At 71.4% G+C, this 54,825-nt stretch carries 56 protein-coding genes and 2 pseudogenes (1 of these 58 only partly in view); 20 read left to right on the top strand and 38 right to left on the bottom strand.

Annotated features, from left to right (window positions below; all coding sequences use genetic code 11):
• From ABZT17_RS26850 to ABZT17_RS26750, 21 genes are all read right to left on the bottom strand, one after another.
• Positions 1-81 carry the beginning of a hypothetical protein gene (locus ABZT17_RS26850; protein ID WP_356352157.1) on the bottom strand. The gene continues 165 nt to the left of window position 1, outside the view, so only the first 81 of its 246 coding nucleotides appear in the window; it begins with the start codon at positions 79-81; the stop codon falls past the left edge of the window.
• A gap of 44 nt (positions 82-125) precedes the next feature.
• Positions 126-620: a WhiB family transcriptional regulator gene (locus tag ABZT17_RS26845; RefSeq protein ID WP_356352156.1), complete on the bottom strand. Its 495-nt coding sequence runs from the start codon at positions 618-620 to the stop codon at positions 126-128.
• A 3-nt stretch (positions 621-623) separates the two neighbouring features.
• On the bottom strand, positions 624-1,007 hold the full coding sequence (locus ABZT17_RS26840; RefSeq protein WP_356352155.1) for an HU family DNA-binding protein: 384 nt from the start codon (positions 1,005-1,007) through the stop codon (positions 624-626).
• 74 nt (positions 1,008-1,081) lie between these two features.
• Entirely contained in the window at positions 1,082-1,531 is a 450-nt protein-coding gene (locus tag ABZT17_RS26835) for a hypothetical protein (protein WP_356352154.1), read from the bottom strand.
• Positions 1,528-1,767: a hypothetical protein gene (locus ABZT17_RS26830; protein WP_356352153.1), complete on the bottom strand. Its 240-nt coding sequence runs from the start codon at positions 1,765-1,767 to the stop codon at positions 1,528-1,530. The genes ABZT17_RS26835 and ABZT17_RS26830 overlap by 4 nt, the downstream gene beginning before the upstream one ends.
• Positions 1,764-2,240 carry a hypothetical protein gene (locus tag ABZT17_RS26825; protein WP_356352152.1) on the bottom strand — a complete coding sequence of 159 codons (477 nt, stop codon included), beginning with the start codon at positions 2,238-2,240 and terminating at the stop codon, positions 1,764-1,766. The genes ABZT17_RS26830 and ABZT17_RS26825 overlap by 4 nt, the downstream gene beginning before the upstream one ends.
• Positions 2,240-2,575, bottom strand: a complete 336-nt coding sequence (locus tag ABZT17_RS26820) for a hypothetical protein (protein WP_356352151.1) — start codon at positions 2,573-2,575, stop codon at positions 2,240-2,242. Before ABZT17_RS26820 ends, ABZT17_RS26825 begins: the two co-directional genes overlap by 1 nt.
• Complete coding sequence (locus ABZT17_RS26815; protein ID WP_356352150.1) at positions 2,572-2,985, bottom strand: hypothetical protein; 414 nt, start codon at positions 2,983-2,985, stop codon at positions 2,572-2,574. Before ABZT17_RS26815 ends, ABZT17_RS26820 begins: the two co-directional genes overlap by 4 nt.
• 18 nt (positions 2,986-3,003) lie before the next feature.
• Entirely contained in the window at positions 3,004-3,315 is a 312-nt protein-coding gene (locus tag ABZT17_RS26810) for a hypothetical protein (RefSeq protein WP_356352149.1), read from the bottom strand.
• Complete coding sequence (locus tag ABZT17_RS26805; protein WP_356352148.1) at positions 3,312-4,547, bottom strand: hypothetical protein; 1,236 nt, start codon at positions 4,545-4,547, stop codon at positions 3,312-3,314. The genes ABZT17_RS26810 and ABZT17_RS26805 overlap by 4 nt, the downstream gene beginning before the upstream one ends.
• A 43-nt stretch (positions 4,548-4,590) precedes the next feature.
• Positions 4,591-4,884 carry a hypothetical protein gene (locus ABZT17_RS26800; protein WP_356352147.1) on the bottom strand — a complete coding sequence of 98 codons (294 nt, stop codon included), beginning with the start codon at positions 4,882-4,884 and terminating at the stop codon, positions 4,591-4,593.
• 16 nt (positions 4,885-4,900) lie between these two features.
• Positions 4,901-5,416: a hypothetical protein gene (locus ABZT17_RS26795; RefSeq protein ID WP_356352146.1), complete on the bottom strand. Its 516-nt coding sequence runs from the start codon at positions 5,414-5,416 to the stop codon at positions 4,901-4,903.
• Entirely contained in the window at positions 5,413-5,871 is a 459-nt protein-coding gene (locus ABZT17_RS26790) for a RusA family crossover junction endodeoxyribonuclease (RefSeq protein WP_356352198.1), read from the bottom strand. Before ABZT17_RS26790 ends, ABZT17_RS26795 begins: the two co-directional genes overlap by 4 nt.
• 23 nt (positions 5,872-5,894) lie before the next feature.
• Complete coding sequence (locus ABZT17_RS26785) at positions 5,895-6,257, bottom strand: hypothetical protein (RefSeq protein ID WP_356352145.1); 363 nt, start codon at positions 6,255-6,257, stop codon at positions 5,895-5,897.
• The gene (locus tag ABZT17_RS26780; RefSeq protein ID WP_356352144.1) at positions 6,254-6,724 is read right to left on the bottom strand and encodes a hypothetical protein; all 471 of its coding nucleotides are present in this window, start codon (positions 6,722-6,724) and stop codon (positions 6,254-6,256) included. Before ABZT17_RS26780 ends, ABZT17_RS26785 begins: the two co-directional genes overlap by 4 nt.
• On the bottom strand, positions 6,721-7,092 hold the full coding sequence (locus ABZT17_RS26775) for a hypothetical protein (RefSeq protein WP_356352143.1): 372 nt from the start codon (positions 7,090-7,092) through the stop codon (positions 6,721-6,723). The genes ABZT17_RS26780 and ABZT17_RS26775 overlap by 4 nt, the downstream gene beginning before the upstream one ends.
• The gene (locus ABZT17_RS26770; RefSeq protein ID WP_356352142.1) at positions 7,089-7,751 is read right to left on the bottom strand and encodes a LuxR C-terminal-related transcriptional regulator; all 663 of its coding nucleotides are present in this window, start codon (positions 7,749-7,751) and stop codon (positions 7,089-7,091) included. The genes ABZT17_RS26775 and ABZT17_RS26770 overlap by 4 nt, the downstream gene beginning before the upstream one ends.
• Positions 7,744-8,046, bottom strand: coding sequence for a hypothetical protein (locus tag ABZT17_RS26765; protein WP_356352141.1), 303 nt, complete (start codon positions 8,044-8,046; stop codon positions 7,744-7,746). Before ABZT17_RS26765 ends, ABZT17_RS26770 begins: the two co-directional genes overlap by 8 nt.
• Positions 8,039-8,299, bottom strand: coding sequence for a hypothetical protein (locus tag ABZT17_RS26760; protein ID WP_356352140.1), 261 nt, complete (start codon positions 8,297-8,299; stop codon positions 8,039-8,041). The genes ABZT17_RS26765 and ABZT17_RS26760 overlap by 8 nt, the downstream gene beginning before the upstream one ends.
• A gap of 186 nt (positions 8,300-8,485) precedes the next feature.
• The gene (locus tag ABZT17_RS26755; protein WP_356352139.1) at positions 8,486-8,677 is read right to left on the bottom strand and encodes a hypothetical protein; all 192 of its coding nucleotides are present in this window, start codon (positions 8,675-8,677) and stop codon (positions 8,486-8,488) included.
• Complete coding sequence (locus tag ABZT17_RS26750) at positions 8,677-8,922, bottom strand: helix-turn-helix transcriptional regulator (RefSeq protein ID WP_356352138.1); 246 nt, start codon at positions 8,920-8,922, stop codon at positions 8,677-8,679. The genes ABZT17_RS26755 and ABZT17_RS26750 overlap by 1 nt, the downstream gene beginning before the upstream one ends.
• Before the next feature lie 207 nt (positions 8,923-9,129).
• On the opposite strand from ABZT17_RS26750, the gene ABZT17_RS26745 reads away from it, so the two are divergent.
• Positions 9,130-10,029 carry a hypothetical protein gene (locus ABZT17_RS26745; protein ID WP_356352137.1) on the top strand — a complete coding sequence of 300 codons (900 nt, stop codon included), beginning with the start codon at positions 9,130-9,132 and terminating at the stop codon, positions 10,027-10,029.
• A gap of 190 nt (positions 10,030-10,219) precedes the next feature.
• Positions 10,220-10,738, top strand: a complete 519-nt coding sequence (locus ABZT17_RS26740) for a hypothetical protein (RefSeq protein WP_356352136.1) — start codon at positions 10,220-10,222, stop codon at positions 10,736-10,738.
• 917 nt (positions 10,739-11,655) lie between these two features.
• Here ABZT17_RS26740 and ABZT17_RS26735 read toward each other — a convergent pair.
• Together ABZT17_RS26735 and ABZT17_RS26730 are read right to left on the bottom strand one after the other, a co-directional pair.
• Positions 11,656-13,254 carry a recombinase family protein gene (locus tag ABZT17_RS26735; protein ID WP_356352135.1) on the bottom strand — a complete coding sequence of 533 codons (1,599 nt, stop codon included), beginning with the start codon at positions 13,252-13,254 and terminating at the stop codon, positions 11,656-11,658.
• 58 nt (positions 13,255-13,312) lie between these two features.
• Positions 13,313-13,927: pseudogene (locus ABZT17_RS26730) on the bottom strand (M15 family metallopeptidase); the annotation flags it as partial.
• Positions 13,928-14,025: 98 nt separating this feature from the next.
• Between ABZT17_RS26730 and ABZT17_RS26725 the strand changes: the two are divergent.
• The 5 genes from ABZT17_RS26725 to glpK all read left to right on the top strand — a co-directional run bounded on the left by ABZT17_RS26725 (position 14,026) and on the right by glpK (position 20,067).
• Positions 14,026-14,451, top strand: a complete 426-nt coding sequence (locus tag ABZT17_RS26725) for a zinc ribbon domain-containing protein (protein ID WP_356352196.1) — start codon at positions 14,026-14,028, stop codon at positions 14,449-14,451.
• Positions 14,448-15,638, top strand: coding sequence for a lipid-transfer protein (locus ABZT17_RS26720; protein WP_356352134.1), 1,191 nt, complete (start codon positions 14,448-14,450; stop codon positions 15,636-15,638). The genes ABZT17_RS26725 and ABZT17_RS26720 overlap by 4 nt, the downstream gene beginning before the upstream one ends.
• 161 nt (positions 15,639-15,799) lie before the next feature.
• A complete protein-coding gene (locus ABZT17_RS26715; protein ID WP_356352133.1) occupies positions 15,800-17,425 on the top strand; it encodes a GGDEF domain-containing protein in 1,626 nt (541 codons plus the stop codon).
• 367 nt (positions 17,426-17,792) lie between these two features.
• Positions 17,793-18,518: an MIP/aquaporin family protein gene (locus tag ABZT17_RS26710; protein WP_356352132.1), complete on the top strand. Its 726-nt coding sequence runs from the start codon at positions 17,793-17,795 to the stop codon at positions 18,516-18,518.
• Between the two features lie 37 nt (positions 18,519-18,555).
• Positions 18,556-20,067, top strand: coding sequence for a glycerol kinase GlpK (glpK, locus tag ABZT17_RS26705; protein WP_356352131.1), 1,512 nt, complete (start codon positions 18,556-18,558; stop codon positions 20,065-20,067).
• A gap of 74 nt (positions 20,068-20,141) precedes the next feature.
• On the opposite strand, the gene ABZT17_RS26700 is transcribed toward glpK, so the two are convergent.
• From ABZT17_RS26700 to ABZT17_RS26680, 5 genes are read right to left on the bottom strand one after another with little or no spacing between them, the layout of a single operon-like run.
• Positions 20,142-20,747: an ATP/GTP-binding protein gene (locus ABZT17_RS26700; RefSeq protein WP_356352130.1), complete on the bottom strand. Its 606-nt coding sequence runs from the start codon at positions 20,745-20,747 to the stop codon at positions 20,142-20,144.
• The gene (locus tag ABZT17_RS26695; protein WP_356352129.1) at positions 20,728-24,345 is read right to left on the bottom strand and encodes a hydantoinase B/oxoprolinase family protein; all 3,618 of its coding nucleotides are present in this window, start codon (positions 24,343-24,345) and stop codon (positions 20,728-20,730) included. The genes ABZT17_RS26700 and ABZT17_RS26695 overlap by 20 nt, the downstream gene beginning before the upstream one ends.
• Before the next feature lie 24 nt (positions 24,346-24,369).
• Positions 24,370-24,765: a DUF742 domain-containing protein gene (locus ABZT17_RS26690; RefSeq protein ID WP_356352128.1), complete on the bottom strand. Its 396-nt coding sequence runs from the start codon at positions 24,763-24,765 to the stop codon at positions 24,370-24,372.
• 9 nt (positions 24,766-24,774) lie between these two features.
• On the bottom strand, positions 24,775-25,212 hold the full coding sequence (locus ABZT17_RS26685) for a roadblock/LC7 domain-containing protein (RefSeq protein WP_356352127.1): 438 nt from the start codon (positions 25,210-25,212) through the stop codon (positions 24,775-24,777).
• Entirely contained in the window at positions 25,209-28,316 is a 3,108-nt protein-coding gene (locus ABZT17_RS26680) for a nitrate- and nitrite sensing domain-containing protein (protein ID WP_356352126.1), read from the bottom strand. Before ABZT17_RS26680 ends, ABZT17_RS26685 begins: the two co-directional genes overlap by 4 nt.
• Positions 28,317-28,736: 420 nt before the next feature.
• On the opposite strand from ABZT17_RS26680, the gene ABZT17_RS26675 reads away from it, so the two are divergent.
• On the top strand, positions 28,737-29,291 hold the full coding sequence (locus ABZT17_RS26675; protein ID WP_356352194.1) for a hypothetical protein: 555 nt from the start codon (positions 28,737-28,739) through the stop codon (positions 29,289-29,291).
• A gap of 78 nt (positions 29,292-29,369) precedes the next feature.
• On the opposite strand, the gene ABZT17_RS26670 is transcribed toward ABZT17_RS26675, so the two are convergent.
• The 4 genes from ABZT17_RS26670 to ABZT17_RS26655 form a co-directional block, all read right to left on the bottom strand.
• Positions 29,370-34,004 carry a hypothetical protein gene (locus tag ABZT17_RS26670; protein ID WP_356352125.1) on the bottom strand — a complete coding sequence of 1,545 codons (4,635 nt, stop codon included), beginning with the start codon at positions 34,002-34,004 and terminating at the stop codon, positions 29,370-29,372.
• A gap of 37 nt (positions 34,005-34,041) precedes the next feature.
• Entirely contained in the window at positions 34,042-34,932 is an 891-nt protein-coding gene (locus ABZT17_RS26665; RefSeq protein ID WP_356352124.1) for a hypothetical protein, read from the bottom strand.
• A 37-nt stretch (positions 34,933-34,969) separates the two neighbouring features.
• Positions 34,970-36,499 carry a hypothetical protein gene (locus tag ABZT17_RS26660; RefSeq protein ID WP_356352123.1) on the bottom strand — a complete coding sequence of 510 codons (1,530 nt, stop codon included), beginning with the start codon at positions 36,497-36,499 and terminating at the stop codon, positions 34,970-34,972.
• 90 nt (positions 36,500-36,589) lie between these two features.
• Positions 36,590-37,285, bottom strand: coding sequence for a GntR family transcriptional regulator (locus ABZT17_RS26655; RefSeq protein WP_356352122.1), 696 nt, complete (start codon positions 37,283-37,285; stop codon positions 36,590-36,592).
• A gap of 172 nt (positions 37,286-37,457) precedes the next feature.
• Here ABZT17_RS26655 and ABZT17_RS26650 point away from each other — a divergent pair, with 172 nt between their 5' ends.
• From ABZT17_RS26650 to ABZT17_RS26630, 5 genes are read left to right on the top strand one after another with little or no spacing between them, the layout of a single operon-like run.
• Positions 37,458-38,753, top strand: a complete 1,296-nt coding sequence (locus tag ABZT17_RS26650) for an MFS transporter (protein WP_356352121.1) — start codon at positions 37,458-37,460, stop codon at positions 38,751-38,753.
• The gene (locus tag ABZT17_RS26645) at positions 38,750-39,583 is read left to right on the top strand and encodes a putative hydro-lyase (protein ID WP_356352120.1); all 834 of its coding nucleotides are present in this window, start codon (positions 38,750-38,752) and stop codon (positions 39,581-39,583) included. Before ABZT17_RS26650 ends, ABZT17_RS26645 begins: the two co-directional genes overlap by 4 nt.
• Before the next feature lie 20 nt (positions 39,584-39,603).
• The gene (locus tag ABZT17_RS26640) at positions 39,604-40,362 is read left to right on the top strand and encodes a 5-oxoprolinase subunit PxpA (RefSeq protein WP_356352119.1); all 759 of its coding nucleotides are present in this window, start codon (positions 39,604-39,606) and stop codon (positions 40,360-40,362) included.
• Positions 40,359-40,976 carry a 5-oxoprolinase subunit PxpB gene (pxpB, locus tag ABZT17_RS26635; RefSeq protein ID WP_356352118.1) on the top strand — a complete coding sequence of 206 codons (618 nt, stop codon included), beginning with the start codon at positions 40,359-40,361 and terminating at the stop codon, positions 40,974-40,976. The genes ABZT17_RS26640 and pxpB overlap by 4 nt, the downstream gene beginning before the upstream one ends.
• Positions 40,973-41,842, top strand: coding sequence for a biotin-dependent carboxyltransferase family protein (locus ABZT17_RS26630; RefSeq protein ID WP_356352117.1), 870 nt, complete (start codon positions 40,973-40,975; stop codon positions 41,840-41,842). Before pxpB ends, ABZT17_RS26630 begins: the two co-directional genes overlap by 4 nt.
• 64 nt (positions 41,843-41,906) lie before the next feature.
• Here ABZT17_RS26630 and ABZT17_RS26625 read toward each other — a convergent pair whose 3' ends face one another.
• The 5 genes from ABZT17_RS26625 to ABZT17_RS26605 all read right to left on the bottom strand — a co-directional run bounded on the left by ABZT17_RS26625 (position 41,907) and on the right by ABZT17_RS26605 (position 47,414).
• The gene (locus ABZT17_RS26625; protein ID WP_356352116.1) at positions 41,907-42,782 is read right to left on the bottom strand and encodes an SGNH/GDSL hydrolase family protein; all 876 of its coding nucleotides are present in this window, start codon (positions 42,780-42,782) and stop codon (positions 41,907-41,909) included.
• A complete protein-coding gene (locus ABZT17_RS26620) occupies positions 42,779-43,936 on the bottom strand; it encodes a glycosyltransferase (protein WP_356352115.1) in 1,158 nt (385 codons plus the stop codon). Before ABZT17_RS26620 ends, ABZT17_RS26625 begins: the two co-directional genes overlap by 4 nt.
• Positions 43,933-45,072: a glycosyltransferase family 1 protein gene (locus ABZT17_RS26615; protein ID WP_356352114.1), complete on the bottom strand. Its 1,140-nt coding sequence runs from the start codon at positions 45,070-45,072 to the stop codon at positions 43,933-43,935. The genes ABZT17_RS26620 and ABZT17_RS26615 overlap by 4 nt, the downstream gene beginning before the upstream one ends.
• A gap of 230 nt (positions 45,073-45,302) precedes the next feature.
• The gene (locus ABZT17_RS26610) at positions 45,303-46,721 is read right to left on the bottom strand and encodes a HEAT repeat domain-containing protein (RefSeq protein WP_356352113.1); all 1,419 of its coding nucleotides are present in this window, start codon (positions 46,719-46,721) and stop codon (positions 45,303-45,305) included.
• 300 nt (positions 46,722-47,021) lie between these two features.
• Positions 47,022-47,414, bottom strand: coding sequence for an ankyrin repeat domain-containing protein (locus tag ABZT17_RS26605; RefSeq protein WP_356352112.1), 393 nt, complete (start codon positions 47,412-47,414; stop codon positions 47,022-47,024).
• A 260-nt stretch (positions 47,415-47,674) separates the two neighbouring features.
• Here ABZT17_RS26605 and ABZT17_RS26600 point away from each other — a divergent pair, with 260 nt between their 5' ends.
• Together ABZT17_RS26600 and ABZT17_RS26595 are read left to right on the top strand one after the other, a co-directional pair.
• Complete coding sequence (locus ABZT17_RS26600; RefSeq protein ID WP_037742059.1) at positions 47,675-47,869, top strand: hypothetical protein; 195 nt, start codon at positions 47,675-47,677, stop codon at positions 47,867-47,869.
• A 40-nt stretch (positions 47,870-47,909) separates the two neighbouring features.
• The gene (locus tag ABZT17_RS26595) at positions 47,910-49,517 is read left to right on the top strand and encodes a hypothetical protein (protein WP_356352111.1); all 1,608 of its coding nucleotides are present in this window, start codon (positions 47,910-47,912) and stop codon (positions 49,515-49,517) included.
• A gap of 101 nt (positions 49,518-49,618) precedes the next feature.
• Here ABZT17_RS26595 and ABZT17_RS26590 read toward each other — a convergent pair whose 3' ends face one another.
• Positions 49,619-51,118 (bottom strand): PLP-dependent aminotransferase family protein, encoded by a 1,500-nt coding sequence (locus tag ABZT17_RS26590; RefSeq protein ID WP_356352110.1) that lies wholly within the window; start codon positions 51,116-51,118, stop codon positions 49,619-49,621.
• Positions 51,119-51,217: 99 nt separating this feature from the next.
• Here ABZT17_RS26590 and ABZT17_RS26585 point away from each other — a divergent pair, with 99 nt between their 5' ends.
• The 5 genes and pseudogenes from ABZT17_RS26585 to ABZT17_RS26565 form a co-directional block, all read left to right on the top strand.
• A complete protein-coding gene (locus ABZT17_RS26585; protein WP_356352109.1) occupies positions 51,218-51,880 on the top strand; it encodes a hypothetical protein in 663 nt (220 codons plus the stop codon).
• Positions 51,877-52,653 carry a glycerophosphodiester phosphodiesterase gene (locus ABZT17_RS26580; RefSeq protein ID WP_356352108.1) on the top strand — a complete coding sequence of 259 codons (777 nt, stop codon included), beginning with the start codon at positions 51,877-51,879 and terminating at the stop codon, positions 52,651-52,653. Before ABZT17_RS26585 ends, ABZT17_RS26580 begins: the two co-directional genes overlap by 4 nt.
• 58 nt (positions 52,654-52,711) lie before the next feature.
• Positions 52,712-54,046, top strand: coding sequence for an MFS transporter (locus ABZT17_RS26575; RefSeq protein ID WP_356352107.1), 1,335 nt, complete (start codon positions 52,712-52,714; stop codon positions 54,044-54,046).
• Between the two features lie 267 nt (positions 54,047-54,313).
• Positions 54,314-54,688, top strand: a complete 375-nt coding sequence (locus ABZT17_RS26570) for an RNA polymerase-binding protein RbpA (protein WP_010046329.1) — start codon at positions 54,314-54,316, stop codon at positions 54,686-54,688.
• A gap of 45 nt (positions 54,689-54,733) precedes the next feature.
• Positions 54,734-54,825, top strand: a pseudogene (locus ABZT17_RS26565) (hypothetical protein); the annotation flags it as partial.

The raw sequence follows: 54,825 nt of genomic DNA, 5'->3' as shown, positions 1-54,825 counted from the left end.
CCACGAGGGCCGCACGCCGAGCAGGAGAGCGGCCACGGCGAGGACGACGACGGTGAGCGCTGTCAGGCCGATGAAGTGCATCAAGGTCCTTGCGGGGGTTCGTAGTTGTCGATGGACGGGAGGCGTCACGAGGCGGTCTTCAGCGGGACTTCGGACGGTGCCGGCTCCGCGGCTGCCGGATTGCTTGTGCGCGCGGCCGTGGCCCGCTCAAGGCGGTCGCGGCGCACCTCTGCACTCCAGCACTCCGGGTCGATGCGCTCTGCCCGCCATAGGTGTCCCAGCAGGGCGTTGTGGGTGCCGCACGGTTCGGTTCCGTCGAGGATCAGCGGGACCGTGTCGTCCTTGCAGCGGATCGCCTCGACGTCGAGACGCCACCGTTCGTTGTGAGCCAGCCCCGCGACAATGCCGTCCCGGTAGTCCCGATGGGCGCCTCGCTCCGCCTCCTTGACGCTCGCGAGGCACTCAGTCCGCACCGGGCATCGGACCACGCAGATGAGGCGAGCCTCGTGCTGCCGGTCCTTGGCGAAGAACATGTCCGGGTCCTCCTCGCGGCACGCCATGCGGTCCATCCAGTCCAGGGGGCGCGCGGCCGTGTCGGGGACGGCTCCTGAGTAGGCCATGGGTCACTCCTCGGACGGTGTGGTCGGGAGGGTCTTGGTGCCCTTCGCGGCCTTGCGGATGGTCACCCGCCGGTCGCGGCGCCGGACGGCGTCGGCCAGGTGGCCGGACACTCGCAGCCGGACGACCCGGTGCGCCGGCACGGGGATCGCCTCGCCTGTCTGGGGGTTGCGGACGGTGCGCCGCTTCACCTGGTGCGAGACGAAGGTGACGAAGTTCGTGATCGCCACGTCGTGGCCGGATGCGTTCGCGCGGGCGATCGCGTCGAAGGTGGCCATCACAGTCGGGCGTACCTCGTCGGGGAGGGTGCCGAGGTCGGCGGCCACATGGTTGATCAGCGTGGTGGTGGTCAGGCGCTTGGTGATGGGGGTGGGCTTCTTCTTGGTCACGGTTCTCTCTTCTCTGGGGTGATGTCGCCCGCCGCTCGGCCTGGAGTCATCCGGGCGGCGGACGAGACTGTGGGTCAGGTGCTGGCTCGCCAGGCGGTCGCGGTGGCGTCGGCGAACTCCTGGAGTTCGTCAGGCAGCGCGCTCGCGTCGTCGGCCGGGGATGGTCCCGGCAGGAGCTGCCGCATAGCGGTCGCGTTGGCGAGGTCGGCGCGAAGGCGGCTGTTGTCGGCGCACGTCGCGTCGAAGCCCTTCAGCTGCACTTCGAGGTCTTCGACCTGCTGTTCGGCCTTCTCCTTGCCGACGAGCGCCTCGCGCAGTTCGTCGTAGGCCCCGTCCAGCTCGGACGTGAGGCCGAAGATCTTGCAGACCAGCTCCTCGTTCTGCCCTTCGAGGCCAGCGATGTGGGCCCGCAGCTGGGCGCGGGGGACGACATACCGGTGGACCCCGCGGCCAGCCGGTGCGGCGGCGTACGCCGCGACCGCGGTGCCAGCAGTGCCGAGTGAGAACAGCAGGTAGCCGATCACGCGTTCACCTGCCTCTGTGCGGGCGCGCAGAGCGAGCAGCTCGTCTTGAGGCACGGGTTGCCGTTCGCGATGGCGAGCTCGTGGTAGGCGCCCTCGTTAGCCGCCTGGAGGTCAGCCACGCGCCGTTCCAGCTGCTTGTTCCGGCCGCGTTCGTCGGCGAGCTGGACGCGGAGGCGGTTGGTCTGGGCGTCGCTCAGCTGGGAGCGCCAGCGGCGCAGGAGCGCGGGGGTCCTCATGAAGTCCTCCGGTTGAGGTCGGCCGCCTCCAGGCGGCGAGAGAAGGCGTCGAGGTCCTCGGTCAGGCCGGCCTCGATGGACTCGTGGAAGTCGCTCGTGGCCTGGGTGTTCTGGCTGGGCGTCGTGAGTATGCGGTGGCCCTCGTAGGGCCCGCGGGGCAGCAGTTCGCCCTGGCCGTCCGGCACCGGCAGCGGGCGCGGCTGCGTGTCGGGGTCGTTCTCGTCGCGGAACTCGGTGCAGGTGTAGTCCGCGTGGATTTCCTGCTCTTCGGTCTGTGTCAGCCACTCGGCGGGGCGCTTGCCCTCCAGCGCGATGAGGATCAGGGGGCAGCCGTTCGCCTCGTCGTTCTGCCGGGCCGGCTTGTCGTGGACGCAGCGGTCGCAGTTCTTCGCCGACCAGACGTCCCACTGGGAGCTGTTGGAGAACGTGCCCTCGCTGCGGGCGTCCTTGATGGCCTCGTCGTAGGTGCGCATCAGTGCTTCGCCTCCCGCAGGGCGGAGGGAAGACGTACGACGTGCTCGCGCAGGGTGCCGGTGGCGACTTCGTAGTCCTGCGCCCGGCCCCAGCTGGCTCGCGGGAAAACCTCTCGGAGGATCACGGCCGCCTGGTGGTGCAGGCCTCGGTCGAAGACCGGCACTTCCCTGCCGTTGGTGCCGAAGAAGGTGGTGACCCACCGATAGCCCTTGGGCCAGTTGACCCGGGTGACGCGGACTTCCTTCACGCTGCGGCCGACGAGGGTGTACAGCTGCTCGTCGAGCGCGCGGCGCTCCTTGGCCGTCGCCGTCCACTCGGACGTCCGGCTGCTCATGCTTCACCGCCGGGATGGAAGCAGCGGCGCACGTCGTCCTGGAGGCGCTGGTAGGCGGCGATTGTGCGTGCGGACCAGCGGTGCTGCGGTCCGTGAAGGTCGCGGAACCACGCGTCGCAGGTGGCCAGCAGCAGGACCTCCCGGTCCTTGTCGCGGGCCTCGATGCCTCCGTCGGCTGGGGTGACGCGATCGGCGTGCGCGATGGCCAGCTGAGCGAAGGCGCCCTCGAGGGCCGGGGCGTCAAGCGCGTGCCGGTCCGGGTCGTCGAGGGGCAGCCGGTCGTGCAGGCGCTGGAAGGCGGCAGTCTGGACGCGGCGGAAGTGACGCAGCTGGAAGGCGTCCCAGCGTTCCCGGAGCGTGAGGTGCGGCCGGGTGGTGGTGCGACGGGCGATGTGCACCGTTGCGGTCATCGCCATCATCTCCCTCGGTCAGTCGGTGTCGGTGTCGGTGTGGTGCAGGGCTGCGCGGACGGCAGCGGCCCCGCGTTGTGCTGTCTCGGGTCCGGGCGGCTGCCGCCGGTGGCGCCAGAGCTCGGGTCGTGCGGCCAGCAGGTCGGGAGGCTCGGCTTCGGGGTCGGCGATCAGTTGCGCGACGGCGACGACCAGACGGCCGAAGCTCATGTCTTGTCGGCAGCGGATCTGCGCGACGACGTCTTGCAGGAGGTCGGCCGACCAGTCCGGGCGGGCTGCTGCGGCGAGGGCGAGCAGCTGCACCGTTGCGGGCCGGGGAACGTCCGTCACGTCGCCCTCCTCTCCGGGAGGGGCGCGGCCGCCGGCCGTTCGTCAGCCAGCCGGTAGGGGGTGCGGATGCCCAACTGGCGTTCTCGCTCGTCCAGCTCGCGGTGCAGGCGCCGCAGGCGCTCGGCAGCAGACCAAGAGGCAACGCAGATCTCGCAGAGCCGTCCCGTGTGCCAGATCCGTCCGGACTCGCAGGCGACCAGGCCGCAGCCGCGTCGTACGACGGCCGAGCCGAGCAGCCACCGACCCGGGTCACCTATCTGCTCGGTCGACGCGAACCGGAATTCCAGCCGAGCGCGGATCTGCTGCGGCTCCTGGCCCTCGTCGAGCTGGCGGCCGATGACCCTGGCCAACTCTCGTACGACGTACGGCGAGAGGCCCGGCAGCAGCGTCTCCACCGGTTCGAGGACTCGCCAGATCCGCGGAGCGAGGCTCAGCTGCGGCCCCGCGTACGGTCGGCGCAACGCGGCGGGAAGCGGAGAGTTTTCCACAGGCTCTCGCGCTACTACCTGCTCTCGCCTCCGGCGGATGTCCAGGGCGGCAGTGGGCGGATCATCGGGTGAGTCAGTCGGGTGGTGTTCCTTAGACGCGAGGGACCCGGCCTCAAGATCCGCACCCGATCCCTCTTCAAGATCCGCAGTCAGTGAGTCCTGAAGTGGTTCGTCGTGCACGGTGTATGCGTGCCGGCCGCGGTATCCCGCGCGGCGCTCGACGCTGATCCAGCCGACGTCCTCGAGGGACCTGAGGATGCGGCGTACCGAGCGCGGGTCGAGCGGCTGCCCGGCCTGCTTGCCCGAGCGGTGCCTCAGGACCTGGCCGAGCTCGCCGAGGGTGAGGTGATGCCCGATCGCCGTTGCGTACGAAAGTGCAGCGTAGGTCCGCAGTTGCCGGGGGCTGAGCGCTTCAGCAGCTCGCGTGGGCACCCATGCTCCGTGCTCGGCGCGGCCGACGGCGCGCACGCGCCGGACAGCGGTCGTGCCACGGCCGCCGGGCAGCGTGCGCCGGTAGCTGGTGACCTCGGCGACGTCGTCGTCTGGCGCTGGCCTCATGAGCTGCGTCAGGGCGCGTTCGACGGTTGAGCGGGCGAGGCCGAGTAGCCCTGACAGGTAGGCGACCCCTGCCTCGCAGCCGGACTCGCGGCGCGAGAGAGCCGCGACCTTGGTGTAGACGCTGACCGAGGCGTCGCTGTAGTAGCCGACGACGACACGAAGCGGTACGCGGACGCGTTGAGGCATGGGGTCACCTCCCTTCAGGGCTCGGTGGGATGTAGAGAGGGGCTTATGGCGTGCGAAGTGCCTTGATGGCCGCTGCGCAGGCACCTTCGCCGTTGTCGCGGTCGTAGAGGCGTGGGTCGATTTCGTCGTCGTTCAGGCGCAGCTTCATCACGCGGCCCTGGAGGTAGTCGAAGTACGGGTCGTCGCCTGCCTCAGCCAGCACTTCAGCCGCCCGCTGGGCGGTCATCGGCTGGGCGGATGCGGGATTCAGGAAGCCGAGGCCGAGGGGCTGCGAGGCGTTGAAGAGGGCCGCAAGAACGGCGGCCTTGTCGAGACCGCTGACATTCACTGTGGACATGGCTGGCGCTCCGGGATCAGTCGTCGCTGGTGTCGTTGCCGTGGGCACCATCGAGAGCGGCGGTCAGTCCGTCGGCGATCGTCTTCAGCTCGTGCATGACCTCGGAGATGGTGAGGTTGGACGTGTGCAAGACCCGGCGGGCGTACAGCCCCCAGTGGTTCAACCCGGCCCGCAGGCGGGCGGTCTCGAGGTAGGCCAGGTGACCACCGGTGAGTCGGAGCGTGGACTCGTCGAGCTCCAGCTGGCCGTCATCGTCGAGGGTTCCGCGGGCCGTGCGCTGGAGGTGCAGGAACCGCAGGGCCTCCCGCACGTAGCCTTCCTGGGCCTCGTTCGGTAGCTCCAGAGAGACGATGCGGACCTTGACCGACGCCTCCTTCTCCGACCCCGGAGCGGGCTCGGTGCGCTCCAGAGCAGCGAACTCCCCGATGAACAGGCGCCGGGCGGCCGGGGCGGCGTAGACGGGCCGGATGTGCGGTTCCAGCGCTTCCTGCGCGGACGCCGACACCTTCGCGTCGAACTTCAACTGCGTCACGACTGGGGCTCCTTGAGGAAGTCGTTCAGGCGCCAGACCTTGATGACGGCGCCGGGGGTACGGAGGGCATCGCCCCAGAGCACGTAGACCTTCGAGGCGGACAGGGATGCGACGGTGCTGTCGTCGGCGAGCACACCGGCGTCCTTCAAGGCGTCCTGGGTGGACCGGACGAGCTTGTCCAGGTCGGGCTTGCTGGTCGGGTAGGCCGGCGCGGACGCCTTCAGCTGTCCCGCGTTCCGCCCGGTGCCGTAGTGGCCCTTCGGGCGGCGCAGGCTGAACTGCACGTCGACCCACACGGGAACGTCGAGCGCGGTCCAGTTCTGGTCATGGTGGAGGGCATCGAGTGCGGCGGTCTTCACGGCCTCGCGCCAGGGCTTGACCTTGGCGGACGACTCATACATGGCTCCTGCCGCGTTGCGGGTCTTGGATCCCTGCGGGCCCGGAGTGCCGTGCACAGTGATCGCGAGAATCGGCCGGGTCACGGCGTCTCACCGCCGTTCGCGTGCTGGTCGAGTTCCATTGCGGCGAACTGGAGGATCTCCGCGGTCGTCCTCCCCGTGACCGGGCGAAGCAGCGCGACCGTTCCGACGGAGGCGCCGGCAGCGAGCAGCACGGTGGCGATGTCCGCGACCGGAAGGTCGACGAGGCCGGAGATCTCGTTGGCGACGACCGCGGCGGTGCGGATGACCTCCTGGGTGTACGGGCTGCCTGCGTTGCGGGCTCGGTTCTCGCGCAGCACTTGGAGGACGACGTCTCTGTCCCAGTCCTCTGACTTGATGGGTCTCAGGCCGCGGGCTTTCATTGCGCTCATGACGGCGTCGCGCCGCTGTTCGGCGGTCATCCGAGCGTCACCGCCCGGATCGTGATGCCAGGGGCGGCCACGGTGCGGACGTGCTCAGCGATCTCCCGCATCTGTTCGGCCCAGCTCGGGGACAGGTCGCGCGGGGTCTGTCCAGCCAGGGCCTTGATGACGTCTCCGTGGACCACGTCCAGGGTCTCGACGGGCCTGGGAAGCGACTCGATCTCGGACAGCCCGACACCGGTGTTGGCCGGGTTCCAGCCGGTGAAGACGATCGGTCCGGCGTACGGCTGAATGCGTGCACCGAACGCGGCGAGCACGCACGAGCCGGTGACATTGCGCGGATACCGATCCGGGGAGCGCAACCCGACGTCGTTGGCCCATCCTGCGGCGGCGAGGCCGGGGAGGTAGATGCGCGACCTTCCCTCGGGACCGATCACTCTGTCCCAGTCGAGGTCGCCGTCGTGGTGAGTGAGGTCGCCGTCGGTGGCGATGATCGCGTACCTCATCGACGGCCGCCGATCCGGGCCTTGTTGCCGGGACGGTTGATCGCGGGCGCCTTGCCCAGGCGGACCTTAGAGACTGGAACCCAGACTCTCCAGGTGAACTCGTGCTCGTTCTCCCAGGTGGCGAACACCATCGGCCTCTCGAAGTACTCGCCCGCCAGGCACACGGCAGATGGCTTGCCGCTGAACAGGCCCGGCACGTGTGGCGGCTCGTCCAGGGCGACGGTTCCCTGCCGGCCGCAGGCGTGGACGATGCGGGCGCCCACCGGGTACTGGTCGGCGAGGTCAGTCAGGCGGACCCGGAAGGGATCGGCTTGGCGCCTCTCCTGGTCGACGACCGTGCCCCGGTAGTCATGCGTGCTCTTGGTCATGACGCTGCTCTCTCTGCGTTGGTGCTGGGGGTGCCGACGTAGCGGGCGCGGATGGACCAGAGGCCGCCTTCGGTGAACGGGACGGCTTCGAACGCTCCGGCGGGCCGGAAGTCGTCGATCAGGCCCTTGCGGATACGGTCGGCCGCTCTGCGGACGCCGTCGTACGAGAAGTAAGGGCCGATGGTCACGAACTCGCCGGGCCGTTCCCGCAGTTTCTGGGAGCGATCGCAGTAGTGGAGCTTCCAGGCCTGAGGGCTCATCCGATGCACGACGATCGGCTTCGGGATGTTGAGCTTCTCGACGGGAAGCCACCCGTAGTGCAGCGCGGTGGTGACCGCGTGAGTGAGGTTCTGCACGCCGAGTCGCAGGTACAGGCGGGCCAGCAGGGCGCGCACGGAGTCCTCGCTGAGGCTGGCCTTGCGGGCCGCTCCGAGGCGCGTGTGCCCGTTGGCCAGCGACGCCAGGACCTCGATCTCAAGGTCGCTCAGAGGACAAGTCATCGGCTCGTCCGGCCGGTGGTCGGCGATCACTTTCTCGATGGCGTCGAGGGTGTCGAGATCGCTGTCGCCGGAGGCTGCTCCCCACAGGTCCTCGATGAACGCGGCGAGTTGCTCGGTGTCGTACGTGCGGGCCCACGGGAAGGCTCGGTCGTCAGTCACGGTCGCCGCCGTCCTGGCCGCTCTCCAGGTCGCGGATGCGCTGCTCCAGGGTCTGGATGAGGGCCTGCTGGCGGGAGACTTCGCCGACGTAGCGAGGGAGTGCCTCGCGGGCGTGGGAGATGAACTCGACGACGGGAATCCGTTCGGTGTCCGCCCAGGTCTCCAGGAACGCGATGGGTCCGACCTGGTCGGGGAGACCATGTGTGCTGGGCTCGACGTTCCACGGGCCTACCGGGGCAGCCGCGATGATCTGCTGCGTCTTCTGCATGTACTCGGTGGTGAGCGGCTCAGGCATGCCGGCCGTCCTCGGCGTCGAGCGCTGCCAGGACCTGGCGGAGGCTCTCCTGGAGGGCACCGCACTGGCTGTAGACCTGGCCGACGGTCGCCGTGTCCAGGTCGAGGGAGCTGGCCTCGGCGAGGGTGCGGTGGGCGTTTCGGCGGGCGATGTCGAGGGGCGGGGCGAACGTCGGGGTCGAGTTGACGATCCGCAGGGCAGTTGCGGTCTCGTCCCGGTCCGCGAAGTCGGTGTGTGCGATGCTGGTGTGCATCGGGTCCACCTCGTTCCTCTCAAGCTGGTTGGGTGGTGGGCCGAGGGCTCGCCGGGTGCACGGCGGGCCCTCAGTGCGTTCAGGGGCGGCCGGTTCGGCAGCGGCGGCACTCGAACCGCCAGGTCGGGTTCCGGTGGCCGCAGGTCTCGCAGAGCCAGCGGCAGATGACGTCGATCAGGGCGCGCATCAGGCGGCCGCCTGTCGGGGGGCACCGGATGCCACGAGGCCGCCGAGCAGCACGACCAGGCGTGCGATCTCGGCGTCGGTGAGTCCACACGTGGGGCAGTCGCCGGGGTCCGGGCTGCCGTGGTCGCAGGTCTCGTTCCAGCCGGCGTCGAAGGCTTCCTCGGCGGTGCGGCAGATCCGGGCCCCGGCCATCAGGCGGCGCTCTCGGCGCCGGGGGCGGTGGGCTGCTCATCGGGGAGCAGATCGGCGATCTTGCAGCCGAGGGCCTGTGCGATCTTGCCCAGGTTGTTGGGCGAGAAGTTGGCGTTGCCCTTCTCGACCATGCTCACGAGCTGCTTGCTGATCCCGGCTCGGCGGGCGAGCTGGGTCTGGTTCAGCCCCGCCTCGATCCGTCTGCGCCTGAGGCGCCCCCGGTCAAGTTCGGTTCTCGATCTCATGTAAGGGACAGTACGACTATGTATCTGACTGTACAACCCCTTACTGATCAGTAGCTGTGACTTTCTTTGACATCTGCTTTCAGTGTTGCACTACGGCCTTCCACCTGTGCAGGTTGTGTGCGGAGCCCTAGCGACGCCCCTGCCTAAGTTCGATACAGTCCAAGAAAGTCCAACAACCCCATACAGAGAGGGCAGGGGTACACGGTCATGGGAGCACCGGCGACACCCCCACCGCCGGAGGCGATGCTCATCCGCCTCGTACGAGAGGCCGCCGGACTCAGTCCGGAGGTCGCGGCGGCACGCATGGAGATCAAGTTCAGTGGTAGCCGATGGCGCCAGATCGAGCGCGGCTGGCGCAAGGACAGCGACACCCAAGTCATCGCCCCATCGACGACCTTGGCTCACATCTGCTGGACGCTGGGCATCAGCGCCGACCGCCTCGCCGAGACCGGCCGAGATGACGCCGTCGAGATCCTCCGGGAGCTGGAGCGCTCGAAGGGATCGGCAGCCGAGGAACAACCCGCGCCGGCTCCATTCGCGGAGCTGGAGGAGTGGCAGCAGAGGGTCATCCTGAATGCCCTCGACGAGCGCCCCCGTAGCGCGGCCGAGAAGGCCCTCCTGTTGCGCAGGCTCGCCACGAAGATCGAATCCCACGAGAAGGCCGCTGCCCACGCGGCGCCACCGGGAGGCGCCCGCGGACCCTATCCAGTCACTGGGCGCACCGACCTGTCGGACCTTGTGCGCACCGCGCGGGATGCGGCCGGCCTGAGTCTTGAGGACGTGGCCGCGCGCGCCGTGGACCCGGGGACCGGCGACCACGTCATCGAGGTCGACTGGCTGGAGCGCCTCGAGTCGGCGACTCTGACCCAGGAGGAGTTCCCGGCCTACCCGCAACTGGACGCTCTGGTCTCCGTTCTGGGCCTGGATCTGGCGCAGGTCCGCGCGGCAGCGGGCGGCCAGTTCCTGGGCCTGGAGACCATCTGGAGCACGGACGGCCGAGTCATGGCCAACCTGAAGGGCGAGCACCTGACCCCCGAGGCGGCCCAGAAGGCCCAGGCGCTCATGGACATGTTCCGGACCGCTCCCGAGCGGCGTGGCCAAAAATAGTCGGACCGCCAACTCCCCAGCTGTATTGCCCCAGTTGACAGAGGCGGGCGTTGCGCCTGGTGACAGAGGTGTGGCCAAAAGTAGTCGGTCTGTGCATGATGGGGCCTCGCCGCAGTTAGGACCGGGTGGCGCAGTCCGTGCGCGTCATCCTCCGCGGCGCAACCATTCTGCCTTGGGGGGTGACGGCCTCATGCCGTATCAGTCACACAAGCCCGTGGTCTACAGAATCGTGGACGAGGAGGAGATGCCAGACGGCCTCGTCGTCACCATCAAGGACTGGCCAGGCGGCCACGCCGAGGTCCTCTTCCGGCAGGGGGAGGTCTCCCCGTCGCTTCCCGACGAACTGACCCGCCAGAGCAATCATCTGATCGTCCACGGCAGTTGGCGCCAGGCATGGACCGAAGGCGAGCGCGTGGAGGGCCAAGCCCTTGGCCTCCTACTGGGCGTCAATCGGTGGGAGAGCGTCCCCTCGCATCTGATGCCCCCAGGGCACATCGTCTTCCCCATCCAGGAAGAGGGCCTCTGCGTGTGGGTCGTCGACGAGGACTGCGTCTCACGCAAGGTCCGTAACGACATGAACGACATGCTGTTGCGGATGGTAGGAGACGGCCTCTGGTATCAGAACTGGCCCAAGAGCCGGCCACTTCCTGCTGGCCACCCCGCGCTACCCGACTTGGCCCCCTCCATGCCGTCGCCCGTGCTGGTGTAGCACGCATGCTCACGTCCCGCGCCATGCGCCCCCGGCATTTGGCGACACCCCTGACCGTAGCGCCTGGTAATGCCTTACCTAGAGCTTCATCACGGCTCGATCACGATCGGCATATATGCATCTAGGCGTGACCGAAAATGACGCATTCTCATCACCTGCACCACACATCCAACTCAACCGTGTGCTGCTCGTAGGGGATGGGAATGACGGATTTCATTCTCGCGGGCGCACTCGGCGCAATCGCTCTGGTCGTATGGCTGCTCTTCCGGCAGCTGAGGAAACTCAGCTGGCAGCTCACACAGCTACGCGTCGAGCGCGACAGCGACAGGATTCTTCGTGACATCGGATATCAACCGGAGGCAAGGTCTTTAGAGCCCACCGAAGAGGAAATTGAGCCCGTACGAAGGAAACGCCATCTGGCCTTGTATATGGGAGGCCTGGCAGCTGTGCTGGCCAAGCTGCACCAGATCCGCCGCACACGGCCGCGAGCCGTGCTGGCTGGTGGAGTCGCAGGCACAGTAGCCATCGGCACCGCTGTCCTGCTAGTGGTCGTGCGAGGGGGTACAACGCCACCAAGCGGCGGCTTGTCTCCCACTCTGACCCCGGCGCCTACAGGCACCGCGACAGCTTCCGCTGTATCCAGCGCATCAGGCCCGTCGGGCGAACCACCGCCATCGACGAGCGGTCCCCCAGCAGCGGCTAACGCGAGCCCGGGGGGTGAATATGCCGCATCGGCCACGGAACCCGCCTACGCGCAGCCGTCGGTCACCCTGAGCCCCACGGGTGAGCAGTCCCCTGGCAGCCCGACTCCCAGCTGCACAGGGTCATCCCCCGCATCGAGTGCGTCGCCCCCTTCTGGGTCCTCCGCACCGGCCCCGACGGCGACCGGATCAGGCTCCCAGCCACCGCTCCCCGATCTATGCGTCGACGTCCGCAGTCTGCTGGATCTGAGGCTGTGTCTCTGTCTGTAGAGGACCGTCCGGCGTGTCCCTGAGTGATTTCCGGGTCAGTCTCACACTGTCCGGATCGAAACCAGGGCCACGCCGGGTGCTGGGCAAGACCTCGATCTCGAACAGAGCGGCTACTACCTCGTGCCGTACGTCAACCGGCTCAGCCTCCCAGGCCTCTTTGCCGATGCCGGCCATACGAGTGAGCAGCCTCTGTCGGGATGTCAGCTTCAGCCTGTCCCGCAGCTCAGCGATCTTCTTGTCGAATGAAGCCAGTGAGAGCAGCGCGAGAGCCGGGTCGACCTCGGGATGGTCAGCGAGCTCTTCGAGTTGCTTCTTCGTCTGCCTCTGCCGGGTCTCCAGCGCCGTGATTTCCGTGGCGATCGCAGGGACGCCTTCTACGGCCGCGCTCTGGAGCTCGCGCAGGAACCGCGCCGAGTGCAGCACCTTCAGCGTGCGGCCGGTCACGTAGGCGTCGAGGTGCTCCACGTTCCGTGCGATGTTGCACATCTTGCAGTAGTAGACCCGGTAGGCGTTGTATCCCGGCTTCGTGTTCCTGCCCTTGCCGCCCATCGGCTTGCTGCGCCACGACGTTCCCCCGCACCGCCCACACTTCAGCGCTCCCGGCAGCAGGTGCACGCGCGCTGGCCCGGGGTTCGGTGATTCGGTGCGTCGTTGGTCGTGCAGTGCAATCAGGGCCTGCCGCTGCTCTTCGGAGATGACCGGGTCCCAGACGGCCGCGTGCAGGACGCCCTCGTGCTCGATGAGACCGGCAATCCGGGGAGAGGTGAGCGCGGACCACAAAACCCGCGAACTCCAGGGATTTCCCTCTGTCGTCGTGGAGACGGAGTTCATGTAGCGCAGCACAGCGGCCATGTTCGGTACCGCGATGAGTCGCCGCGCGGCCTCGGCCAGATGGGCGGTCTCTTCCTTCACCGGCTTGTTGTTGTCGAGGACCTCGACCAGGCGCTCCTCGCCAGTTTCCGGGTCACGCCGGGCTTTCATGCGGCCGGTAGGGACGCCCCACCCGTAGGGGCGTCTCCCGCCCTGCTGGCTCTTGCCGCGCTTCGTGACGTCAGCCTTGTAGCCGCGCCGGCGGCGGCGGGACAGATGGTCGACTTCCCGGCAGGCCTGGGCGGCCTCGATCCGCAGGACGAAGCGGTCGTCCGAGCTGCTGAGGTCTCGGACTCCGGAGACGGAGGCCAGCGGCATGTGTCTGGTGTCGGCGATATTGAGGAGCAGCTCGAGGTCGTACGGCTGCCGGATGAGCCGGTCACCGTGGTAGGTCATGATCCCGTCGTGGTGGTGGTTCGCCTTCGGGTCAGACGGGATGAGCTTGCCGCTATCTCGGTCCAGGGTGAGGAGCATGCGGTCCCAGTCGGGCCGCTTGCGGTTACGCTGCCAGGCGCTACGGCTGTTGTCGACGTAGACGCAGCAGAAGTCGGGCCAGCCGAGGCGTGCACCAGCGGCTCGTCCGTCCTCCTCCTGGCGCTCGACCTTCTCCAGGGAGCCGTCAGGGGCGTACGACAGGCGGCAGTACAGGCAGGGCTGTTGCGGGATCAGGAGCACTCGGTTCCTCCTTCCGGGGCCGCGGGTTCATCATGCCCCGGAGTGTGGGTGTTATCTAGGTGTCGAAGCAGTCGAAGCCGGTGCCCATGTCGACGGAGTTGTCGGGGAAGCGCTGGTCCTTGGGCGCGTAGCAGGGCACGAGCGGCTCGCCGCGGTGGTAGGGGCGGGTCGGCTTCGCGGGGAGCCGCACGATCGTGAGGTCCGTCGTGGAGCCGCGGCTGTGGCCGGATTTCTCCGCGATGTACCCGTCCTCGAAGAGGCGGGTCTTGTCGACGTTCGGGTAGAACTCGCCCTTCATGGCCTGGTCGTCGAGGTCCTCGGCCCAGCGGACGAAGTGGTTCACGGCACGCTGGGGCCGGTAGCAGTCGTAGACCTTGAGCGTGTAGCCCTCACGCAACAGCTTCGACTGGGCCTTGTGGAGGGCTTCGGCGGCGGGCCGGGTGAGGATGCAGATCGGCTGTTCGTAGCCGTCGATGCGTTCGCCGACGAAGTTGTGCACGGTGAAGTAGCGCATCTCCTGGATGATCGTCGGGTCCACCGTTCTCAGCGCCACGAAGTCGTCCGGCGCCTTGGGCTCGCCGTCGGCCCGGGCGGTGGCCGAGGCGGCGGTCACGGCCAGCAGGGCGGCGAGGGCGGTGATCAGACCGCGTAGTGCGCGGGTGAGTCGTGTCATGTCCCCTGCCCTGCCCAATTCCGGATGCCCGTGACACACTTCTGACGTTCCGTCAGATCGTATGCCAGGGAGGGGCTTTGTCTCGTACACGCACGCCCGTGGTCGACGGATGGTTCACCGGCGACGGGGAGGGCTTCACGCTCCTCGGCACCCGCTGCGCGGCATGCGCCTCGGTGTTCTTTCCCCGCGAGGACATCCACTGCCGCAATCCCCGCTGCGCCGGCGGGAGTCTGGAGGAGGTGCCGCTCTCCCGGCGCGGGCGGGTCTGGTCGTACACGGACAGCCGGTACCGGCCGCCGTCACCCTATGTGAGCGATCCGGAACTTCCGTGGGAGCCGTACACGTTGATCGCTGTGGAGCTGGAACCCGAGCGGCTCGTGGTGCTCGGGCAGGCGGCTCCCGGGGTCACCGTCGCCGATCTGACGGTGGGCATGGAGGTGGAGGTCGTTCCCGGCGTGCTGCACGAGGACCCGGAGACGACCTGGACGACCTGGCAGTGGAGGCCTACGGGGGTGGGGGCATGACGGACGAGGTGGCGGTGCTCGGCGCGGGGATGCATCCGTGGGGCAAGTGGGGGCGCTCCTTCGTCGAGTACGGCGTCGTGGCGGCCCGCGCCGCGCTCGCCGACGCCGGCCTGGAGTGGCGTGCCATCGGATCGGTCGTCGGCGCGGGCACGGTGCGTGGCGGCTACCCGGGCCATGTGGCCGGCGCGACCTTCGCCAAGGCGCTGGGCTGGCAGGGGGCGCGGGTGGCGAGCGTGTACGCGGCGTGCGCGTCCGGGGCGCAGGCCGTCAACACCGCGCGGGCGCAGATCCTCGCCGGACTCGCCGAAGTGGTGCTGGTGGTGGGTGCCGACGCGGCGCCGAAGGGGTTCTTCCGCCCCGCGGGCGGTGACCGGCCCGACGACCCCGACTGGCTGCGCTTCCGCGTCCTGGGGGCGACCAATCCGACGTACTTCGGGCTGTACGCCCGCCGTCGCATGGCCGTGCACGGGGACACCCCGGAGGACTTCGCGCAGGTCAAGGTGAAGAACGCGGCTCTGGGCGCGCTGAACCCGAACGCGCGCTACCGCAAGAAGGTCACCGCCGAGGAGGTCGCCGCCTCCGCGGTGGTCGCCGATCCCTTGCGGCTGCTCGACATCTGCGCGACCTCGGACGGCGGGGCGGCCCTCGTGCTGTCCAGCATGGAGTTCGCGCGTCGGCACGGGGCGGAGCGGCCCGTGCGGATCAGGGCGGTGTCGACGGTGACGCCGAGTTATCCGAACACCGTGCTCGATCTGCCCGACATCGCGACGGACTCCGCGGTGGCGGTGGAGCCGGCCGCCCAGACGTTCCGGGCGTCGATCGCACGCGCCGCCTATGAGGAGGCGGGTGTGGGACCCGAGGACCTCTCCCTCGCGGAGGTCTACGACCTGTCCACGGCGCTGGAGTTGCAGTGGTACGAGGATCTGGGGCTGTGCGCGCAGGGCGAGGCCGCCAAGCTCCTCAGAGAGGGCGCGACAGGCCTCGGAGGGCGCATACCGGTCAATGTGAGCGGCGGGCTGGCGTCCTTCGGCGAGGCGGTCCCGGCACAGGCGATCGCCCAGGTCTGCGAGCTGACATGGCAGTTGCGGCACGAGGCGGGTGACCGGCAGGTTCCGGGGGCGCGAGTGGGGATCACAGCCAACCAGGGTCTGTTCGGGCACGGTTCGGCGGTGATCGCCGCGCGGTGAGCGGCGGGTGGGTGCGGGCGAGCGTCGCGACGGCGTGCGGTCCTTCCCGCCGTCTCCGGGCCGCAAGCCCTTTCCCGTACGCTGCGTGATCGCCCCGGAATGCTGCGTGAACGTCTTATGAACTGCGCCTGGGCGCGCGCCGGGAGCGTCATCATGCTCGCGTGCGCTCCTGGACGGATACTCTCCGCTTCGCCTTCCAGCCGGTGGTCAACCTGACCACCGGAGGGGTCGTGGCGCTGGAGATACTCGCCCGCCCGGAGACCGGGGACATCCTCGCCGAGGCCCGCCGGGATCCCGAGCTGGACGGCCGGCTGGCGGTGCTGGCGGTCCGGGCGGCGGCCCGCAGGGAGACGTTGCTGCCGCTGCACGTCAACGTGTTCGCGGGCACCCTCGCCGACCTCGGCGGTCTCACACCGCTGCACGACGCCGTACGGGGGGCGGGGCGGCTGCCGTGGGAGGTGACCGTCGATGTCGGGCCGCCGTACACACATGTGCCGCAGCGGGCGCTGCTGGAGGCGGTGGGCGGGCTGCGGGCCCAGGGCTTCCGGATCAGCGCGGACGGCGTCGGGGACGGGGACGTACCGCTGCGGCTGCTCACCGATCTCGCGCCCGACCTGGTGAAACTCGATGCCTCGCTACTGTCCCGGCCGGCCGCGGTGCGGGCGATGCGGACGCTGTGCGAGCAGCTGGGCGCGCTTTTGTCCGTCGAGGGTGTGGAGACCGAGCGGCAGTGCGCGGCCGCGGTGTCGGCTGGGGCGCAACTGGCCCAGGGGGCGCTGTTCGCGCCACCGGCCCGGCTGCCCGCGGCTGACGTATACGTTCCGCCCCGCTCCCCCGGTGACACGGCGCCGCCGCGGTCGGGTCCGTCCGTACGGCAGTTCGTGCGGCCTGCCGCGCTGCTGCCCGTCACCGCCTCCGCGGGTCAGGTGCGGGCGCTGCTGACCGGGTCGCCCGAGGTGTCGGGCGTCGTGCTGGTGGACGCCCATGGGGTCCCGGTCCGGTCGGTGCACCGCTCGCGCTTCCTGCTGGCGATGTCGGGGCGCTACGGCCATGCCCTGTACGCCGACCGGCCCGCGGCGAAGCTGGGCGATCCGCCGCGTGTCGTGGGCGCCGACGCCACCGCGTGGGAGGTCCTGGACGTGGTGGCCGTAGGCAGCCGGGACCGCACGTCGGACGATGTGGCCGTGGTGGACCGGCACGGGCGGTGCGTGGGCGTGGTGCGCCTCGCCGACCTGGTGCGTGCGCTGGCGGAGAGCCGCGTCGAGGAGGCGGCCGGGCTCAATCCGCTGACGCGGCTGCCCGGCTCGGACGCGATCACCGCGGAGGTGGACCGGTGTATCGCCGAAGGGCGCGCGTTCGCGTTGAGCTGGCTGGATGTGGACCACTTCAAGCAGGTCAACGACGGGGCCGGGTTCGCCGCGGGCGACGAGCTGATCCGGTCCGTGGGACGGGCGCTGCAGGGCGCGGCGTCCGGCGGCACCCGAGTGGGCCATATCGGCGGGGACGACTTCCTCGTACTGGCCGATCCGGAGTGGCTTGATCCGGTGGCGGCGACCATGCTCGACACGCTCTGGTCTGCGGGCGGCCGGCCGGTCACGTTGTCGCTGGCCACGGTCGTGTGTCTGCCCGGCAGCGTGGCGGACCACCGTCAGGCCGCCGCCTGTCTGGCGCCGCTGAAGAAGGCCGCGAAGGCGCTGCAGGGAACGAGCTGGGTGCTGGGCCGGGCCGGGCTGCCCGGGCACGAGGTCCTGCGCGGTGTTCAGGCCGCGCCGGCGCAGGCGGGCTGAGCCCGGAAACGGGGCCGGGTCGGAGCCGACGGTACTGGCGTCGTCGGCCGTGCGTGCCCGAAGGAACGTATCGGCCCTTGTCACCGTTGCCGTCCGCGAGCTTGACGCTCTGTGGGTGCCGGGGAACACTTCCGGTGTCGGTCGACATCGCCGTACAAACACGGTGTATCCAGGCACACGCCGCGCGGGCCCCGCCTGAAGAACAGGCCCATTCCCCCACGGGCGATTCGGCTCCGACGGGCACGCTCGTCACGGACGCCGGGCGGGGCGCGGGATCTTCCCTGCCTTCGGCTGAAGTAGCCATGGGAAACGCACCCTGCACGGAGGACCGGGGACGAATGCCCCGGGCCAGGGCCTAGGAGCCGCCATGAGCAATGGAGACATCTTCGTCGGTGAGGTCATCGGCACAGCGATCCTGATTCTCTTCGGCGCCGGTGTGGTCGCCGCCGTCGTACTGAACTACTCCAAGGCGAAGGACGCCGGCTGGGTCGTCATCGCCTTCGGCTGGGGCTTCGGCGTACTGGCCGGGGCCTATACGGCCGCTCCGCTGTCCGGCGGACAGCTCAATCCGGCGGTGACGATCGGTATCGCCATCGACACGGGCAAGTGGGACAAGGTCCCGCTCTACATCGCTGGTCAGATGGTCGGCGCGATGCTCGGCGCGGTCCTGTGCTGGCTGGTCTACTTCGCGCAGTTCCAGGCCAACGCGGAGGACGAGATCGCACAGCCGACGCTCGGCATCTTCTCGACGGCGCCGGCGATCCGGAATCCGGTGGCCAACCTCATCACCGAGATCATCGCTACCATAGGACTGGTACTGCCGATTCTGGCCTTCGGTCTGACGAAGGGACTCGGCCAGTCCGGTACGACGGTCCTGATCGTCGCATTCCTGGTGGTCGGCATCGGTCTGTCCCTCGGCGGGCCAACCGGCTACGCCATCAACCCGGCCCGTGACCTGGGCCCCCGCATCGTCCACAGTCTCCTCCCCATCCCCAACAAGGGGACCTCTGACTGGAGTTATTCGTGGATCCCGGTAGTGGGACCGCTGATCGGCGGGGTGCTCTCCGGGCTCATCTTCAAAGCAGCCTTCTGATTCGGGCAGGCTCCGAAGGAACGACGAAGGGGACGTCATGACGGACAAGTTCGTCGCCGCTATCGACCAGGGCACCACTTCCAGCCGCTGCATCGTCTTCAACCAGGACGGCGCGATCGTCGCCGTCGACCAGCGTGAGCACCGCCAGATCTTCCCGAAGCCGGGATGGGTGGAACACGACGCCACCGAGATCTGGTCCAAGGTGCAGGCGGTGGTCGCCGGTGCGATCGCCAAGGCCGGACTGCGTGCCGACCAGCTCAGCGCGCTCGGCATCACCAACCAGCGCGAGACCACCCTCCTGTGGGACCGGGCCACCGGGAAACCCGTGCACAACGCGATCGTGTGGCAGGACACGCGCACCGCGGGCCTCGTCAACCAGCTCGGGGGCCCGGACGGGCAGGACCGGTTCCGTGAGCAGACCGGGCTGCCGCTGGCCACCTACTTCTCCGGCCCCAAGGCGGCCTGGCTGCTCGACAACGTGCCGGGCCTGAGGGCACGCGCCGAGAACGGCGAGCTCGCCTTCGGCACCATGGACTCCTGGCTCATCTGGAACCTCACGGGCGGCACCGACGGCGGGCAGCACGTCACCGACGTGACCAACGCCGGCCGCACCATGCTGATGAACCTGGAGACCCTCCAGTGGGACCAGTCCATCCTCTCCGCGATGAACGTCCCCGAGTCCCTCCTGCCCGAGATCAGGTCCTCGGCCGAGGTCTACGGCACCGCGGTCGGCCAGCTCGCCGGCGTACCGGTCGCCTCGGCGCTCGGCGACCAGCAGGCGGCCGTCTTCGGACAGGCCTGCTATGACGTCGGCACCGCGAAGAACACCTACGGCACGGGCTCCTTCCTGCTGCTCAACACGGGCGACCGGCCGGTGCCGTCGAAGAGCGGGCTGCTGACGACGATGGGCTACAAGATCGGGAGCGAGGCGCCGGTCTACTGTCTGGAGGGGTCCATCGCGATCACGGGCGCGCTCGTCCAGTGGTTCCGCGACCAGCTCGGCATCATCCGCAGCGCCGACGAGATCGAGCCGCTCGCGGCGAGTGTCGAGGACAACGGCGGCGCGTACATTGTGCCCGCGTTCTCCGGCCTGTTCGCGCCCTACTGGCGCTCCGACGCACGCGGTGTCGTCACCGGTCTGACCCGCTACGTCACCAAGGCCCACCTCGCCCGTGCCGTGCTGGAGGCGACGAGCTGGCAGACCCGCGAAGTCGTGGACGCCATGTACCAGGACTCCGGGGTGCACATCACCACCCTCAAGGTGGACGGCGGCATGACCAAGAACAACCTGCTCATGCAGCACCAGGCCGATGTGCTGGATGTCCCGGTGGTCCGGCCGAAGGTCTCCGAGACGACGTGTCTCGGCGCCGCGTACGCCGCCGGGCTCGCCACGGGCGTGTGGAACGACCTCGACGAGCTGAAGTCCCACTGGCAGAAGGACGTCGAGTGGACGCCCTCCATGGAGTCGTCGGTACGGGACCGTGAGTACCACAACTGGCGCAAGGCCGTGGAGAAGAGCTTCGGCTGGGAGGAGGACGGCGACAACTAGGCACGCGCGCGTGTGCCCGTGAGCGCGGCCCGTACCCCGGTCGGCGGGGGTACGGGCCGTACGCCCTGCCTGTCTCAGGTGCCGACGGTCTCGCGGCGCTCCGCCGCATGCGCCATCGCGTGCCGCACCACGCCGATGAGGATCTGCTTGACGGACTCCCGGTCGCGGGCGTCGCCCAGGACCATCGGGACGTCGTCGTCGAGGTCGAGGGCGCGCCGGACGTCCTCGACCGGATAGCGGGCCGCTCCCTCGAAGCAGTTGACGCCCACGACGAAGGGTATGGAGCGCCGCTCGAAGTAGTCGACGGCGGCGAAGCTGTCCTCCAGCCGGCGGGTGTCGGCGAGTACCACGGCTCCGAGGGCGCCCTCGGAGAGCTCGTCCCACATGAACCAGAACCGTTCCTGTCCGGGGGTGCCGAACAGATACAGGACGAGGTCCTCGCGGAGCGTGATGCGGCCGAAGTCCATGGCCACGGTGGTGGTGTGCTTGCCCTCCACGCCGCTCGTGTCGTCGACCGGACGGCCCGCCTCGGTGAGCAGTTCCTCGGTGCGCAGCGGCCTGATCTCGCTGACCGCGCCGACGAGTGTGGTCTTGCCGACGCCGAAGCCGCCGGCCACCAGGATCTTGAGCGTGACGGGCTCGACCGGAGGCTTCCCGCGCTCAGAACGCCCGAAGATCATCGATCTCTTCTCCTGCTTGATGGGGACGGTGAGGTGGCGGACCGTAGCCGCCGCCACCAGGGGTTTCGATGACGAGTACGTCGCCGGGACCGACGTCGGCGACGTCGCTTCCGGCGAGGGGGGTGACCGTGCCGTCCGCGTGCTCCACCCGGCTGGCACCCAGCGCGCCGGGTGCACCTTCCGCCATGCCGTACGGCGGGACCCTGCGGTGCTGGGACAGCGTGGAGACCGTCATGGGCTCGTGGAAGCGGATACGGCGCACCGCTCCGTCCCCGCCCCGCCACCGCCCGGCACCGCCGCTCCCCCGCCGGACGGCGAACTCGTCGAGCTGGACCGGCAGCCGCCACTCCAGGACCTCGGGGTCGGTGAGCCGGGAGTTGGTCATATGGGTCTGCACGACGGGCGCGCCGGGGAAGCCGTCGCCCGCGCCGGACCCGGAGGCGACGGTCTCGTAGTACTGGTGGCGTTCGTTGCCGAAGGTGACGTTGTTCATGGTGCCGGAGCCCTCGGCCTGCACGCCGAGCGCCGCGTAGAGGGCGCCGGTGATGGCCTGGGAGGTCTCCACGTTGCCCGCGACGACGGCGGACGGCGGCTCGGGCGAGAGCATCGAGCCGGGCGGCACGACGATGTCCAGGGGGCGCAGACAGCCGTCGTTGAGCGGGATGTCGTCGGCGACGAGGGTGCGGAAGACATACAGGACGGCCGCGTTGACGACCGCGAAGGGGGCGTTGAAGTTGCCGGCCAGCTGGGGCGAGGTGCCCGTGAAGTCGACGGTGGCGGACCGGTTCTCGCGGTCCACGCGCACGCGTACGCGGATGACGGCGCCGGAGTCGGTCTCGTAGGCGTACTCGCCGTCGTCCAGGGCGTCGATGACCCGGCGTACCGCTTCCTCGGCGTTGTCCTGGACGTGCCGCATGTACGCCTGGACGACGTCGAGGCCGAAGTTCTCGATCATGCGGGCGACCTCGTCGACGCCCTTCTGGTTGGCGGCGATCTGGGCGCGCAGGTCGGCGAGGTTGGTCTTCGGGTTGCGGGAGGGGTAGGGCGCCTCGGTGAGCAGACGCAGGGTCTCCTCCTCGCGGAAGCGGCCCGCCTCGGCGAGGAGCCAGTTGTCGAAGAGGACGCCCTCCTCCTCGATGGTGCGACTGTTCGCGGGCATGGAGCCCGGGGCGATGCCGCCGATCTCGGCGTGGTGGCCGCGGGAGGCGACGTAGAAGAGGATCCGGTCACCCTGTGTGTCGAAGACGGGGGTGATCACCGTGACGTCCGGCAGGTGGGTGCCGCCGTGATAGGGATCGTTGACGGCGTAGGTGTCGCCGGGGCGCATCGCGGGGCCGCGGCGGTGGACGACCTCTTTGACGCTGGTGCCCATGGACCCCAGGTGGACCGGGATGTGGGGGGCGTTGGCCACCAGGTTCCCGTCGGGGTCGAAGAGGGCGCAGGAGAAGTCCAGGCGCTCCTTGATGTTGACGGACTGGGCCGTGGACTCCAGCCGGGCGCCCATCTGCTCGGCGATCGACATGAAGAGGTTGTTGAAGACCTCAAGCAGAACCGGGTCGGCTTCCGTGCCGAGATGGGAACTCTCCGTAATCGCCGCACGTTCCATGACCAGATGCCCGTCGTCTCGGGCCACGGCCCGCCAGCCGTCGTCGACGACGGTCGTCGCACTGGCCTCCGTGATGATCGCGGGGCCGGTGACGGTCTCGCCGGGAGGGAGGTCCTCGCGGCGGTGGAGGGGTACGTCGCGCCAGGTGCCGCCGGTGTGGAGGCGGACGGCGGCGGTCGTGGCGGGGTTGCCTTCGTACGGGGCGAGGGCGGAGAGATCGGGGGGTTCGGTGATGCCGGTGGCTTCCACGGAGAGGGCTTCGACGACGATCGGGCGGTCGAGCGTGAAGGAGTACGTGGCGCGATGACGTTCTTCGAAGGAGTGACGCATCGTGTCGGGCTCGGTCAGCTCGACGGTGAGGGTGGTGTCGGTGCCGTCGTAGCGCAGCTGGGCCCGGCGGGTGACGTGGATGCGGTCCTCGGGGACGTCCTCCGCGAGGAGTTCGGCGCGGGCCGCTCCTTCGAGGTCGTCCGCGGTCTTGCGGACGGCGGGCATGGAGGCCGCCGCCAGGGGCGCCTCCACGGACTGCTCGCGCATGGCGGTGGTGTCGGCGAGGCCGATGCCGAGTGCGGACAGGACGCCGGCCATGGGCGGGACGAGGACCGTGCGGATGCCGAGGGAGTCGGCGACCATGCACGCGTGCTGGCCGCCCGCGCCGCCGAAGGTGGTGAGGGCGTAGCGGGTGACGTCGTGGCCTTTCTGGACGGAGATCCGCTTGACGGCGTTGGCGATGTTGGCGACGGCGATCTGCAGGTAGCCCTCGGCGACCTGCTCGGGCGTGCGGTCGTCGCCGGTGCGCTCGCCGATCTCACGCGCGAGGGCGGCGAAGCGGTCGCGGACGAGATCCTCGTCGAGGGGCTCGTCGCCGTCGGGTCCGAACACCTTGGGGAAGTGGGCGGGTTGGATGCGGCCGAGCATGACGTTGGCGTCGGTGACGGCGAGCGGACCGCCACCGCGGTAGCAGGCGGGCCCCGGGTCCGCGCCCGCCGAGTCCGGCCCCACACGGTAGCGGGAGCCGTCGAAATGGAGGACCGAGCCGCCTCCGGCCGCGACGGTGTGGATGTCCAGCATCGGGGCACGCAGCCGGACACCGGCGATCTGCGTGGTGAAGACCCGCTCGTACTCACCGGCGAAGTGCGAGACATCGGTGGAGGTGCCGCCCATGTCGAAGCCGATGACCCGGTCGAAACCGGCCAGCTGCGACATCCGCGCCATGCCGACGATGCCTCCCGCCGGCCCGGAGAGAATGGCGTCCTTGCCGCGGAACTGCCCGGCCTCGGTGAGGCCCCCGTTGGACTGCATGAACAGCAGCCGCACACCTTCGAGTTCGTCGGCGACCTGGCGGACGTAGCGGCGCAGCACCGGCGACAGGTAGGCGTCGACGACAGCGGTGTCCCCGCGCGGGACGAGCTTCATCAGTGGGCTGACCTCGCTGGACAGCGAGATCTGCGGGAAGCCGACGCGGGCGGCCAGCTCCCCCACGGCCTGTTCGTGGGCGGGGTGCAGATGGCTGTGCAGACAGACGACGGCGACGGCGCGGATCCCGGCGTCATACGCCTCCTGGAGCGGCCCGGCGAGGGAGTCCAGGTCGGGGGCGCGCAGCACGGTGCCGTCGGCGGCGATGCGTTCGTCGACCTCGACCACGCGCTCGTGCAGGAGCTCGGGGAGTTCGATACGGCGGGCGAAGATGTGCGGGCGGTTCTGGTAGGCGATGCGCAGGGCGTCGCGGAAGCCGCGGGTGACGACGAGCAGGGTGCGTTCGCCCTTGCGTTCCAGCAGGGCGTTGGTGGCGACCGTCGTCCCCATCCGGACGGCCTCGACGGGGTCCCGGGCGTCGCCGAGCAGTTCGCGTACGCCCGCGACGGCCGCGTCGGCGTAGCGTGCCGGATTGTCCGACAGGAGTTTGTGGGTGAGCAGGCGGCCGTCCGGGCGCCGCGCGACGATGTCGGTGAACGTACCGCCCCGGTCGACCCAGAACTGCCAGCCTGTCACGTCAGTACCCCGCTTCCGCGCCGCTCACAGCGCCCGGAGGCCGTTGATCACGTCGCGCAGAATACTCTCGTCCACCAGCTCGGCAGGGGGGATCGGCCGGTTGACGTGGACGAATTCACCGTCCACGAGGTCGCCTACGAGGACCCGGACCACACCGATGGGCAGGTCGAGTCCGGCGGCGAGCTCGGCGACGGACTGCGGAGCGTCACGGCACAGGTCGACGATGTCCACATGTTCCGGGGACAGCGTCGCGTCGGCGTCCGGATCGTCCGCCTGCGGTTCCGTGACGACCACCGCGATCAGGTCGAGGCGGTGCTGGCCCGGACTGCTCGTGCGACCGCGCGTCATCGCGTACGGGCGGACGACCGGACCGGCCTCGTCGTCGAACCAGTGACTTCTTCCCTGACCGTCAGCGCTCATGACATTCCACTACCCGCCTGCGGGCAGATCGGTGCGCGGAGCGGTGCCCAGATGCGCGCCGACGCGCTTGACGAGGAGCGTCATCTCGTACGCCACCTGGCCGATGTCGGCATCGGCGTCAGAGAGGACGGCGAGGCAGCTGCCGTCGCCGGCGGCGGTCACGAACAGGAAGGCCTCGTCGAGCTCGACGATGGTCTGGCGGACATTGCCGGCCTCGAAGTGGCGCCCCACGCCCTTGGCGAGGCTGTGGAAGCCGGAGGCCACGGCGGCGAGGTGCTCGCTGTCCTCCCGGCTCAGGTCCTTGGACACGCCGGTCGCCAGACCGTCGCCGGAGAGCACGAGAGCCTTGCGGATGCTCGCGACGCGGTCCACCAGCTCGTCCAGGAGCCAGCTGAGCCCCCCGGAGTTGTCGGTCGCGTTGTGGCCGGTCGCCTTCGGTGCGGTCATCGACCGTCCCCCTTAGTCGTTCCTTGTGGTGCTGTGCCGCTGTGGGCGGTGTCGCCCGCGGCGTTCTCCTCGCGGCCGCGCTGCCAGCCGCGCTGGAGCGAGGCCATACGGCTGCGTACCTCGTCGGCGTCCCGTTCCACGGACTCCGTACGGTCCTCCGTGCGCCGCGCGGTGGTCTGTTTCAGCTGCGGGGCCAGGTTGGCCTGGCGCACCCGCCGGGGCAGCGGGCCGGCGTCGGCGCCTGTCGTGAGCGGAGCGGGGCCTGCGCGCCGGGCGCCGTCCCCGCTGCCCGGTGCCGCCGGAGGGCGCGCGCGCGTGGGGAGGGCGGGGGGTGTGGACAGGCCGGGGGCCTGCGCGTTCCCACCGAGGCCGGAACCACCGTGGGGAGCCGCGCTCGCCGAACCCGCCGCGAAACCACCGGACCCGCCCGAGCCCTCGGTGAAGCCCGTCCCCGCGGAACCCTCCGCGAAGGCTCCGCGACTGTCCGAGCCTCCGGTGAAGCCGCCCGACCCCCCGGAACCCTCCGCGAAGGCCCCGCGGCTGCCCGAGCCCTCGGTGAAGCCGTCGGTTCCTCCCGAGCCCTCCGTGAGGCCGCCCGGTACGCCCGGGTGCAGTGGGGAGGCGCCGCGACGGCGGCTCGGCAGAGGGGGTGCGGCCTCCGCGCCCGTGCGTCCCGGCCCCTCTCCGGCCAGGAGCTCCTCGCGCCGGCGGGAGGGCAGCACCGGAGCGGATCGCGTCTCGGGTCGGTCGCTCGTGCCGGGCGTCGGCTCGTCCTGCGACTCCTCACGCCGTGGCCGCTGCTCGGTGACCGGGCGCCCGTGGGAGCTGACGAGCTTGGGGGCGCCGCGGCGGGGCAGCGGGAGAGGCGCGTTCCGAGGGTCGTGCGCGCTGTCATGGGCCGTCTCGTGGCCGTCCGCGCTGTACGGGAACGGGCCGCCGATCCGGTCGGCGGGCTCGTCCTCGGCGAGGGCGATGGAGCGGCGGGGGCGGAAGATACCGCCGCGCTCGTCGTCCTCGTCGAGCGCGCCCGGGAAGTCCTCGATCGCGTCGAGATCGACCGGGGCCTCCAGCTCCACCGGTCCGTCCAGCAGCGAGCCCGGCAGACTCGGCAGCTGCGCCGGCACCCGCGACAGTTCGCCCCGCCGGCTCTCCTCCAGCTCTGCCTCCTTCGAGGGATGGGGCCGGTCGAGGCGGAAGCCGATGCCGTTGGTGTCGGGGATGTCGTCGGTCAGCAGCGCGTCGGGGATGAACACGACCGCCGTGGTGCCGCCGTACGGGGACGGCTGGAGGGAGACTCGCACGTTCTGCCGCTGGGCGAGCCGGCTGACCACGAACAGCCCGAGCCGGTCGGTGTCGGACAGCTCGAACTCGGGTGTCTCGGCGAGCCGGAGGTTGGCGTCCAGGAGCGCGTCCGCGGCCATGCCGAGGCCACGGTCGTGGATCTCCAGGGTGAAGCCGTTGGCGACCCGCTCCCCCAGCACCTGCACGGCGGTGTGCGGCGGGGAGAACACCGTGGCGTTCTCCAGGAGTTCGGCCACCAGATGCGTGAGGTCCGCGACGGCCGGGCCGGTGACGGCGACCCGGGGCAGCCGCCGGACCTCGATGCGCTCGTAGTCCTCGACCTCGGCGACGGCGGCCCGTACGACGTCCATCAGCTGGACGGGCTTGCGCCACTGCCGGGAGGGGGCGGCGCCGGAGAGGATCACCAGGCCCTCGGCGTGGCGCCGCATACGGGTGGTCAGATGGTCGAGGCGGAACAGGTCGGCGAGCTCGTCGGTGTCCTCGGTGCGGCGCTCCATCGTGTCGAGGAGGGTGAGCTGCTTGTGCAGCAGGACCTGGCTGCGGCGGGCGAGGTTGACGAAGACCTCGGAGACACCGGCCCGCAGTTCGGCCTGTTTGACGGCGGCCTCGACGGCGGCGCGCTGCAGGGTGTTGAGGGCCTGGCCGACCTCGCCGATCTCGTTCTTGTCGTATTCGAGGCGCGGGACCTCGGTCTCCACGTCGACCTGCTCGCCGGCCGACAGCCGCCGCATCACGCTGGGCAGCCGGACCCCGGAGGCCTCATGGGCCTCCAGGCGCAGCTGCCGCAGGTCGCGGATGAGGCCGCGGCCGATGCGTACGGACAGGAAGAGCGAGAACAGCAGCGCCAGCAGACCCAGGACGCCGGCGACGGCGGCCTTGGCGATGACGTTGATGGCGACCGGGCGGACCCGGTCCTGGTAGCGGTCGCTCGCCTGGTCGTTGAGGGTGGCGAGCTCGTCGAGGACGTTCCCGGCGGCGGTGTCCCAGCTCTTGGCGGTGACCTCGGTCGAGCCGCTGGAGGAGACGGCGGACTGCTCGGCCACCCTCAGGGGGGCGGTCGCGGCGTTCTTCCAGAACTGCTCGTAGCGGTCCTGCTCCGAGGCGGGCAGCAGTTGGAGGCTGATGTCGTACATCATGCCGCGCTGGGCGACGAGGTCGCTGACATCACGGATCTCGTCGCGCGAGAGTTTGCCGACGATCAGGGAGGACCCGAGGAGGGCGTCCTCGCGGGAGAGCAGTTCGCGGGCGCGGGCGAGGTTGACCAGCGCGCGGTACTGCTTGTCCATCTCGACGTTGTCGACGACATGGAGGTTGGTCAGCAGGACGTAGCACGGGTCGATCAGGCGGTCGTAGAGGTCGAGGGCCTGGGCTCGATCGACGGTTCCGTCCTGCACGCTGCGGCGCAGTGAGCTGATGCCCTCGAAGGCGTCCAGCACCGTGCTCAGCCGCTCGGCCGTGTCCTGGCCCATGGCGTCGCGGACGTCCGGGTTCCGGGAGTTCTTCCGGATCTCGGCAACCGCCTTGTCGGTGGCCGCGGTGCTGCGCCTGAGGTCGGCGAGCCCGTCGGCGGCCCGGGGATCGGCGAGATACACGAGTGACTGGCGGCGCTCCTGCTGCACCACTCGGACGGTGTCCTCGATCGGATAGGCGATCTTCTCCACCACGTCCGACACATTGAACAGCTGTTCCGCCTCACGGCCGGTGAGTACCGTGGCGAAGCCCCAGATCGCGGTCAAGGAAACCAGCGGCACGAGAAGCAGCGCCACGATCTTCCGGCGGATCGACTTCCCGCGAAAGCGCATGGCCTCCCCCAGCTCGACCCCCGGCGACCGGGGGCACACATGTACGTCAACAAACTTGCGCGAGCCTACTACCGACACACTGGTAACTCGAAGAGCGGTCCGGAGGGCGAACTTCCGCGCGGGCGGCGAGACATGGGGAGTTGTCCCGTCATTGGGGGAGATTGCCTCCCGGTTTACCCCGGAGGTCATGGGAACTCAGGAGGCAGGGCCACCTGGTCACTTGGCCGAAATTTTTCGTCGCTCGGGAATCTTCATGATGCGCTGTTCGTCTTTCTCCACAGGAGATGGGGGCGGAATCGGCCACAGGAGCCGCATCCCGCAACTGGGCGGCGTAAAACAGCGCAAGCCGGGCAGCCACAGGGGAGTCGTGCCGTGGGGCACGGGACAGGCGGTCTGCCGGCGGTGGGGAGTGACACGGTGATGGGCACGGCGGAGCGGCGCGAAGCGCCCGGGGACAGCGCGGTGGCGCAACTGACGGTGCGGCAGAGCGGTGAGGCGCCGGATCACGACATTCCGGCGGACACGGCCGGAGCCGACATACGTGGACTCGTCCGGGACGACGGCGCGGCCCGGACCCGGGCGTCCTACCGTCCGCTGTGGGTCGAGGAGCCCGCGCGGCGGCGCCGGATGCCCGATCCGGTGCGTACGGCCGCGGTGCGGGCGGTGATCATCATCGCGGTGACACTGCTCCAGGCGATGGTGGCCTTCCTGTGCACCATGGCCGGATCCTGGCTGGCCTTCCCGATGGTCATCAGCAGTGTGGTGAGCACGGTGGTGGCCACCTGGGGCGCCCTGGACGTCTGGGTCACCCGCCAGGTGTGGAACCAGCGCAACGGCGTGGTGTCGACCCCGAGCAGCACCGCCCGCGCGCTGCGGCGCGAGCGGCGGCGGGCCCGGCGTCAGACAAAGGCCACCGAGCGGGCGCAGGAGCGGATACGCCGGCGGGGCGGTAGCGGACAGCTGTCTCACTCCTGAGCACGGACGACGGGGAGGAGGCGCGGGCGGAGGTGCCCGCGGCCTCCCCACGCGTCAGGAGCGTGATAGCCGTGCTGTTCAACCGGCCGCCGGTGCAGGCCTCTTGAACATCCGCGTCGCCGTGATCTCGCTGCGCACCGCCTCGCCCTCGCCCGCCGGGGCCTGCTCGGGCAGTCCGGGCCTGAGGTGTTCCTCGACGCTGATGTACTTCAGTCCCGCCCGCAGGTCGGCGTCGTTGCGCAGTCGGATGACGAGGGGGAACTCCGCGAGCGCCGTCGTGTCGAACAGGCCCGTGGTGTAGAGGAGTTGGACACCCAGCGCGTCGGACACGGCCCGCTGCAGCTCCAGCAGATACGTGGCGTTCGCGCGGCCGATGGGGTTGTCCAGGAACAGCGTGCCGGCATGCCGGTGCTTGTCGCGGCCCCGGTCGTTGGAGCGCAGCGCGGCCATCGTGCAGTACAGGGCGATGGCGGCGGTGAGCAGCTGGCCGCCGGAGAACACATCGCCCATCTGCCCGACGGGCACACGCTCGGCGCGCAGTACGGCGTCCGGCTTGAGGATCTCGACGGCGACACCCTTGGGCTGCAGCGCGGCGCCCACCCCCCGCAGCAGCAGGGACATGCCATCGCGCCGCAGGTCGGAGTTCTTCTTCACGGCGGCCCGGGTCGCCTCGTCGATGACCTCGCCGAGCCGCTCGGTGAGGGTGGCCTGGTCGGGTTCCTCGAAGCGGATCCGCAGGAACTCCTGCCCGGACCACTCGCCGAGCCCCTCGGGCAGCCGCGACAGCCGCTGCGCGGACCGCAGGGTCGCCAGGGCCGACTCGACGAGCCCGCGCAGCCGGTCGACGATCGAGTCGCGGTTGCGCTCCAATTGAGCCAACTCGTCGGTGAGGACGCGCAGTCGGGGCGCGAAGGCGTCCGCCCACTTCTGGGCGTGCTCGGGCAGGGCGGAGGCGGGCAGTTCGCGGATCTGCTGGCGCGCCGGGGTGCGGACCTGCTCGTAGCGGGTGGAGTTGGCGTGCCGGACGAGGACATCGCTCGCCTCACGGACCGCGGACTCGGCGGACGACAGGTCGGCGGCGCATCCACGCAGCGAGCGGCGGGTCTCGGCCGCCCCGTGGCGGGCCTCCTCCAGGGTGCCCGGGTAGGGCTCCGGCTCCTCCTGGTCCTCGTCGAGGACGTGCTCGCGCAGCAGGTCGCGCAGCATCGCGGCGATCTCGTCGAAGCCGCCGGCCGCGTCCTCCGCGGCGCGGTGGGCGTCGAGAAGTTCCGCGTGCGCCTCCCGGGCCTGGGCCAAGGCCTCGGTGCGGGAGGCCAGTTCGGCCGTCGCGGTGCGCAGCAGGGCCTGGGCGTGCTCGGCGTCGCGCGGCTGGAGTTCCTCGGGCAGCTCGGTGTGCGCCTCGCCGTCCTCGGGCGCGTGTCGCTCGGCCTCGCCGCGCAGCCGGCCCAGCTGCTCGCTCGCGGTCGACATCCGGGTCTCCAGGAGCTGCACCAGCTCCTCCGCGCGGGTGGCGGCGGCCTGCCGTGACGGTCCGTCGGAGCCGTCCGGCGACAACAGGAGCTGCTCCGCTCGGGTGCGGACCTTGTTGCTGAGCCGGTCCAGCTCCGCGAGGGCGGCGCTCTCGTCGCTCTCCGCCCGGGCCTGCTCGGCGCGCAGGTCGGCACCGACGCCGACCTTCTCGTAGACCTGAGAGGCGGCCCGATAGGCCTCGCGGAGGGCGGGCAGCGACGACTTGGGGGCCGCGGCGTCGTCCTCCGGTACGTCGTCGGGGGCGCCGGCGATCTCGGACCGCTCGGCACGCAGCGCGCGGGCGGTGCGGCGGGCGTCGTCGGCGGCCCGCTGGGCGGCGCGCCGGTCCTCGTCGGCGGCGCGGGCGCGCTCCAGACAGGCCTGGGCGCGGGCCTCGGACTCGGCGCCGTCGTCGGCCAGTTCGCGCAGCTTCACCTGCCAGCCGGCGCGCTCGCGCAGCCGGAAGGCGAGTCCGGCGAGGGCGTCGGCGGCCCGCCGGGCCTTCTGCGCGGCCTCCTGCCGCTCGTCCCGCACCTGTGCGGCTTCCGAGGCCGCCTCGTCGGCCTCCGCCCGCACGGTGCGCGCCTCGGCCAGCTCGGCCTCGGCCTCCTCGGCGAAGGCGGCCGCGTCGTGCGCGGCCTGCGCCAGTTCGACGAGCCGTCCCGCCGGGCAGCCGGTGCGCCAGGAGGCGAGCCGGGCCGCCAGCTCGCGGTCCTTGCCGAGGCGCGCGGCGAGCGTGCGGATCTCCTCGTCCCGCTCGGTGGCCCGCGCGCGCAGCGCCTGCCGTTCCTCGTCGGCGGCGCGCTCGTCGTGCATGGCCGGGTTCGGCGGTACGAGGAACACGTCCGAGGAGCGGCCGTCGGGGGACTCGTCGGCCGGTGTCGGTGCGAGCAGGGCGGCCGCGGTGCCGACGGCCACGGCGGACCGCGGCAGCAGGGCCGCGTCGGCGAGCGCGTCCCGGGCCCGGGCGTGCGTGTCGGGGTCGGTGATGATCACGCCGTCGACCAGCTCGGGGCGGGCGGCCAGCACCCGCGCGTGGTCGGCGGGGTCGACGGCCTGGGCGAGGTAGCGCCAGCCGGGCAGCGCCGGGATGCCGTGCTCGCCCAGGAACTCCACCGTGGCCAGCACGTCGGGCCCGGGCGGGAGCAGTCCCCCGTCGCCGAGCGCGCCGAGGATGCGGGAGTCGTCCGCGGCCGCCGTGCGCAGGTCGAACAGGTGCCGTTCGGCGGAGGAGACGGAGTCCTCCAGCAGCTCGCGCAGTTCGTCGGCGAAGCGGTCGAGGTCCTCGGGGGTGAGGGCGGGCTCGTCGGTCTCTGATTCCTGGCGTGGCTGTGGCACCGAGGGGCGCCCGGACGCGCTCCCGGACAGGCTGAGCAGCTCCGCCAGGCGTTCCTCGGCGGCCAGCCCCTCGGCGAGGCGTCGCTCGGCCTCGTACGAGCGCCGGGTCGCCGTGGCCGTGTCGGCCGCGCGGGCCGCGGTCAGTTCGGCGCGGGATTCGGCGGAGGTCGCCTCACGCGCGTGTTCGGTGGCCTTGCGGGAGGCTTCGCGGGCCGTGTCCCAGGCCGCCACGGCCGTCTTCTCGGCGTCGCTGGCCGCGAGGGCGGCGCGGGCGGGGTCGGCGTCGGGCGCGCTGTCGTCGAGCCAGCCCGCCCGGACCGCCTCGGCGGTCTCCTGCTCGACCTCGGTGAGGCGCTGGCGCAGATGCCCGATCTCGCTGCGGGCGCGCTGCGCCTCCGTGGCGGCGGCGGTCGAGTCCCGGTGGGCGGCCTCGCCGACCTCCTGGAGGGCGGCGGAGCGCTCCTCCTCCTCGTTGGCGAGGGCTTCGGCGCTCCCGGCGGCCGAATGCAGGGCCCGTACAAGGTCCACGGCGGCCTTGGCGCGGGCGGCGAGCGCGGGGGCCGCGTCCCGTTCGGCCTCCTGGATGGCGGCGGCCACGCGGGCGACACGGTCGGCGGCGGCACGGTGGCGCAGCACGGCCTCGGCGGCCTGCCAGGCGGAGTGCAGGGTGCGCGCGTCGGCGAGCTCGCGCTTCTGCCCGGCGGCCGACTTCTCGGCGACGGCGAGTGCCAGCGAGGCGTTGCGGTAGGCGAGTTCGGCGGCGATCAGCGCGCTGCGCTCCCGGGCCGCCTCCGAGTGCGTGACCGCGTACGCGGCGGCGGTGACCCGCTGGGCGAGGTCGGCGGCGCGCACCCGCTCCCGTGCGCCCCGTGCCGACAGCCGACGGGCCAGGGTGCGGGTGCGGCGCTCGGCTCCGGCGTGGATGTCACGGGCGCGTGCGCGCGTCTCGGCGGCCTCGACGATGCGCCCCAGCAGGTCCACCGACCCTGCGGTGAAGTCCCGTTCGGCGATCAGTTCGGCCCGTCGCCCCAGCTTGTTGCCGAAGCCGCTGACCAGGTCGGCGAGCCCGTCGGTGTCCCGGGTGTCGGTGACGGCGCGCAGCAGCAGGTCGGTGAAGTCGGAGTCCTTCTTGACCGCGAAGAGGCCGGCGGCCTCGCCCTCGTCGGCGTTCATCTCCCGCTGGTAGCGGAAGAGTTCGGGGTCGAGTCCGAGGTCGCCCAGGTGCTCGATCCAGCGGTCGTGGATCTCCTCCCAGTGCACCTCCAGGTGCGGGTACGCCTTGCCCGCGTCGGTGATGGCGTCCCGGAAGCCCTTCATGGTGCGGCGGCGGCCCTGCGCGCCGGACTGGCCTTCGGCGGGCGGTCGCATGGACGTGGCCTCGGCGACCGGCAGGTTGTCCAGGGAGAGTCCGGGGCCCGGCCGGAACGAGTACCAGGCCTCGGCGAACTTCCGCGGGTCGTTGGAGACCTGACGGCCGCGCCACTCGCTCACCTTGCCGACGACGACGCACTCGCCGGTCAGCGTGTGCTGCCACTCCAGGGCGACATGCCCGCAGTCGTCGGCGAGCAGGAACTTGCGCAGCACGCCGGAGCTGGCGCCGCCCAGGGTGTTGCGGTGGCCCGGCAGCATCACCGAGAAGATCAGCTTGAGCAGGACCGACTTGCCGCCGCCGTTCTCCAGGAAGAGCACTCCGGCAGGCGCGGGGCGGCGCGGCGGGCCGACGGGGTCCTCCTCGAAGAACTCCGCCTGGGTGGGCGCGGGGTCGGGCACGGGCTCGCCCACACCGCGCAGGTCGAGCACGGTGTCGGCGTAGCGCGCGCCGGCGGGGCCGATGGAGTAGAGACGGACCCGGGACAGCTCGTACATGGCGGACTCTCGTAAGTCTTCGGCAGGTCGGGGAGGTTCAGGAGTGCGACGAGGCGTGGAACGGCAGCCCGGCGTCGGCCGCCAGCTCCAGGTCGTCGGTGTCCTGGGGCGGCAGCAGTGTGGGGGTGCCGTCGGTCACCGGGACGACGCCCAGCTCCAGCAGCTCGGCCATCGCGGCGCTGCCCGCCATGTCCCGCACCTGGAGCTGGTAGCGGGCGGTGGTGCGGTAGGTGCCGCCGTTGTCGTCGCCGGTGCGTTGCAGGAACCCGGAGTCGGTGAGGAAGGCGACGGCCTTGCCGACGATCCCGGTGGTGGAACCGGCGAGTCTGCGCGCGTCCTTGGTGGCACCGGCGGCGCTGCGTCTGGCCCAGATCCGCCAGGCGGCCTCCAGGCCGGGCGCCTCGGTCGCCGGGTCGGTGTTCTCGCCCTGTTCCTCTGCGCGTTCCTCCAGCCGCCGGCAGGCCTGCCGTACGAACGCGTCGACGCCGTTGACGGTCACCCGCCCGATGTACCCGTCGTCGGCGAGGTCCTCGGGCCGCGGGAACGCCATGGCGGCCACGGCGAGATGGGCCAGCCCGTGCAGGAACCGGTCCCCTCCGTCGGCCGAGGTACGACGCGCGTAGTCCCCCATCCGCACCGCGAACACGGAGTCCTCGGCGGCGGTCACGGCCATCCCCGCGCGCGGGGACACCTCCAGGACCACGAGGCCGAGCCCGGCGGCCACGGCGTCCGCGAGACGCGCGAAGGCCCCGTCCTCCCGGTACCGCCGCAGCAGCTCGGTGTACTCCTGGTCGCGGGCCGGCTGCAGTCTGGGCTGCAGTCCGAAGGCGACGAGCCGCGCCGCGTCGGCGGCGTCCGCGGGGGTGACGGCACTGGGGGCCGACGGCGCGGGGGCCTCCGTCTCACTCCACTCGATGTGCTCGGTCACTGCTCGGGCTCCTTGTCGAAGTCAGGTCGTCGCTCGCTCATGCCGCTTCCGTCCGGTCCGCCGCCATCCCCGCCGCGTCCAGCAGGGCGGTGCCCACGATCAGGTCGGCCCCGCCGAACTCGGGATCGTCCAGCTCGGTCCCGTCGTCCACGGCGAAGAGCAGTTTCTCCTCGCCCTGCCGGTAGGCGGTCCCCACGGCGGGGCTGGCCGCGTGGACGGCCAACAGGGCGACCAGATACGGCAGATCGAGGTCCCCGGTGCGCCGGGCCTCGGCGAGGAGACCCGACAGTCGGCGCGGCGCGTCCGCCGGCAGGTCGAGCAGTTCCTTCGCCGCCGCGAGCTGCTCCTCGCTGAACCGGCTGTCGTCCGGGGTCGCGATCAGGTCCGGCTCGGGCATCTCCGCGCCGAGATGCTCGCGCTCCACGGGGGGCGTCAGCAGTATGTCGACGAGGTCGGTCACCCGGACCGACACCGGGGTGCGGAAGCCCGTCCCGCGCGCGAAGAACGCGTCCGTGACCCGGACCGCCGCCTCCAGCGGCAGCGGGAGGATCGGCGCGACGAGATGTCCGTAGAGGTCGATCCCCGAGGACGTCATCGGGGTGGCGAAGGCCTGGCGGTCCTGTTCGGCGCGGAACAGCGGTCCGGCCTCCAGCAACCGGGACTGCAACTGGGTGTGCCGCCGGATGCAGTCCTTGACGATGTCGACGAGCTCGGCCGCGCGCCGCTTCTGCTCGGGGTCCTCCGACTCGTCCCGCGCCTTGCGGATGTTCGTCAGGATGGCGTTCTCGTGGCGGTAGCGGTCGGCCACGTGGTCGAGCGCCTCGGCGATCATGTCGGGCACGGAGTTGAGCCAGTCGACCGCCCGGACATTGCGCCGGGTGGCGTCCAGGGCGCGGCGGAGGGTCTCCGAGTACTGCACCGTCCGGTAGCGGGCCTGCTCGGCGGCGAGCTGGGCGTCGGCCAGCCTGCCCCGGTTGATCAGCACCTCCAGCTTGACCTCGGCGGCGATCTGGGCGCTGGTGACGTCCGTGTCGAGGGCGCCGACCAGGACGTTGACCGCCTCGTCCGTCGTACGGAGGTAGACCGTGCCGCCGGGGCCCGGCACCTCCTCGATCAGCTTGAAGTCGTAGTCGCGCCGGACATAGCTGCCGTCGGTCGTGAAGGTGCCGTAGACCGCCCGGAAGCCCCGGTCGACGCTCCCGACGTTGATCAGGTTCTCCAGGACCCAGCGGGCCACGCGCTCGTGTTCGGGGACCGGGCGCTGCGGGGCCTGGGCGGCGATGCGGGGGATGAGGCGGGCCACTATCTGGTCGTGGTCGGCGCCGGTGTCGAAGTCCATGTTCAGGGTGACCAGGTCGATGGCCGAGAGGGCCACCTCCGCCATGCCGTAGACCGAGTACTCGCCCGCGAGGTTGGCCTTGCGCGCGTCGAGGTCGTGCAGCGGCGCGGTACAGGCGAGCGCGCGCAGCCGCCGCGCCAGTCCCTCGTCCGCGGCCGGGCCCGGGGCAGGGCGCGGTCCCGCGGTGAACTGGGGCGGAACACGGTCCGTCGGTGCAGGCGAAGTCACGGTGCACAGACTAGGTCCTCGCTCTGACAACGGCCCAAACGACTCAGATGCACCCCGCCATCACGCCTGTCCCACCAGTACGACGATCCGCTACGGTTCCTCGCCCACCCGTCGCCGGTACACCTCGACGACCCGCTCCAGCGAGTCCTTCAGATAGACCGCGAGCAGGTTCTCGGCCTCGCCCCGGTCCCCCGCCCGCAGCGCCTGGAGGATCTGCCGGTTGCGGGCGAGGTAGGGCTCGTGGAGGGCCTTCGGGTCGTCGACGACGTGGAAGGCCAGCCGCAGTTCGGCGAAGACACTGCGCATCAGCTCGTCGGTGCGGGCGCTGCCGGCCAGGGACACCAGTTCGCGGTGGAAGTGGATGTTGGCGGTACCCACCGATTTCCAGTCACCTTCGCGCGCCGCCCGCAGCCCCTCCTCGACCGCCTCGGTGAGCGCCTGGAGGCCGTAGGGCGGCTCGCCGAGGCCACGCACGACGGCGCACTCGACGAGGCCGCGGGTGCGGTAGATGTCCTCGACGTCGTCGACGGTCAGGACCCGGACGAAGACGCCCCGGTTCAACTCGTGGACGAGCAGGCGCTCGTGGGTGAGCAGCCGGAACGCCTCGCGCAGGGTGTTGCGGGAGACCCCGAGGGCGCCACCGATGCTGTCCTCCGACAGCCGGGTGCCGGGCGGGAAGAAGCCCTCGGCGATACGGCTGCGGAGGATGTCCGAAACCCGTTCGGCCGTGCTGGTGCGGCCCAGGAGTGCCCGGTCGTCGGCGAGGGAGGTCAGCTGCTCTGCCATGCCGGAATTCAATCGCAGTCACCAGAACGAAACAACATGGGTATTGAGGGATCGTTGAACAATCCTCTACGGTGCTACTCGCGGCGCCACTCCGCTCACCACGGCGCCGAACGCTCCCGCACGGCACGGCTCAGTCCTGATGCACCCTCCGTCCTCCCACTGCGAGGTGCCCATGAGCACGACCCCTCCACCGCAGGCCCTGGTCACCGGCGCACCAGCCGGTGAACTCTCCGATCACGACGGCGCGTTGGGCTGGCTGCGCGCCCTGGGGCCGCGGGGCCGCCGCGCCTTCGCGGGCGCCTTCGGCGGCTATGCCCTGGATTCGTACGACTACTTCACCCTCCCGCTGAGCATGGTCGCGCTCTCCGCCTACTTCGGCCTGGACAGCGGTCAGACCGGCCTCTTCACGACCGTGACACTCGTGGTCTCCGCCGTCGGCGGAGCCGTCGCGGGCGTGGTGGCCGACCGGGTCGGCCGGGTCAGGGCGCTGATGATCACGGTGATCACCTACGCCGTCTTCACGGTGGCCTGCGGCTTCGCACCGAACTACGAGACCCTGCTGGTCTTCCGCGCCCTCCAGGGCCTCGGCTTCGGCGGCGAGTGGGCGGTCGGCGCGATCCTGGTCGCCGAGTACGCGAGCGCCAGGCACCGGGGACGCACGCTCGGCGCGGTCCAGAGTTCCTGGGCCGTCGGCTGGGCGCTGGCCGCGATCGTGTACACCCTGGTGTTCTCGTTCGCCGGTGACGATCTGGCCTGGCGGATCATGTTCTGGACCGGCGCGCTGCCCGCGCTCCTGGTGATCTGGATGCGACGCCGGGTGCACGACGCCCCCGAGGCGGTCGCCGTACGCGAACGGAGCGCGGAGAAGGGCTCGTTCACGGCGATCTTCAGGCCCGGTCTGCTGCGCACCACGATCTTCGCCGGACTGCTCTCCACCGGCGTCCAGGGCGGCTACTACACGCTCGCCACCTGGGTGCCGACGTATCTGAAGACCGATCGGGGCCTGTCGGTGGTCGGCACCGGCGGCTATCTGACGTTCCTGATCTCGGGAGCCTTCCTCGGCTACCTCACCGGCGGCTACCTCACCGACCGCCTCGGCCGCCGCCGCAACATCTGGCTGTTCGCGCTGCTCTCCGCCGTCTGCGTCCTGGCGTACGCCAACATCCCGCACGGCGCCAACACCCTGCTCCTGGTGCTGGGCTTCCCGCTGGGGTTCTGCATGTCGGCGATCTTCAGCGGCTTCGGGTCCTACCTGAGCGAGCTGTACCCGACCAGCGTCCGGGGCACGGGCCAGGGCTTCACGTACAACACCGGTCGGGCCGTGGGCGCCGTCTTCCCCACCACGGTCGGCTTCCTGGCCGACAGCTGGGGCGTGGGCGGCGCGCTGGTGTTCGGTGCGATCGGCTACGGCATCGCGGCGCTGGCGCTGCTCGGCCTGCCGGAGACGCGCGGGAAGGAGCTCGTGTGAACCGCGAGGACACGGTCGCCGACCGCCCCCTGACCCTCGTCGACGAGCACGCGCACGCGTGGACCCCGAGAAGCGCCCGGGCCCGCTTCCGGAAGGGGCTCGCCGGCCCCACCGCCGGAGTCGCGGCGGGCCACACCCAGGTCAACCTGATCTCGGTGCCCGCCGACTGGGCGTACGACATGCTGCTGTTCTGCCAGCGCAACCCGCGGCCCTGCCCGGTGCTCGACGTGACCGACGCCGGCTCCTGGACCACGGTCCTCGCCGACGGCGCCGATCTGCGGACCGATCTGCCGCGCTACCGGGTGTGGCGGGACGGCGAGCTGGTGGACGAGCCTACGGACGTGCGCGGGTACTGGCGCGAGGATCTGGTGTCCTTCCTCATCGGGTGCAGCTTCACCTTCGAGTGGGCGCTCGCCGAGGCGGGGGTGCCGATCCGGCACATCGAGCAGGGCCGCAACGTCCCGATGTACACGACCGGCCGGCAGTGCCGTCCGGCGGGGCGGCTGCACGGCCCCATGGTGGTGTCCATGCGGCCGGTGCCGCCGCAGCACCTGGCGGCGGCGATCCGGGAGAGCGCCCTGCTCCCCGCGGTGCACGGCAGCCCCGTACACTGCGGCGATCCCTCGGCGCTCGGCATCGACGACCTCGGCCGGCCCGACTTCGGTGACCCGGTGGACACCGAACCGGACGACATCCCGGTGTTCTGGGCCTGCGGTGTGACCCCGCAGGCCGCGGTGATGGCCTCGCGCCCGCCGTTCGCCCTCACCCACGCACCCGGACAGATGTTCCTGACGGACGCCCGCGACGAGCAGTACCGCGTCGTGGCCTGAGCGGAAGACACGAAGGATCCATGACCTCGATCGATCTGAACGCCGACCTCGGCGAGGGCTTCGGCCGCTGGCGGCTGACCGACGACGAACAGCTGCTGTCCGTCGTCACCAGCGCCAACGTGGCCTGCGGGTTCCACGCCGGGGACGCGGCCACCATGCGACGGGTGTGCGAGCTGGCGGCCGAGCGCGGTGTCCGGATCGGGGCCCAGGTCTCCTATCGCGACCTCGCGGGCTTCGGGCGGCGCGCGATGGACGTACCTCCCGCCGAACTGGCGGCCGAAGTGGCGTACCAGATCGGCGCCCTGGAGGTCTTCGCGCGCGCGGCGGGCACGCGCGTGTCGTACGTCAAACCGCACGGCGCGCTCTACAACCGCGTCGTGCACGACGAGGAACAGGCCGGCGCGGTCGTGGACGGCGTCCGGCTCGCCGACGCCACGCTGCCCGTGCTCGGCCTGCCCGGCTCGCGCCTGCTGGAGTACGCCGAGAAAGCGGGCCTGGCGCCCGTCTGCGAGGCGTTCGCGGACCGCGCGTACACCGAGCGGGGCACGCTCGTGCCACGCGGCGAGGACGGCGCCGTGGTCACCGATCCGGAGACGGTCGTGGAGCGCTCCGTGGGCCTCGCCCGAAACGGTGTGGTCGCCTCGCACTCCGGCGGGCACGTCGAGGTACGCGCGCGTTCGCTGTGCCTGCACGGCGACACTCCCGGCGCGGTCGAGCTGGCCCGGCTGGTGCGGCGGCGCCTGCAGGAGTCCGGGGTCCGCGTCGAGGCCTTCGTATGAGGGCCCTGCGCGTCGGCGACACCGCCCTCCTCGTCGAGGTCGCCTCCGGCGACGAGGTCCAGGCTCTCCAGGCGGAGCTGCTGCGCCGCCGCGCGGAGGGCGCGCTCCCGGTCCGCGAGATCGTCCCGGCCGCCCGTACGGTCCTCCTCGACGGCCTCACCGACCCCGCCGCTCTCGCCGCCGAGCTCACCGCCGCCGAGGTGCCACCCGCTCCCCCACGCGCGCGTGCGGCGATCGAGATCCCGGTGCGCTACGACGGCCCGGACCTGGCCGACGTGGCCGCGCACTGGGGCGTGAGCGAACGCGAGGCGACCCGCATCCACGCGGGCACCGAGTTCACCGTGGCCTTCTGCGGCTTCGCCCCCGGCTTCGGCTATCTGACGGGCCTGCCGCGGCACTACGACGTCCCGCGCCGCGCCACCCCCCGCACGGCGGTCCCGGCAGGCTCCGTGGCGCTCGCGGGACCGTACACGGGCGTCTACCCGCGATCGTCCCCGGGCGGCTGGCAGCTGATCGGCAGCACGGACACCGTTCTGTGGGACCACGCGCGCGTACCGGCCGCGCTCCTGTCACCCGGCACGCGCGTGCGCTTCGTCCCGGCGGAGCCGTCATGACGGACCGCGCACTGGTGGTGGTCCGCGCGGGAGCCCTCACCACCGTCCAGGACGAGGGCCGGCCCGGCCACGCCCACCTGGGCGTCCCCCGCTCGGGTGCCCTCGACGGCCCGTCCGCGGCCCTCGTCAACCGCCTGGTCGGCAATCCGCGCGGGGCGGCCGTGCTGGAGACCACCCTCAACGGCTGCGCCGTACGCCCGCGTTCGACGGTCACGGTGGCGGTCGGGGGCGCGCCCTGCCCCGTCACGGTGAACGGCCGCCCCGCCCCTTGGGGGGCTCCGGTCCATGTGCCGGCGGGCGCCCTCCTGGAGATCGGCACGGTCGTCTCGGGAGTACGTGGCTACGTCGCCGTCTCCGGGGGCATCGCCGTCGACCCGGTGCTCGGCAGCCGCTCCACCGACCTCTTGTCCGGCCTGGGGCCGCCCCCGCTCGCGGACGGCACGGTGCTGCCTCTCGGGGCCCCGACAAGCCTCCCCGCGCGCGTGGACACGGCCCCCCAGCCGTCTCCGCCGGCGGAACTGCTGCTCCGGGTGACACTCGGCCCCCGCGACGACTGGTTCACCCCGGAGGCCCTGCGCACCTTCACCTCGCGCGTCTACCGGGTCTCCCCCGCCGGCAACCGCATCGGCCTGCGCACGGAGGGCCCGGCTCTGGAGAGAGCCCTGCCCGGCGAACTCCCGAGCGAGGGCATGGTCCTGGGCGCGGTCCAGGTCCCCCCGGACGGCAGACCGGTCGTCTTCCTCGCCGACCACCCGACCACCGGAGGCTACCCGGTGATCGCGGTGGTCCGGCCGCAGGACCTCCCCGCAGCCGCCCAGGCGGCACCCGGCACACCGATTCGCTTCCTGGAGGTACGCCGCCGATAGCGCCCCTCCTCCAAGGGGCGCGGACGCCCACCGGATGCGCGCGGCGCGGACGCCGACCGGCCCCTCACGCGACGTCCGGGGACTCCACCACCTGCAGCGCGGCCAGCGCCGCCGACACCGCGGCGGCGGCCCGCACATCGAGCCGCGCACTCGTGCCCCGGGCCCGGTGCCGCATCTCGTCCGCGGCCAGCGTCATCAGCTGCGGCAGGAGGTCGGTGCACCGGCGGGCGACCCACGCCGTCCCCGCGGTCGCCAACCACCACAGGCTCGCCGAGCGCGTGGGCACCGGGAACTCCGGCTCCGCGGAAGGCGCGGCACCCACACCCAGCCCCGCCTCGGCCAGCAGGGAGTGGAACCGCACCGCCAGCTGCCGATGCCCCCGCTCACCGGGATGCAGCCGGTCCGCGCTCCACATCCCCCGGTCCGCGATCCAGTCCTCCTCGGCCGCATGGAGATGCACCGCGCCGTGACGGTCGGACAGCGCGTGCACCACCCGGTTGACCGCCCGCTGGCGTCTGGCCAGCGGACGGGCCAGCGACCCCGGCAGCCCGAGCATCGACCCGGGGTCGGGCAGACAGGCCGTGAGGAGGGTGGCCCCCTGCCCGGTGAAGGCGGAGTACACCTTGTCGAGCCGTTCGGCGACGGCGTGGATGTCGAAGGTGCAGCGCAGGGTGTCGTTGACGCCGATCACCACGGAGACGACGTCCGGCCTCAGGGCGAGCCCGGCGGGCGTCTGCTGTTCCAGCACCTCGCGGGTCTGCGCCCCGCTCACCGCGAGGTTCGTGAACTCCACGGGCGAGCGGGGGTCACCGCAGCCACCGGCCCCCTCGGCCAGCCCGCCGGCGAGCAGCGCGGCCCAGCCGCGCCACCCGTCCCCGACGGGATCGCCCACGCCCTCGGTCAGCGAGTCCCCGAGGGCGACGAAACGCACCGGTCTCATGCCACGCCCCCGGGCACGTAGCGGCGCGAGGGCACCGTCGCGTCGTGGGCGGCGAGGAACGCGTCGACGGCCGTGTCCCACCCGAAGCACTCGGCACGCGCGCGTGCCGCCTCCCGCCGCTCCCGCTCAGGGAGCCCGAGGAGCAGGTCGACCGCGTCGGCGAAGGCGTCCCCGTGATCCGCGGCGACGGCTCCGGCGGAGCCGACGACCTCCGGCAGCGCGGAGGACGTGCTCACCACGACGGGCGTGGCGCAGGCCATCGCCTCCAGCGCGGCGAGCCCGAACGTCTCGGCGGGCCCGGGAGCCAGGCACACGTCGGCGGAGGCCTGGAGGGCACCCAGCAGGGCCCGGTCGGAGACGTGCCCGAGGAACGTCACCGGCAACCTGCGCTCCCGCGCCCGCAGTTCGAGGCGGGACCGCAGCGGCCCGTCACCGGCGACCACCAGCACCGCCTTCCGGCCGCGCCGCACCAGCGCCTCCAGGGCGTCCAGGGCGGTGCCGGGCCGCTTCTCCACGGAGAGCCGGGTGCACGTCACGAGCAGCGTCTCGTCCACGCGCGCGTAGCGGGCACGCAGCTCCGGGTCGCGCAGTGCGGGATGCCGTTCCACCAGGTCGACGCCGAGCGGGGCCCGTACGACATTGCGGGCGCCGATCCTGACGAACTCCCGCTCGGCGAACTCCGTCGTGCACACCACGCGCGCGTAGGTGTGCGCCGTACGGATGTTGAGGGCGTCGGCGGCCCGCCGGGCCGCGCCCTCCGACAGGCCCCAGGTCCGCAGGACGCCGTCGGCGGTCTCGTGGGAGACCATCACGGCGGGGACGCGGTGGCGGCGCGCCCACTTGCCGGTCCAGCGCAGCGTCGTGCGGTCGGAGACCTCGAGCCGGTCCGGCGCGAGGTGCTCCAGCAGCGCGGCCACGCGCCGCCTGTCGGTCAGCACGCGGTATCCGCCGGTGCCGGGCAGCAGCGGTCCGGGCAGGGTGATGACGCGCCCCTGCTCGGTGTCCCGGTCGTCGGCGCGCTCGCCGGGGACGATCAGCACGGGCTCGTGGCCGGCCGCCCGGTAGCCCTTGCCCAGCTCCCGCAGGGCGGTGCGCAGACCGCCGGACGCGGGGGCGACGAAGTTCGCGAGACGCACGATCCTGAGCGGGGTCATGCCGGCACCGCCGTCTTCTTCCGGGCGGCGAGGACGTCCGCGTAGTGGCCGATGAGTTGGTCGCCGACGGCCGCCCAGGTGCGGCCCTCGACGGTGGTGCGCGCGGTGGCGCCGAACAGGAACCGCTGATCGGCGTCGGCGCCGAGGGCCTTCACCGCGTCGCGTACGGCGTCCGCGTCGTGGGGCGGGACGAGGAACCCGGTGCGCCCGTGGGCGACCAGGTCGAGGGGGCCGCCGACCGCGGGCGCGACGACGGGCAGGCCGCTGGCCATGGCCTCCTGCACGGTCTGGCAGAAGGTCTCGAAGGGACCGGTGTGCGCGAAGACGTCGAACGAGGCGTAGATCCGGGCGAGTTCGTCGCCGGTGCGGCGGCCGAGGAAGACCGCGCCCGGCAGCGCCTCGGACAGGGTCGGCAGGCTCGGGCCGTCGCCGACGACCACGACCTTCACGCCGTCGAGCCCGCAGACCCCCGACAGGAGCTCGACGTGCTTCTCGGGGGCGAGCCGCCCGACGTAGCCCACGATCAGCTCGCCGTTGGGGGCGAGTGCACGGCGCACGGCCTCGTCGCGCAGGTCGGGGCGGAAGCGGACGGTGTCCACACCGCGCTGCCACAGCTTGACCCGGGGGACGTCATGGGTCTCCAGGTCGTGCAACGAGGCGCTGGAGGGGGCGAGGGTGAGGTCGGCGGCGGCGTGGACGGAGCGGATGCGCCGCCAGGCCGCCGCCTCGCCCGCGCCCATGTAGGTGCGGGCGTATCCGGCCAGGTCGGTCTGGTAGACGGCGACGGCGGGGATGCCGAGCCGGGCGGCGGCCGTCATGCCGCGGACGCCGAGGACGAAGGGGCTGGCCAGGTGCACGATGTCGGGCCGGTGTTCGACGATGGCGGCGGCCAGGCGTCGGCTGGGCAGGGCGACCCGGACCTGGGGGTAGCCCGGGAGCGGTAGGGAGGGGACACGGACGACGGGGCACGGCGCCTGGGCGTCGGGCCCGGTCCGGCCCAGCAGAGCGGTGCCGGCCGGGGCGACGACGAGCGGGGAGTGACCGCGATCTACGAGGTGCCGGGCGGTCTGGAGCGCGCAGTGGGCCACGCCGTTCACATCGGGGGGAAAGGATTCGGTCACGATGACGACACGCATACTGGTGTTCTCGCCGTGCCGGACGTGGTCGCGTCAACGTCGATCTTTGCGAACGGTGAACGTCCCGTGAGCGTTCCCTCGCACACCCGAGCAGGTCAGACCGTGTCCATGACCGCCTGACCCGCGGGTCATCCCTTGTTCACCCGGCGGCCCTGCCACCACCCGGTGAAGGTGTGCGGGGCAGGCTTCTCGTCGGCGGGCGCTGCCCGGTTCCCGCCGTCCGGGCCGCGTCACACAGCGGGTCCCTCGGGCGCGATCCGGCTGCGTACGGCGGTCTGCACCTCGGCTTCCTCGGCCGGGTCGGCGGCGAGGCGGCGGAGCTGTTCCACGACCCGGGCGTCGCCGGTCTCGGCGTGCCGGGCGGCGATCTCGCGGGTGGTCTCCTCACAGTCCCAGAGGCACTCGACGGCGAAGCCGGCGGGGAAGGAGGGATCGGTGGCGGCCAGGGCGCGGGCGGCGCGGCCGCGCAGGTGCGAGGAGGCGGTCTCCCGGTAGATGTGGCGCAGGACGGGGGCGGCGCAGGCGATGCCGAGCCGGCCGGTCCCGTCGACGAGGGTCCACAGGGTCGGGGCGTCGGGGCCCTCGCCCCGTACGGCCTCCCGGAGTGCGCCCAGGACGAGGTCCTTGTCCTCGGCTCCGCCCCGGCAGGCGAGCATCCGTCCGGCGGCGGCCCCGAGCGGGTCGGGCCGTCGGGCCCAGCCGCGGGCCCGGTCGACGGCGGCGATGCTGCGCATCCGTTCGAAGGCGTCGACGGCGGCCTCCACGACGACGGACGAGCCGGTGGTCACGGCGGCCTCGATCAGATCGAGGGCGTCGGGATCACTGCTGTCGGCGAGGTAACGCAGCGCGGTGCAGCGGGCTCCGTCGGTGCCGTCCAGGGCGGCCCGGACGATCTCGGGCCGGTCCTCGGGGCCGGCGACGGCGACGAGGCAGCGGGCGGCCGGCACATGCAGGGCCGCGCCCCGCTCGATGCCCTGCTGGGCCCACTCGAAGACGGCCTGCACGCTCCACCCCGGGCGGGGCCCGGTAGGTCGCATCTGGCGTTGCCACCGGTCGAAACAGCCGGCCTCGTGGGCGGCGCGCACGCGGGTGGCGACCGACTCGCGGGGATCCTCGGCCCACAGCCGCCAGGGCCGGGGCTCGAAGGCGTCGCGCACGGCGGTGGCCAGTTCGGCCTCGCCCTCGGCGTCGGCGGGGAAGCGGGCCAGCACCGGGGCGGCCAGGGACCGCAGGCCGGCGTCGTCGTCGCGCAGTGCCAGCTCGTCCAGGGCCCAGGCCCAGTTGGAGCCGCAGGCGGCGTACCTGCGCAGCAGCGCGAGCGCGTCCCGGCGGCCGTAGGAGGCGAGGTGACCGAGGACGGCGAGGGCCAGGCCCGTGCGGGACTCCTCGGTGTCGAAGGTGTCCTCGACGTCGAAGAGATGCGCCTCGATGTCGTCCAGCTCGCCGTTCAGATCGAGATAGAGACGGGCGTAGTAGAGCGAGCGGTTCTCCACCTGCCAGTCGTGGCGGGGATCGCGCAGCACACAGTGGTTCAGGGCCGCGAGCGCTTCGGCTCGCGGGGCGGTGAGCGCGTGCAGTGTGCCGTCGCCGCGGCCCCGCTGGAGCAGGCCGAGCAGCGTGCCGCTGGGCGCTATGACCGGTTCGAACATGGGAAACAGCCTCACATCAAGCGTCGACGCAACCGGGGTTCTTGCTTCACCTGGCCGCGTGACAACACGTCGGGGCGCCCGCCGTTTCCTGCTTGCTGTAGACCATTTTCCTCTGCCTCTCGTCAGTGGCCCATGCGGGCCGCATCACGGCCCGCGCGGTGCGGCAACACATGCCCGGCCATCGCGTCCGTGAATCACGACGTCATGATGACTCGGCACTTCGACCTGCCGCGACCGAAATTTCGGCGGCCCTGTACCGCCTCCCCCGTTTTCTCTGTTTTCGCTGGTCAGAACATCGGTTCAGTGTGCGCCGAACAATTCGAGCAGTTCTGTCTTTCCGAACATCCGTGCGGTGTCGACGGCCGACGGGGTGCCCGCGGAGGGGTCGGCGCCACCCTCCAGCAGAGCCTTGATGACGTCCGTCTCACCCTTGAAGACGGCCCCGGCGAGCGGGGTCTGCCCCCGGTCGTTGATCTCGTCGGCGGCGGCGCCCCGGGCGAGCAGTTCGCGCACCGCGTCCGCGTGCCCGTGGTACGCGGCGAGCATCACGAGCGAGTCGCCCCGGTCGTTGGTGAGGCCGGCCGGAACACCCGCGTCGACGTACGCCACGAGCGCCTCGGTCCTGCCCTGGCGGGCCAGATCGAAGATCTTGCTCGCCAGCTCCACGACCTCGGGGTCGGGGGCTTCAGTCATCGGCCGGACCGCCTCTCCTGCAACCGTTCAGGTGAATCGCCAGGGTACTGGGTGGCGCGGCACATGACCCGATGCGCCGGAGGTAAAGATCACCACAGACCCGGTCGGACGCAAACACCCTGCTCATCCGGCCCCACACGGCTCGACCATCAGAGGGAAATCCACCGAAATTCACCCATTTGCACCTTTTATCGTATGGATACATCCTGTGATCCTGGAAGTACTCATGGTGACTGTCCCCACGAACCAGGAGATCTCAAATGATCCTGTCCATCTCAGGCGTGGTCCTGCTCGGCATCATCGTCTTCCTCTTCTTCCGCAAGGACGGCCTCAAGGCGTCGCACGCCATGGTGTCGGCCCTGTTCGGCTTCTACCTGGCGAGCACGGCGATCGCGCCGAGCATCAAGGCGGGCGGCGAGAGCCTGGCCAGCCTCCTCGGCGGCATCAAGTTCTGACGCCGCCCGTCCCGTCCGTACGCACCACCAGGAGACAGCAGTGGCCCGCCGCCCCCTACCCCGCATCCTGAGCACAGGCAGCGCACAGATCGCCCGGAGCCGGGAGCTGGCCCGGACGGCGGCCGACAGCGCCACCGACGTCCTCCATCCGCTGATCACGATCACGCGCGGTCTGCGCCGGCTGGCGGCGGCCGGGCGGCGCAGATGGGCCGAGACCCCCAAGGACAAGCGTGGACCGCTGCTGTTCCTGGTGGCGTCGGTGATCCTGGTCGTGGCGCTCGTGCCGTACGGCCCGCTGCTCGCCGCCATCCTCCTGATGGCGGCGGCGGCCTGGCAGGGCCGCGACCGCAAGCCAACGGAACCCGAAGGCCCCGACGAGTCGCAGACGCAGCGGCTCAAGTCGCTCTACGAGGCCCTGGTCCCCTACTTCTCGACCCCCGAGGACCCCGCGCCCCTCTACGCCCACGGCGGCGAGTGGGAGCAGGCCTTCCCCGCATACGAGTTCGACGAGACGGGTCGCGCCACCCAGCTCGTGATCCGCTACCCCGCGTACTTCCCGGACGGCGAGGCCGGGGCCCGGGCCCGGATCGAGCAGCTGCTGCACGCGAAGTCGGGCCGCGGCCGCGAGTACCACTTCGCCTGGGACGAGGAGGGCAACCAGCTCGCCGTCACGGCGCTGTCCCCGCTGCCCACCGACATCGCCGCCCAGCGTTTCGTCACGGCTCCCGGCGAGACCGTCCTCGGCTTCACCGATCCCACCCAGGTCCAGCGCACGCTCCCGCTCGCCTACGGCGAGGAGCAGCGCGACGTCCCTCCGGTCGTCTGGCGCACCGGCGTCCGGTCCACCGAGCCGCACCTGCTGGTCATGGGCCAGCCCGGCAGCGGCACCTCGACCCTGCTGCGCTCGATCGCCCTCCAGGCGCTCCAGTACGGCGACGTCGTGATCGTCGAGGGCGGAGGCACCGGCGAGTACGCGTGCCTGACCGGCCGGGACGGCGTCCTCGCCGTCGAGTGCGGGCTGGCCGGGGCGCTGGCGAGCCTGGAGTGGGCGGCCACCGAGACGGAACGCCGGCTCATCGCGGCCAACCACGCCCGCCAGGCCGGTCACCCGACGCCGGACGACGCCCGGCGGCCCCTGTGGGTCCTGCTGGACCGCCCCAGCGCCTTCTCCCCGCTGGCGGCGGCCGACGGCCGCAAGGACCCGCAGGCCCTGCTCCAGGTGCCCCTCCGGCACGGGCGCGCGGCCAATGTCACCGTGGTGGTGGCCGAGCAGTTCGACAGCGCGGACGCGCTCAGTGACGCGGTACGGCAGCACACCCGCGCGCGTGTCGTGCTCGGGCCCGCGACGGGTGAGCAGTTGGCGTCCGTGCTCGGGGCCCGTCCGAACTCGACGCCGGTGGCACAGGTGCCACCGGGGCGGGGGTACGCACGGCTCGGGGCCGGACCCGTCCACCGGCTTCAGGTGCCGGCCACACCGGACCCGTACGACGACGCGACCAGCGACGCGGACCGGCAGGCGGTGCTGGCGCTGCTGCCGCCGCGGACCCGGCCGGCCGATGCGGAGGGGATGGAGGCCGAGGGCATCGAGGCCGAGAAGATCGAGGCGGAGGCGGTGCCTTCGGAGGCCGTGGCGGCCGAGAGTTCGTAGCCGGTCGGCGTCGGTGCGGGCCACGGTGATTCGCCCGCCCGCTCCGACGGACTGCCGCTCCCTCAGGGCGGGAGCCGCCCCGGCGACACGACCGCCCGCGGCTACGCCACGAACGTTCGCGGTGAGTCCCCGCCCCCGCTCGCTCCCGTCTCCACCAGCTTCGCCGCCGCCGCCAGCCTCAGCGCCGCCTCGTCGGCCACCGCGCCCGCCACGGTGAACGGCAGCCGTACATAGCCCTCGAAGGCGCCGTCCACCCCGAAGCGCGGACCGGACGGCACCCGTACCCCGACGCGCTCCCCGGCCTCCGCGAGCCGCGAACCCGACAGGCCGCCGGTGCGCACCCACAGCGTCAGCCCGCCGCTCGGCACGTCGAACTCCCACTCCGGCAGCTCCCGCCGTACCGCGGCGACCAGCGCGTCCCGGTTCTCCCGGGCCTGATCGCGCCGCAGCTCCACGGCCTGCGCCCAGCCCCCCGTGTTGAACAGCCAGTTCACGGCGAGCTGCTCCAGCACCGGGGTGCCCAGGTCGGCGTAGGCACGCGCCGCGACCAGGCTGCGGATCACGTCCGGGGCCGCGCGCACCCAGCCGATCCGCATGCCCGCCCAGAAGGCCTTGCTGGCCGATCCGACCGTGATCACGATGGACCCCGCCGGATCGAAGGCGCACACCGGCCGCGGCATCGACACGTCCTCGTCCAGCCACAGCTCGGTCATCGTCTCGTCCGCGATCAGCACCGTCCCCGCCGACCGGGCCGCCTCGACGAGCTGCCGCCGCTGGTCCTCGCCCACGAGCGCCCCGGTCGGGTTGTGGAAGTCGGCGACGATGTAGGCGATCCGGGGGGCCGCGTCGCGCAGCACCTGGCGCCAGCGGTCCAGGTCCCAGCCGGTCAGCCCCTCCGCCATGGCGACCGGGACGAGCCGCGCCCCGGCCTCCCGCATCAGCTGGAGGATGTTGGCGTACGACGGCGACTCCACGGCGACGCGCTCGCCGCGGCCCGCGAAGAGATGACAGATGGCGTCGATCGCGCCCATGGCGCCCGTGGTCACCATGATCTGCTCGGGCATCGTCGGGATGCCGCTCGCGGTGTAACGGTCGGCGATCATCGAGCGCAGGGCGGGGAGCCCGGCAGGGTAGTCGCCGTGCGTATGGGCGTACGGCGGCAGCTCCTCCAGCGCGCCCTGGACGGCACGGGTCAGCCATGGCTCGGGCGCGGGAAGCGCCGCGGTGCCCAGGTCGATCATCGAGCCGAGGGCCTCGGGCGGGAGGGGTTCGAGGCCCCGCGCGGGGAGCGGGTTTCCGGCCGGTACGGCCGTCCAGCTGCCGGCGCCGCGCCGGGACTCCAGGAAGCCCTCGGCGCGCAGTGCCTCGTAGGCGGCCGCGACCGTCGTACGGCTGACGGACAGGGCGAGGGCCAGCTCGCGTTCCGCGGGGAGCCGGGCGGCCACCGGGACACGGCCCTCCAGGACCAGCAGGCGGACGCCGTCGGCCAGCGCGCGGTAGGCGGGCGGGCGGCGGGTGCCGGGGCCCGCGGGGCGGTCCTGCTGGGAGTTGAGCAGCCGGGCGAGCTGCGCCGCACCCATCGCCGAGGTCCACTGCGCCATGGAAATCAGTCCACCTTCCCCGGATTGGCCATGGATGGCACTTCCACTCGGGTTCCAGGGTGGCATGCACCAGGCCACTACGACCACAGGGGGTACCCCTTGCCCACGAAGTCCACGCGGGCCCGTCTCGGGCGGCGCCTGATCCAGCTCTACGCCGGACTCGTGCTGTACGGGGCGAGCTCCGCGCTCCTCGTGGAGTCGGGCCTCGGACTCGAACCCTGGGGGGTGCTGCACCAGGGGCTCGCCAAGCTCACCGGGCTCACGATCGGGGTCGTGTCGATCTTCGTGGGTGCCGCGGTGCTGCTGCTGTGGATCCCGCTGCGCCAGCGCCCCGGCCTCGGCACCGTCTCCAACGTGTTCGTCGTGGGCCTCGCCATGGACGCCACCCTCGACCTCGCCCCCGACCCGCGCTCCCTGCTCGTGCGCGTTCCCGTCCTGGTGGCCGGCGTCCTGCTCAACGGTGGGGCTACCGGCCTCTACATCTCGGCCCGCTTCGGCCCCGGCCCGCGCGACGGCCTGATGACGGGGCTTCACCGCCGTACCGGCCGCTCGATCCGTCTGATGCGTACGGCGATCGAGATCGCGGTCGTCGCCACCGGATTCGCGCTCGGCGGCACCGTGGGCATCGGCACCGTCCTGTACGCGGTGTCGATCGGTCCGCTCGCCCAGCTGTTCCTGCGGGTGTTCGACGTCGCGTCGGCATCCGATGGCAGCACGGTCGTTGCCGAAGGGCAACCGCAGAAGGCCATACTGCGACCGTGACCTCGCGGATACGCCACCCCTATCTCGACCATCCCGGCCCCATCGCCTTCGCCCACCGGGGCGGGGCCGCGGACGGTCTGGAGAACACCGTGCCGCAGTTCCGGCGGGCGGTGGAGACGGGCTACCGGTACATCGAGACCGATGTGCACACCACCGCGGACGGCAAGCTGGTCGCCTTCCACGACGCGACGCTGGACCGGGTGACGGACGGCGCGGGGCGCATAGCGGATCTGCCGTGGAAGGACGTCAGCCACGCGCGCGTGGCGGGCAGGGAGCCGGTGCCGCTCTTCGAGGAGTTGCTCGAGACCTTCCCCGAGGTGCGGTGGAACGTCGACCTCAAGGCGGAGTCCTCGCTCCATCCCTTCCTCGAACTCGTCGAGCGCACGAACACCTGGGACCGGATCTGCGTCGGCTCCTTCTCCGAGGCGCGGGTGATCCGCGCCCAGCGTCTGGCCGGACCCCGTCTGGCGACGTCGTACGGCACCCGGGGCGTGCTCAACCTGCGGCTGCGCTCCTGGGGCGTACCGGCGGCCCTGCGCCGTTCCGCGGTCGCGGCCCAGGTGCCCGAGGCCCAGTCCGGGATCCAGGTGGTCGACCACCGCTTCGTGCGCGCGGCACACGCGCGTGGGCTGCAGGTGCACGTGTGGACCATCAATGAGGCCGATCGCATGCACCGGCTCCTGGACCTGGGAGTCGATGGCATCATGACCGATCACATCGACACGTTGCGCAAGGTCATGGAGGACCGCGGCGTCTGGGTGCCCCACACCTGACCGCCCCGCACCACCGCTCCCTTGGCACGGCACCTTCGGCGGGGAAGCGAGGGCACGGGTGAGCACCGACACCGTGCGGGCGGACGCCCACGACCTGCGGCGCGAGCAGCGCGGCTGGTACTTCTACGACTGGGCCTGTTCCGTCTACTCGACGAGCGTGCTCACCGTGTTCCTGGGCCCCTATCTGACGGCCGTCGCCAAGTCGGCGGCGGACGCGGACGGGTTCGTGCGTCCGCTGGGCATCCCCGTGCGGGCCGGGTCGTTCTTCGCGTACTGCGTCTCCGCGTCCGTGATCGTGTCGATCGTGGTGATGCCGCTGGTGGGCGCGGCGGCCGACCGCACGGGACGGAAGAAACCGCTGCTGGCCGTCTGCGCGTACGTGGGCGCGGCGGCCACGACCGGACTGTTCTTCCTCTCCGGGGACCGCTATCTGCTGGGCGGCGTGCTGCTGATCGTCGCCAACGCGTCCGTGGCCGTCTCGATGGTCGTCTACAACTCCTATCTGCCGCAGATCGCCGGCCCCGAGGACCGCGACCGGGTCTCCTCCCGCGGCTGGGCCTTCGGCTACGCGGCCGGTTCGTCGATGCTGATCGTCAATCTCGTCCTGTTCACGGCACACGACTCCTTCGGTGTCTCCGAGTCCACGGCGGTCCGCGTCTGCCTTGCCTCCGCGGGCCTGTGGTGGGGCGCCTTCACCCTCGTACCGCTGAAACGGCTGCGCGACCGCCGTACGACGAACACGGCGCCCGCGGTCCACGGCTGGCGGCAACTGGCGGCCACCGTCCGGGACATGCGAGGCAAACCGCTCACCCTGTCCTTTCTGCTCGCCTACCTCGTCTACAACGACGGCATCCAGACGGTGATCTCGCAGGCCTCGGTGTACGGCTCGGAGGAGCTGGGGCTGAGCCAGTCCACGCTCATCACCGCGGTCCTGATGGTCCAGGTGCTGGCGGTCGCGGGAGCGCTGGGGATGGGACGACTGGCGCGGACATACGGGGCGAAGCACACGATTCTTGGATCGCTGGTGGCGTGGACCGTGACGCTGGCGGCCGGATACTTCCTGCCGGCCGGGCGGCCGGTGTGGTTCTTCGTGCTCGCCGCCGGCATCGGGCTGGTGCTCGGCGGCAGCCAGGCACTCTCCCGCTCCCTGTTCTCCCATCTGGTGCCGCCCGGCAAAGAGGCGGAGTACTTCTCGGCGTACGAGATGAGCGACCGGGGTATGAGCTGGCTCGGACCGCTGCTGTTCGGGATCACCTACCAGCTGACCGGAAGTTACCGGGACGCGATCATCTCGCTCGTGGCGTTCTTCGTCATCGGATTCGCGCTGCTCGCACGGGTTCCGGTGGGGCGGGCGATCCGCGACGCGGGCAACCCGGTTCCGGAGCGGATTTAGCGCTCACGGCGAAAGGGCGGTAGTGTACGCGTTTGGCCTGCCAGGCGTACCGTTACTGCGCGTCAAAGATGCCGAAACGCTGGGTGACATCTGCTAGCAGATGTGACAAACCGGGCGCCGGTGGGTACAACAAGGGGCGGCTACGACGGCGACGCATGACCCGGAACGGGACCCGGAACGGGAATCTTTACCGCCGACCGGACGTTGACCGGATGACGACGACAGCGACACCTGTCCTGTGGGCGACAAGCCCGGGAGGCACGATTCATGAGTGAGCGAGCTCTTCGCGGCACGCGCCTCGTGGTGACCAGCTACGAGACGGACCGCGGTATCGACCTGGCCCCGCGCCAGGCCGTGGAGTACGCATGCGAGAAGGGGCACCGCTTCGAGATGCCCTTCTCGGTCGAGGCGGAGATTCCGCCGGAGTGGGAGTGCAAGGTCTGCGGGGCCCAGGCACTCCTCGTTGACGGCGACGGCCCTGAGGAAAAGAAGGCCAAGCCCGCGCGTACCCATTGGGACATGCTGATGGAGCGGCGCACCCGAGAGGAACTCGAAGAGGTCCTCGAGGAGCGCCTGGCGGTTCTGCGTTCGGGCGCGATGAACATCGCGATCCATCCGCGGGACAGCCGCAAGTCGGCCTAGTCCCTGCCGGGGCCGGGCAGACACCAACGAACGCAAGTGACGGCGGGCGGATCGCCGTACCAGGTGGTGAACACCCACAACCGCGGCACGCTGCCCTTCCTGCCCGACGACGCCGTGATCGAGGTGCAGGCCGCGGT

This window comes from Streptomyces sp. NPDC005648, from assembly GCF_040605395.1.
Lineage (GTDB): Bacteria > Actinomycetota > Actinomycetes > Streptomycetales > Streptomycetaceae > Streptomyces.
This window is presented reverse-complemented; position numbering and strand designations above follow the sequence as displayed.

Excerpts from the sequence above, each read along its gene's own strand:
- ABZT17_RS26845 (WP_356352156.1), bottom strand. The coding sequence starts at position 620 with ATGGCCTACTCAGGAGCCGTCCCCGACACGGCCGCGCGCCCCCTGGAC.
- ABZT17_RS26830 (WP_356352153.1), bottom strand. The coding sequence starts at position 1,767 with ATGAGGACCCCCGCGCTCCTGCGCCGCTGGCGCTCCCAGCTGAGCGAC.
- ABZT17_RS26825 (WP_356352152.1), bottom strand. The coding sequence starts at position 2,240 with ATGCGCACCTACGACGAGGCCATCAAGGACGCCCGCAGCGAGGGCACG.
- ABZT17_RS26820 (WP_356352151.1), bottom strand. The coding sequence starts at position 2,575 with ATGAGCAGCCGGACGTCCGAGTGGACGGCGACGGCCAAGGAGCGCCGC.
- ABZT17_RS26815 (WP_356352150.1), bottom strand. The coding sequence starts at position 2,985 with ATGACCGCAACGGTGCACATCGCCCGTCGCACCACCACCCGGCCGCAC.
- ABZT17_RS26805 (WP_356352148.1), bottom strand. The coding sequence starts at position 4,547 with ATGCCTCAACGCGTCCGCGTACCGCTTCGTGTCGTCGTCGGCTACTAC.
- ABZT17_RS26800 (WP_356352147.1), bottom strand. The coding sequence starts at position 4,884 with ATGTCCACAGTGAATGTCAGCGGTCTCGACAAGGCCGCCGTTCTTGCG.
- ABZT17_RS26785 (WP_356352145.1), bottom strand. The coding sequence starts at position 6,257 with ATGACCGCCGAACAGCGGCGCGACGCCGTCATGAGCGCAATGAAAGCC.
- ABZT17_RS26780 (WP_356352144.1), bottom strand. The coding sequence starts at position 6,724 with ATGAGGTACGCGATCATCGCCACCGACGGCGACCTCACTCACCACGAC.
- ABZT17_RS26775 (WP_356352143.1), bottom strand. The coding sequence starts at position 7,092 with ATGACCAAGAGCACGCATGACTACCGGGGCACGGTCGTCGACCAGGAG.
- ABZT17_RS26765 (WP_356352141.1), bottom strand. The coding sequence starts at position 8,046 with ATGCCTGAGCCGCTCACCACCGAGTACATGCAGAAGACGCAGCAGATC.
- ABZT17_RS26760 (WP_356352140.1), bottom strand. The coding sequence starts at position 8,299 with ATGCACACCAGCATCGCACACACCGACTTCGCGGACCGGGACGAGACC.
- ABZT17_RS26755 (WP_356352139.1), bottom strand. The coding sequence starts at position 8,677 with ATGGCCGGGGCCCGGATCTGCCGCACCGCCGAGGAAGCCTTCGACGCC.
- ABZT17_RS26750 (WP_356352138.1), bottom strand. The coding sequence starts at position 8,922 with ATGAGATCGAGAACCGAACTTGACCGGGGGCGCCTCAGGCGCAGACGG.
- ABZT17_RS26745 (WP_356352137.1), top strand. The coding sequence starts at position 9,130 with ATGGGAGCACCGGCGACACCCCCACCGCCGGAGGCGATGCTCATCCGC.
- ABZT17_RS26740 (WP_356352136.1), top strand. The coding sequence starts at position 10,220 with ATGCCGTATCAGTCACACAAGCCCGTGGTCTACAGAATCGTGGACGAG.
- ABZT17_RS26720 (WP_356352134.1), top strand. The coding sequence starts at position 14,448 with ATGACGGACGAGGTGGCGGTGCTCGGCGCGGGGATGCATCCGTGGGGC.
- ABZT17_RS26710 (WP_356352132.1), top strand. The coding sequence starts at position 17,793 with ATGAGCAATGGAGACATCTTCGTCGGTGAGGTCATCGGCACAGCGATC.
- glpK (WP_356352131.1), top strand. The coding sequence starts at position 18,556 with ATGACGGACAAGTTCGTCGCCGCTATCGACCAGGGCACCACTTCCAGC.
- ABZT17_RS26700 (WP_356352130.1), bottom strand. The coding sequence starts at position 20,747 with ATGATCTTCGGGCGTTCTGAGCGCGGGAAGCCTCCGGTCGAGCCCGTC.
- ABZT17_RS26690 (WP_356352128.1), bottom strand. The coding sequence starts at position 24,765 with ATGAGCGCTGACGGTCAGGGAAGAAGTCACTGGTTCGACGACGAGGCC.
- ABZT17_RS26685 (WP_356352127.1), bottom strand. The coding sequence starts at position 25,212 with ATGACCGCACCGAAGGCGACCGGCCACAACGCGACCGACAACTCCGGG.
- ABZT17_RS26680 (WP_356352126.1), bottom strand. The coding sequence starts at position 28,316 with ATGCGCTTTCGCGGGAAGTCGATCCGCCGGAAGATCGTGGCGCTGCTT.
- ABZT17_RS26675 (WP_356352194.1), top strand. The coding sequence starts at position 28,737 with ATGGGCACGGCGGAGCGGCGCGAAGCGCCCGGGGACAGCGCGGTGGCG.
- ABZT17_RS26670 (WP_356352125.1), bottom strand. The coding sequence starts at position 34,004 with ATGTACGAGCTGTCCCGGGTCCGTCTCTACTCCATCGGCCCCGCCGGC.
- ABZT17_RS26655 (WP_356352122.1), bottom strand. The coding sequence starts at position 37,285 with ATGGCAGAGCAGCTGACCTCCCTCGCCGACGACCGGGCACTCCTGGGC.
- ABZT17_RS26650 (WP_356352121.1), top strand. The coding sequence starts at position 37,458 with ATGAGCACGACCCCTCCACCGCAGGCCCTGGTCACCGGCGCACCAGCC.
- ABZT17_RS26640 (WP_356352119.1), top strand. The coding sequence starts at position 39,604 with ATGACCTCGATCGATCTGAACGCCGACCTCGGCGAGGGCTTCGGCCGC.
- pxpB (WP_356352118.1), top strand. The coding sequence starts at position 40,359 with ATGAGGGCCCTGCGCGTCGGCGACACCGCCCTCCTCGTCGAGGTCGCC.
- ABZT17_RS26630 (WP_356352117.1), top strand. The coding sequence starts at position 40,973 with ATGACGGACCGCGCACTGGTGGTGGTCCGCGCGGGAGCCCTCACCACC.
- ABZT17_RS26625 (WP_356352116.1), bottom strand. The coding sequence starts at position 42,782 with ATGAGACCGGTGCGTTTCGTCGCCCTCGGGGACTCGCTGACCGAGGGC.
- ABZT17_RS26620 (WP_356352115.1), bottom strand. The coding sequence starts at position 43,936 with ATGACCCCGCTCAGGATCGTGCGTCTCGCGAACTTCGTCGCCCCCGCG.
- ABZT17_RS26615 (WP_356352114.1), bottom strand. The coding sequence starts at position 45,072 with ATGCGTGTCGTCATCGTGACCGAATCCTTTCCCCCCGATGTGAACGGC.
- ABZT17_RS26610 (WP_356352113.1), bottom strand. The coding sequence starts at position 46,721 with ATGTTCGAACCGGTCATAGCGCCCAGCGGCACGCTGCTCGGCCTGCTC.
- ABZT17_RS26605 (WP_356352112.1), bottom strand. The coding sequence starts at position 47,414 with ATGACTGAAGCCCCCGACCCCGAGGTCGTGGAGCTGGCGAGCAAGATC.
- ABZT17_RS26600 (WP_037742059.1), top strand. The coding sequence starts at position 47,675 with ATGATCCTGTCCATCTCAGGCGTGGTCCTGCTCGGCATCATCGTCTTC.
- ABZT17_RS26590 (WP_356352110.1), bottom strand. The coding sequence starts at position 51,118 with ATGGCGCAGTGGACCTCGGCGATGGGTGCGGCGCAGCTCGCCCGGCTG.
- ABZT17_RS26570 (WP_010046329.1), top strand. The coding sequence starts at position 54,314 with ATGAGTGAGCGAGCTCTTCGCGGCACGCGCCTCGTGGTGACCAGCTAC.